General features: G+C 71.5%; 53 protein-coding genes and 2 pseudogenes (1 of these 55 cut by a window edge). 24 read left to right on the top strand and 31 right to left on the bottom strand.

From position 1 onward, the window contains the following. Together ACRDTB_RS11150 and ACRDTB_RS11145 are read left to right on the top strand one after the other, a co-directional pair. Positions 1 to 1,036, top strand: partial view of a glycosyltransferase family 4 protein gene (locus tag ACRDTB_RS11150; protein WP_431430000.1) — the 3' portion only. 86 nt of this gene lie to the left of the window's left edge; 1,036 of the gene's 1,122 nt are visible here — the last part of the coding sequence; its start codon lies off the left edge, out of view; its stop codon occupies positions 1,034 to 1,036. Between the two features lie 8 nt (positions 1,037 to 1,044). Next, entirely contained in the window at positions 1,045 to 1,788 is a 744-nt protein-coding gene (locus ACRDTB_RS11145) for a class I SAM-dependent methyltransferase (protein WP_431429999.1), read from the top strand. A gap of 23 nt (positions 1,789 to 1,811) precedes the next feature. On the opposite strand, the gene ACRDTB_RS11140 is transcribed toward ACRDTB_RS11145, so the two are convergent. Together ACRDTB_RS11140 and ACRDTB_RS11135 are read right to left on the bottom strand one after the other, a co-directional pair. Then, positions 1,812 to 1,997 carry a DUF2613 family protein gene (locus ACRDTB_RS11140; protein ID WP_431429998.1) on the bottom strand — a complete coding sequence of 62 codons (186 nt, stop codon included), beginning with the start codon at positions 1,995 to 1,997 and terminating at the stop codon, positions 1,812 to 1,814. 2 nt (positions 1,998 to 1,999) lie between these two features. Continuing rightward, entirely contained in the window at positions 2,000 to 3,700 is a 1,701-nt protein-coding gene (locus ACRDTB_RS11135; RefSeq protein WP_431429997.1) for a hypothetical protein, read from the bottom strand. A 272-nt stretch (positions 3,701 to 3,972) separates the two neighbouring features. Between ACRDTB_RS11135 and ACRDTB_RS11130 the strand changes: the two genes are divergently transcribed. Further along, positions 3,973 to 5,226, top strand: coding sequence for a lipopolysaccharide biosynthesis protein (locus ACRDTB_RS11130; protein WP_431429996.1), 1,254 nt, complete (start codon positions 3,973 to 3,975; stop codon positions 5,224 to 5,226). 912 nt (positions 5,227 to 6,138) lie between these two features. Here ACRDTB_RS11130 and ACRDTB_RS11125 read toward each other — a convergent pair. Further along, a pseudogene (locus tag ACRDTB_RS11125) lies at positions 6,139 to 9,117 on the bottom strand (alpha-(1->3)-arabinofuranosyltransferase); the annotation flags it as partial. Positions 9,118 to 9,247: 130 nt separating this feature from the next. On the opposite strand from ACRDTB_RS11125, the gene ACRDTB_RS11120 reads away from it, so the two are divergent. Further along, positions 9,248 to 9,946 (top strand): class I SAM-dependent methyltransferase, encoded by a 699-nt coding sequence (locus ACRDTB_RS11120; protein WP_431429995.1) that lies wholly within the window; start codon positions 9,248 to 9,250, stop codon positions 9,944 to 9,946. Between the two features lie 99 nt (positions 9,947 to 10,045). Here ACRDTB_RS11120 and ACRDTB_RS11115 read toward each other — a convergent pair whose 3' ends face one another. The 8 genes and pseudogenes from ACRDTB_RS11115 to ACRDTB_RS11080 all read right to left on the bottom strand — a co-directional run bounded on the left by ACRDTB_RS11115 (position 10,046) and on the right by ACRDTB_RS11080 (position 21,279). Further along, positions 10,046 to 11,860, bottom strand: a complete 1,815-nt coding sequence (locus ACRDTB_RS11115) for an ArnT family glycosyltransferase (protein ID WP_431429993.1) — start codon at positions 11,858 to 11,860, stop codon at positions 10,046 to 10,048. Between the two features lie 102 nt (positions 11,861 to 11,962). Then, positions 11,963 to 13,645 carry a substrate-binding and VWA domain-containing protein gene (locus tag ACRDTB_RS11110; protein ID WP_431429991.1) on the bottom strand — a complete coding sequence of 561 codons (1,683 nt, stop codon included), beginning with the start codon at positions 13,643 to 13,645 and terminating at the stop codon, positions 11,963 to 11,965. Positions 13,646 to 13,773: 128 nt separating this feature from the next. Continuing rightward, on the bottom strand, positions 13,774 to 15,570 hold the full coding sequence (locus ACRDTB_RS11105) for an AMP-dependent synthetase/ligase (protein WP_431429990.1): 1,797 nt from the start codon (positions 15,568 to 15,570) through the stop codon (positions 13,774 to 13,776). A gap of 130 nt (positions 15,571 to 15,700) precedes the next feature. After that, a complete protein-coding gene (locus ACRDTB_RS11100) occupies positions 15,701 to 15,931 on the bottom strand; it encodes a proprotein convertase P-domain-containing protein (RefSeq protein WP_431430008.1) in 231 nt (76 codons plus the stop codon). Between the two features lie 141 nt (positions 15,932 to 16,072). Further along, positions 16,073 to 16,882 (bottom strand): annotated as a pseudogene (locus ACRDTB_RS11095) (S1 family peptidase); the annotation flags it as partial. Between the two features lie 38 nt (positions 16,883 to 16,920). Beyond that, a complete protein-coding gene (locus ACRDTB_RS11090) occupies positions 16,921 to 18,588 on the bottom strand; it encodes a M14 family metallopeptidase (protein WP_431429989.1) in 1,668 nt (555 codons plus the stop codon). 181 nt (positions 18,589 to 18,769) lie between these two features. Next, the gene (locus ACRDTB_RS11085; RefSeq protein ID WP_431429988.1) at positions 18,770 to 20,320 is read right to left on the bottom strand and encodes a succinic semialdehyde dehydrogenase; all 1,551 of its coding nucleotides are present in this window, start codon (positions 20,318 to 20,320) and stop codon (positions 18,770 to 18,772) included. Further along, positions 20,317 to 21,279, bottom strand: coding sequence for an SDR family oxidoreductase (locus ACRDTB_RS11080; protein WP_431429987.1), 963 nt, complete (start codon positions 21,277 to 21,279; stop codon positions 20,317 to 20,319). Before ACRDTB_RS11080 ends, ACRDTB_RS11085 begins: the two co-directional genes overlap by 4 nt. A 344-nt stretch (positions 21,280 to 21,623) precedes the next feature. Between ACRDTB_RS11080 and ACRDTB_RS11075 the strand changes: the two genes are divergently transcribed. After that, positions 21,624 to 22,421, top strand: coding sequence for an endonuclease domain-containing protein (locus ACRDTB_RS11075; RefSeq protein WP_431429986.1), 798 nt, complete (start codon positions 21,624 to 21,626; stop codon positions 22,419 to 22,421). Between the two features lie 129 nt (positions 22,422 to 22,550). Here ACRDTB_RS11075 and ACRDTB_RS11070 read toward each other — a convergent pair whose 3' ends face one another. After that, positions 22,551 to 22,730: a hypothetical protein gene (locus tag ACRDTB_RS11070; RefSeq protein WP_431429985.1), complete on the bottom strand. Its 180-nt coding sequence runs from the start codon at positions 22,728 to 22,730 to the stop codon at positions 22,551 to 22,553. 86 nt (positions 22,731 to 22,816) lie between these two features. On the opposite strand from ACRDTB_RS11070, the gene ACRDTB_RS11065 reads away from it, so the two are divergent. Next, positions 22,817 to 23,782, top strand: coding sequence for a helix-turn-helix domain-containing protein (locus ACRDTB_RS11065; protein ID WP_431429984.1), 966 nt, complete (start codon positions 22,817 to 22,819; stop codon positions 23,780 to 23,782). Positions 23,783 to 23,863: 81 nt separating this feature from the next. Continuing rightward, positions 23,864 to 24,256, top strand: coding sequence for a nuclear transport factor 2 family protein (locus tag ACRDTB_RS11060; RefSeq protein ID WP_431429982.1), 393 nt, complete (start codon positions 23,864 to 23,866; stop codon positions 24,254 to 24,256). 6 nt (positions 24,257 to 24,262) lie between these two features. On the opposite strand, the gene ACRDTB_RS11055 is transcribed toward ACRDTB_RS11060, so the two are convergent. From ACRDTB_RS11055 to ACRDTB_RS11005, 11 genes are all read right to left on the bottom strand, one after another. Next, positions 24,263 to 25,081 carry a diacylglycerol/lipid kinase family protein gene (locus ACRDTB_RS11055; RefSeq protein WP_431429981.1) on the bottom strand — a complete coding sequence of 273 codons (819 nt, stop codon included), beginning with the start codon at positions 25,079 to 25,081 and terminating at the stop codon, positions 24,263 to 24,265. Further along, positions 25,078 to 26,088 carry a fatty acid desaturase family protein gene (locus tag ACRDTB_RS11050; protein WP_431429980.1) on the bottom strand — a complete coding sequence of 337 codons (1,011 nt, stop codon included), beginning with the start codon at positions 26,086 to 26,088 and terminating at the stop codon, positions 25,078 to 25,080. The genes ACRDTB_RS11055 and ACRDTB_RS11050 overlap by 4 nt, the downstream gene beginning before the upstream one ends. Positions 26,089 to 26,096: 8 nt before the next feature. Further along, the gene (locus ACRDTB_RS11045) at positions 26,097 to 27,323 is read right to left on the bottom strand and encodes a beta-ketoacyl-[acyl-carrier-protein] synthase family protein (RefSeq protein WP_431429979.1); all 1,227 of its coding nucleotides are present in this window, start codon (positions 27,321 to 27,323) and stop codon (positions 26,097 to 26,099) included. Then, positions 27,316 to 27,564 (bottom strand): acyl carrier protein, encoded by a 249-nt coding sequence (locus tag ACRDTB_RS11040; RefSeq protein ID WP_431429978.1) that lies wholly within the window; start codon positions 27,562 to 27,564, stop codon positions 27,316 to 27,318. Before ACRDTB_RS11040 ends, ACRDTB_RS11045 begins: the two co-directional genes overlap by 8 nt. 11 nt (positions 27,565 to 27,575) lie before the next feature. Continuing rightward, positions 27,576 to 28,625 carry a beta-ketoacyl-ACP synthase III gene (locus ACRDTB_RS11035; protein WP_431429977.1) on the bottom strand — a complete coding sequence of 350 codons (1,050 nt, stop codon included), beginning with the start codon at positions 28,623 to 28,625 and terminating at the stop codon, positions 27,576 to 27,578. Then, the gene (locus tag ACRDTB_RS11030; protein ID WP_431429976.1) at positions 28,622 to 29,575 is read right to left on the bottom strand and encodes a VlmB-like protein; all 954 of its coding nucleotides are present in this window, start codon (positions 29,573 to 29,575) and stop codon (positions 28,622 to 28,624) included. The genes ACRDTB_RS11035 and ACRDTB_RS11030 overlap by 4 nt, the downstream gene beginning before the upstream one ends. Positions 29,576 to 29,771: 196 nt before the next feature. Continuing rightward, complete coding sequence (locus tag ACRDTB_RS11025; RefSeq protein ID WP_431429975.1) at positions 29,772 to 30,209, bottom strand: hypothetical protein; 438 nt, start codon at positions 30,207 to 30,209, stop codon at positions 29,772 to 29,774. After that, positions 30,209 to 30,679: a type II toxin-antitoxin system RatA family toxin gene (locus ACRDTB_RS11020; protein WP_431429974.1), complete on the bottom strand. Its 471-nt coding sequence runs from the start codon at positions 30,677 to 30,679 to the stop codon at positions 30,209 to 30,211. The genes ACRDTB_RS11025 and ACRDTB_RS11020 overlap by 1 nt, the downstream gene beginning before the upstream one ends. Positions 30,680 to 30,699: 20 nt before the next feature. After that, positions 30,700 to 31,956: an aspartate aminotransferase family protein gene (locus tag ACRDTB_RS11015; RefSeq protein ID WP_431429973.1), complete on the bottom strand. Its 1,257-nt coding sequence runs from the start codon at positions 31,954 to 31,956 to the stop codon at positions 30,700 to 30,702. Positions 31,957 to 31,967: 11 nt separating this feature from the next. Continuing rightward, positions 31,968 to 33,107, bottom strand: coding sequence for an acyl-CoA dehydrogenase family protein (locus tag ACRDTB_RS11010; RefSeq protein ID WP_431429972.1), 1,140 nt, complete (start codon positions 33,105 to 33,107; stop codon positions 31,968 to 31,970). 4 nt (positions 33,108 to 33,111) lie between these two features. Then, positions 33,112 to 34,764, bottom strand: coding sequence for an aldehyde dehydrogenase family protein (locus tag ACRDTB_RS11005; RefSeq protein WP_431429971.1), 1,653 nt, complete (start codon positions 34,762 to 34,764; stop codon positions 33,112 to 33,114). A 170-nt stretch (positions 34,765 to 34,934) separates the two neighbouring features. Here ACRDTB_RS11005 and ACRDTB_RS11000 point away from each other — a divergent pair, with 170 nt between their 5' ends. The 4 genes from ACRDTB_RS11000 (at position 34,935) to ACRDTB_RS10985 (ending at position 38,739) form a co-directional block, all read left to right on the top strand. Beyond that, positions 34,935 to 35,921, top strand: a complete 987-nt coding sequence (locus tag ACRDTB_RS11000) for a phosphatidylglycerol lysyltransferase domain-containing protein (RefSeq protein ID WP_431429970.1) — start codon at positions 34,935 to 34,937, stop codon at positions 35,919 to 35,921. A 150-nt stretch (positions 35,922 to 36,071) separates the two neighbouring features. Then, positions 36,072 to 36,911, top strand: a complete 840-nt coding sequence (locus ACRDTB_RS10995) for an AfsR/SARP family transcriptional regulator (protein ID WP_431429968.1) — start codon at positions 36,072 to 36,074, stop codon at positions 36,909 to 36,911. A 237-nt stretch (positions 36,912 to 37,148) separates the two neighbouring features. Next, entirely contained in the window at positions 37,149 to 37,970 is an 822-nt protein-coding gene (locus tag ACRDTB_RS10990) for an AfsR/SARP family transcriptional regulator (protein WP_431429967.1), read from the top strand. Positions 37,971 to 38,106: 136 nt separating this feature from the next. Then, a complete protein-coding gene (locus ACRDTB_RS10985; protein ID WP_431429966.1) occupies positions 38,107 to 38,739 on the top strand; it encodes a ScbR family autoregulator-binding transcription factor in 633 nt (210 codons plus the stop codon). A 148-nt stretch (positions 38,740 to 38,887) separates the two neighbouring features. Here the strand turns inward: ACRDTB_RS10985 and ACRDTB_RS10980 are convergent, their stop codons facing one another. Beyond that, positions 38,888 to 39,916 carry an aldo/keto reductase gene (locus ACRDTB_RS10980; RefSeq protein ID WP_431429965.1) on the bottom strand — a complete coding sequence of 343 codons (1,029 nt, stop codon included), beginning with the start codon at positions 39,914 to 39,916 and terminating at the stop codon, positions 38,888 to 38,890. Positions 39,917 to 40,024: 108 nt separating this feature from the next. On the opposite strand from ACRDTB_RS10980, the gene ACRDTB_RS10975 reads away from it, so the two are divergent. Beyond that, positions 40,025 to 40,627, top strand: coding sequence for a nitroreductase family protein (locus ACRDTB_RS10975; RefSeq protein WP_431429964.1), 603 nt, complete (start codon positions 40,025 to 40,027; stop codon positions 40,625 to 40,627). Between the two features lie 34 nt (positions 40,628 to 40,661). On the opposite strand, the gene ACRDTB_RS10970 is transcribed toward ACRDTB_RS10975, so the two are convergent. After that, positions 40,662 to 41,306, bottom strand: a complete 645-nt coding sequence (locus ACRDTB_RS10970) for a ScbR family autoregulator-binding transcription factor (protein ID WP_431429963.1) — start codon at positions 41,304 to 41,306, stop codon at positions 40,662 to 40,664. Positions 41,307 to 41,626: 320 nt separating this feature from the next. Here ACRDTB_RS10970 and ACRDTB_RS10965 point away from each other — a divergent pair, with 320 nt between their 5' ends. Both ACRDTB_RS10965 and ACRDTB_RS10960 read left to right on the top strand, forming a co-directional pair. Then, positions 41,627 to 42,595 (top strand): ScbA/BarX family gamma-butyrolactone biosynthesis protein, encoded by a 969-nt coding sequence (locus ACRDTB_RS10965; RefSeq protein ID WP_431429962.1) that lies wholly within the window; start codon positions 41,627 to 41,629, stop codon positions 42,593 to 42,595. A gap of 199 nt (positions 42,596 to 42,794) precedes the next feature. Further along, entirely contained in the window at positions 42,795 to 43,127 is a 333-nt protein-coding gene (locus ACRDTB_RS10960; RefSeq protein WP_431429960.1) for a hypothetical protein, read from the top strand. A gap of 49 nt (positions 43,128 to 43,176) precedes the next feature. On the opposite strand, the gene ACRDTB_RS10955 is transcribed toward ACRDTB_RS10960, so the two are convergent. Both ACRDTB_RS10955 and ACRDTB_RS10950 read right to left on the bottom strand, forming a co-directional pair. After that, positions 43,177 to 44,088, bottom strand: a complete 912-nt coding sequence (locus tag ACRDTB_RS10955) for an AfsR/SARP family transcriptional regulator (protein ID WP_431429959.1) — start codon at positions 44,086 to 44,088, stop codon at positions 43,177 to 43,179. A 4-nt stretch (positions 44,089 to 44,092) separates the two neighbouring features. Next, positions 44,093 to 44,914, bottom strand: a complete 822-nt coding sequence (locus ACRDTB_RS10950) for a response regulator transcription factor (RefSeq protein WP_431429958.1) — start codon at positions 44,912 to 44,914, stop codon at positions 44,093 to 44,095. Between the two features lie 191 nt (positions 44,915 to 45,105). Between ACRDTB_RS10950 and ACRDTB_RS10945 the strand changes: the two genes are divergently transcribed. From ACRDTB_RS10945 to ACRDTB_RS10935, 3 genes are all read left to right on the top strand, one after another. Beyond that, positions 45,106 to 45,405 (top strand): hypothetical protein, encoded by a 300-nt coding sequence (locus ACRDTB_RS10945; protein WP_431429957.1) that lies wholly within the window; start codon positions 45,106 to 45,108, stop codon positions 45,403 to 45,405. Positions 45,406 to 45,512: 107 nt separating this feature from the next. Next, entirely contained in the window at positions 45,513 to 46,394 is an 882-nt protein-coding gene (locus ACRDTB_RS10940; protein WP_431429956.1) for a helix-turn-helix domain-containing protein, read from the top strand. Between the two features lie 91 nt (positions 46,395 to 46,485). Then, positions 46,486 to 46,767 carry a hypothetical protein gene (locus ACRDTB_RS10935; protein ID WP_431429955.1) on the top strand — a complete coding sequence of 94 codons (282 nt, stop codon included), beginning with the start codon at positions 46,486 to 46,488 and terminating at the stop codon, positions 46,765 to 46,767. Positions 46,768 to 46,791: 24 nt separating this feature from the next. Here the strand turns inward: ACRDTB_RS10935 and ACRDTB_RS10930 are convergent, their stop codons facing one another. Genes ACRDTB_RS10930 through ACRDTB_RS10920 form a run of 3 tightly spaced genes read right to left on the bottom strand, consistent with a single transcriptional unit; the run spans position 46,792 to position 48,796 of the window. Next, entirely contained in the window at positions 46,792 to 47,448 is a 657-nt protein-coding gene (locus tag ACRDTB_RS10930; RefSeq protein WP_431429954.1) for an O-methyltransferase, read from the bottom strand. 10 nt (positions 47,449 to 47,458) lie between these two features. Further along, positions 47,459 to 47,896, bottom strand: coding sequence for a nitroreductase family deazaflavin-dependent oxidoreductase (locus ACRDTB_RS10925; protein ID WP_431429953.1), 438 nt, complete (start codon positions 47,894 to 47,896; stop codon positions 47,459 to 47,461). A gap of 48 nt (positions 47,897 to 47,944) precedes the next feature. Continuing rightward, complete coding sequence (locus tag ACRDTB_RS10920) at positions 47,945 to 48,796, bottom strand: glycoside hydrolase family 16 protein (RefSeq protein WP_431429951.1); 852 nt, start codon at positions 48,794 to 48,796, stop codon at positions 47,945 to 47,947. Between the two features lie 187 nt (positions 48,797 to 48,983). Between ACRDTB_RS10920 and ACRDTB_RS10915 the strand changes: the two genes are divergently transcribed. Both ACRDTB_RS10915 and ACRDTB_RS10910 read left to right on the top strand, forming a co-directional pair. Then, entirely contained in the window at positions 48,984 to 50,543 is a 1,560-nt protein-coding gene (locus tag ACRDTB_RS10915) for an LLM class flavin-dependent oxidoreductase (RefSeq protein WP_431429950.1), read from the top strand. Positions 50,544 to 50,904: 361 nt separating this feature from the next. Further along, on the top strand, positions 50,905 to 52,185 hold the full coding sequence (locus ACRDTB_RS10910; protein ID WP_431429949.1) for a GGDEF domain-containing protein: 1,281 nt from the start codon (positions 50,905 to 50,907) through the stop codon (positions 52,183 to 52,185). A gap of 30 nt (positions 52,186 to 52,215) precedes the next feature. On the opposite strand, the gene ACRDTB_RS10905 is transcribed toward ACRDTB_RS10910, so the two are convergent. Continuing rightward, the gene (locus ACRDTB_RS10905; protein WP_431429948.1) at positions 52,216 to 53,469 is read right to left on the bottom strand and encodes an MFS transporter; all 1,254 of its coding nucleotides are present in this window, start codon (positions 53,467 to 53,469) and stop codon (positions 52,216 to 52,218) included. 138 nt (positions 53,470 to 53,607) lie between these two features. Here ACRDTB_RS10905 and ACRDTB_RS10900 point away from each other — a divergent pair, with 138 nt between their 5' ends. From ACRDTB_RS10900 to ACRDTB_RS10880, 5 genes are all read left to right on the top strand, one after another. Continuing rightward, positions 53,608 to 53,955 (top strand): YciI family protein, encoded by a 348-nt coding sequence (locus ACRDTB_RS10900; protein ID WP_431429947.1) that lies wholly within the window; start codon positions 53,608 to 53,610, stop codon positions 53,953 to 53,955. Between the two features lie 43 nt (positions 53,956 to 53,998). After that, positions 53,999 to 54,127, top strand: a complete 129-nt coding sequence (locus tag ACRDTB_RS10895; RefSeq protein WP_431430009.1) for a hypothetical protein — start codon at positions 53,999 to 54,001, stop codon at positions 54,125 to 54,127. Positions 54,128 to 54,153: 26 nt separating this feature from the next. Beyond that, positions 54,154 to 55,578 (top strand): recombinase family protein, encoded by a 1,425-nt coding sequence (locus ACRDTB_RS10890; RefSeq protein ID WP_431429946.1) that lies wholly within the window; start codon positions 54,154 to 54,156, stop codon positions 55,576 to 55,578. A gap of 397 nt (positions 55,579 to 55,975) precedes the next feature. Next, positions 55,976 to 56,188 carry a hypothetical protein gene (locus ACRDTB_RS10885; RefSeq protein WP_431429945.1) on the top strand — a complete coding sequence of 71 codons (213 nt, stop codon included), beginning with the start codon at positions 55,976 to 55,978 and terminating at the stop codon, positions 56,186 to 56,188. 131 nt (positions 56,189 to 56,319) lie between these two features. Then, positions 56,320 to 56,509, top strand: a 190-nt coding sequence (locus tag ACRDTB_RS10880; RefSeq protein WP_431429944.1) for a hypothetical protein, incomplete at its 3' end; no start/stop codon positions are given.

Below are 56,509 nucleotides of genomic sequence, written 5' to 3'. Positions count from 1 at the left end.
CTACGTGGAGCGCATGGCCGAGGGTCTGGCGAGACGCGGTTACCGGGTGACGATCCAGTGCGCGGCGCACCGCAACGGGCCGGCCGACGAGGTCAGGGACGGCGTTCGCTTCCGCCGCCGCGGCGGGCGGTTCGGGGTGTACCTGTGGGCGGTGCTGGCGGTGCTGCGGCTGCGCCCGGACGTGATCATCGACGTGCAGGCCGGCATGCCGTTCTTCTCCCGGCTCGTGGCCCGCTGCCCGGTGCTGGTGCTCGTGCACCACGTGCACCGCGAGCAGTGGTCGGCGGTCGTGGGCCCGGTCCTCGGCCGGATCGGCTGGTGGATCGAGTCGCGGGTCGCCCCGCTGCTGTACCGGAACTGCCGCTACCTCGCGGTGTCCGACCAGACCCGCCGTGAGCTCGCCGGGCTGGGCGTGGCGACGTCGCGGACCACCGTGGTGCGCAACGGGCTCGACGAGCCGCCGCCCGTGCGCGCCGAGCGCGACCGTGACCCGACGCTGGTCGTGGTCGGCCGCGTGGTGCCGCACAAGCGCGTCGAGCACGCCGTGGACGTCGTGGCGCGGCTGGCGCGGCGGTGGCCGAAGCTGCGGCTCGAGGTCGTCGGGCACGGCTGGTGGCTGGACAACCTGCGCCGGCACATCGAGCTGCGCGACGTCGCGGACCGGGTCACGCTGCACGGTTTCGTCGACGAGCAGGACAAGCACGAGATCCTGGCCCGCTCGTGGGTGCACCTGTGCCCGTCGGTCAAGGAGGGCTGGGGCATCGTGATCATGGAGGCGGCCGCGCACGGCGTGCCGTCGGTGGCCTACCATCGCGCGGGTGGTGTCGCGGAGTCCATTGTGGACACTGAGACCGGCCTGCTGGCGGACGACTTCGAGGACTTCCTCCACCACGTCGACCACCTGCTCGCCGACGACGCGGCGCGCGCGGTGATGGCCGAGGCGGGCCGCGAACGGGCGGGCACGTTCGCCTGGGAGCGCAGCGTGGGGGAGTTCGAGGCGGTCCTCGTCGAGACCGCGGGCCTGCGTCGCGTTTAATGCCACGGGTGAGCCACGACAGCAGCTTCGACGGGGTGCGCCGGGACTGGGTTCGCCTCGGTGAGCAGGACCCGCTCTGGGCGGTGTACGTCGCCGCGGACAAGCGTGGCGGCCGGTGGGATCCCACGCAGTTCCTGGAGACGGGCCGCGCCGACGTCGCAGCCTCGGTGCGCTGGCTGGCCGAGCTGGGCACGGGCCCGCGCTGGGGCCGGGTGCTGGACTTCGGCTGCGGCGCGGGCCGGCTGTCGCAGGCGCTGGCCGAGCACGCGGACGAGGTGGTCGGGGTCGACGTGTCGCCGCCGATGCTGGACGTGGCGCGCCGGCTCGACACCTCGGACCGCTGCACGTTCGTGCTCAACGAGAGCCAGGACCTCGGCCAGTTCCCGGACTCGTCGTTCGACCTCGTGTACTCCGAGCTCGTGTTGCAGCACCTGCCCGCGTCGGTGATCGACGGTTACCTGGCGGAGTTCGTGCGGGTGCTGCGGCCGGACGGGGTGGCGTTGCTGCAGTGCACGACCCGCCCGCTGTGGACGTTCAAGGGCATGGTGTGGCGGTTGGCGCCGGGATGGCTGATCAGGTTGGCCCAGCGGGTGTTCCTGCGGTACCCGGCGCCGATGCGGATGACGCGCTACGCGCCGTCGCGGCTGCGGTCGGCCGTGGAGGCCGCGGGCGGCTCGGTGCTCGCCGCGCGGGCGTTGAACGACCGGGCGACGCACTGGCGGTCGACCCGGTCCGTGATCAAAGGTTCGTGATCAGAGGTTCGCGAACGGCGTGATCAGTTGCCCGAGCCGTAGTTGACGGCGTTGCCGGACAGCGTGCCGGCGGAACCGTTCGGGGCGGCCGGATCCTCGAGGTTGACGCTCTTGTCCGGTGCCGAGGCGGACGACACCGCCACCGCGACTCCCGTCGCGAGCGCTAGCCCGACCAGGACCGATGCTATTGCGCCGACCAGCTTTCCCACGTCTACTCCTGAGTCCGACGGCTGGACCGCCTAAGGCTACCGGCCGGTAACACAAGCCACAACATGCTGAGCGTGACCGTAGCAAGTGCTAACACGTCGGCCGCGATGACCGGGGCCGTTGGCGGCCGGCCGGTCGTGTCCGATTTCAGTGGTCCACGTAGTTGATACAGGTCGAGCCATCGGCCCTGGTAGATCCTTTCGTCGGGATTCAGCACGGTTTCCTCGACGATGCCGGGGGTGCCGTGCTCGACGAGGATCCAGCCGATGCCGAGCCCGGTGAGGTCGCCCCCGGCGGTGAGCTCCTCGCGCACGGCGACGACCCGGGGGTCCTCGCCGGCGACCGGTCTCCCGCCCACGACGAGCGTGTCGTCGACGACCGTGGCGCGGGGCAGGTACTGGGGCGCGGGATCGTGCAGGGTGCGGTCGCCGTTCCAGTCGAACCTGCGGAACGCGCCGAAGGGCAGTGTGAGGACGTCGCCGTCCTGGGGGCTGGTCTCGAGGATGTGGCGGACCTCGGTCCAGTCGCGGGGGTAGTCGACTCGCTCGAGGCGGCCCCAGCCGGCCCAGGCGAGGTCGGGCATGATCGCGATGGGGACGATCGCGGCGCCGGCGAGCAGGGCCTTTCGGCCTCGTTTCAGCGTTTCGGCCGCCTGCCGGACGCCGAGCGCGAACCCGAGCGCGAACGGCAGTGCCCACCAGGCGACCCACTTCTGCGAGTCGCGGAGCAGCCCGCCGCCGGGGACGTTCTCGACGACCCAGCCGAGGAGCGCGCTGCCGCCCAGGGTCGCGAGCGCCAGGCCGGCGACGCCGAGGATGACCAGTGGGCGTGGGAGCTTGCGCATCCCGAGGATCGCCACGCCGGCCATGGCCAGGATGAGAAGGGGGACGATGGGGTGGGCGCGGCTGGCGGGGACGACCTCGGCGTTCCAGATGCCGCCGAGGCCGAGCAGGCTGGTGATGGCACCGCCCCAGCTCTCGGCCCGCGGCTCGAACGCGTCGACCCCGGTGGCGGGGGAGAGCCCGCCGCTCGGGTTGAGGATCGCGGGGACCCACCAGGGGGCGTTGAGTACGAGCGCGATCGTGGCGGTGAGCCAGAGCCGGCGGGCGCCGCCGCAGACCATGGCCGTGCCGGCGGCGATGATCCCGCCGGACGGGGTGAGCACGGCCGGCACCATGACGAGGACGAGAGCGGCGGCGTGGCGCGGCGTGCGCGGGTCACGGGCGGCGTCGCGCGTTCTCCCGGCCGCGTGGACTCGCCCGGCGACGTGGGCTCGCCCGGCCGCTTGGGCGATCCAGGGCAGGCAGGCGTAGGTGAGCAGGTAGGGCCAGTGCCCGATGAACAGCCGCTCGGCGACGAACCCGCTCCACCCGTAGACCACCGCGGCGACGACCCGCACGCCGAGCCCGTGCTCGCGCAGGTACCGCGCGGCGCCGAGCGGCCCGGCGAAGAGCGCGGCGGCGAGCAGGAGCTGCTGGAGCAGGTCACCGGGCAGGACACTGGTCAGCAGCGCGACGACCGCGTCGGCCGGCACGGCCCGGGGCAGGGCCGAGGAGAGCCCGAGGGTGTCCGGCAGCAGGTCCTGGCGAGGCGCGAACACCATGTCGTAGGTGAGCGTGAACCCGCGCCCGAACAGCGGCGCGAGCACGGCGACCGCCATCGCGAGGCAGACCCCGGGCACCAGGAGGCGACGAGTTGTCCCCAAGCCGCCTCCTTGTCCACAGGAAGAGCCGACACACCGAAATCGTCAGTACCCCCCGATAGAATGGCGTCAGGGGTGCCCCCCGGTGAGGGTGGGGGCCGCCATCCACGGGGCGACGATCCACGGGGGACCCTTTCACGGGTGACCGTTTCGTGGGGGTGGGTTCGCTCGATGCCGGTGGGTCGCCGCCGGGCTGGGGGAGACTTCCTGAGGGTGTTCGCGCGCCCGGTGCTCGGCTACAGTCGCTGACCTACCCGCTGGTAACCGGAGGCGCCGTGGCACTTGGGGTTTCTGAGCGGGTGCGGGTCGCCGCCCTGCTCGTCTCCGTCGGGGTCGCCGGGAACCAGGCCGCCTCCTACCTGCTCAACGTCGTCGCCGCGCGGCTGCTCGTGCCCGCCAGCTTCGGCGAGCTCGGCTCGCTGCTGGCCGTCCTCGTGGTCGGGGCCGTGCCGGCCATGGGGCTGCAGACCGTCACCGCGCTGCGGGTCGCGCGGATGCGTGAGCGCGGCCCACTGTCCACACGCGACACCGGGCAGCTGTACTCCCTGGGCCTGGCCACCAGCGGCACCGTCACCGCCGTCGCGCTCGGCGCCGCGCCGCTGCTGATGATCCTGCTGCACCTGGACGACATCTGGCCGATGCTCTGCCTCGCCGTCGCGCTGATGTCGATCACCATGATCGGCCTGTCCTACGGCGTCCTGCAGGGCACCCAGCGGTTCGCGGCCCTGGCCGGGATGCTCGGGTTCGAGGCGGTCGGCCGGATCGGCGGCACCGTGGTCGGGCTCGTCGTGTTCCGCGATGCCACCGGCGCGCTGGCCGGCACCGCCATCGGCGCGGCACTCGTCGCCACGGCGGGCTGGGTGGTCTGCGGGCGGCCGAGGCCCGTGCGGCACCACAAGGGGCACGTCGGCGAGGTCCTGCACGCCGTGCAGGCCATGCTCGCGCTCGTCCTGCTCGTCAACCTCGACCTCGTCCTCGCGCGGCACAACCTCCCCGCCCACGAGGCCGGCGAGTACGCCGTCGGAGCGATCGTCGCCAAGATGGCCTACTGGCTGCCGCAGGCGGTCGCGATCCTCGTATTACCCCGGCTGGCCAGCGAGGACGGCCGTCGCAGAATGGTGCCGCGCGCGCTCGCCATCTGCGCTTCGCTCGACGCCGTCGTCGTCCTCGCCGCGGCGACCATGGGCCCCACGATCGTCACGATCATCGGTGGCGAGGACTACGCCGGCGCGGACATCCCGATCTGGCCCTTCGCGATGGTCGGGTCGATGCTCTCCCTCGTCCAGATCCTGCTGTTCTCCCGGATCGCCAGCGCCGACCGCAAGTCAACGATGCTGCTCTGGCTCGCCGTAGTGGTGGAGATCGTCCTCGTGACGGCCTGGCTGCACGACGAACTGACCCAGGTGGTCACCGCGGCCGGCATCGCGACCGGTCTGCTCGTCATCACCGGCGCGGCGATCGAGGCCCGCTCCCGGCGGGCCGAACCAGTCCACACAGGACGAGACCACGGCGGCGGCGGCCAGCAGTAGCGCCGACTGCGCCGGCCACCCGTACGCCCAGGACTGGCCGTGGTCGAGCAGCCGCCCGGTCACCGCCACCACGCACGCGAAGGCCGACGCGCCGAACGCGATCGTCCGGGGTGCCGGTGCCCACAACGCCCGCAGCAGCAGGCACGCGATCAGCAGCACCACCGGCAGCATGCCGCCCAGCACGGCGACCAGACCCACGAGCACGAGCGGGATCCACCGCCGGCCACCGGGCCGGACGTCGATCGGCCGCCGGCGGCGCACCGGCAGCAGCAGCGAGCCGATGAGCAGCAGCGCGGCCGCCCCGCCGACCGCGATCCGCGTGCGGTACTGGCCGTCCGGCGTGAACGTCAGCTCGACCGTGCCGCCCGCGCCCTCCGGCACCAGCCACGCCTGCTGCCAGCCGTCGACCCGAACCCGGTCCAGTTCCTGGCCGTCCATCGTGGCCACCCAGCCGTCGTTGGCGTTCTCCGGCACGGACAACACCGACTCCGGGCCCGCGCTCACGGTGATCTCCCGCTGCGCGACGTCCCAGCGGCCCACCGTGTGCTCCCGCTCCCGCGGCCCCCCGCCGACCGGCGGCGCGCCCGCGTCATCCGATGTGGACAGCAGGCGCAGGTCCTGCACGACGAAGGCGTCCGACGGCTCGGTCGAGAGCTCGTGCTCGCCCGGCTCCAGGTCGATGCCGCCCTCGAGGTCGCGGCAGGTCGTGAAGCGCAGCGGGCGGTGCGCCAGGTAGTCGGCCAGCGTGCCGGAAACCGATGTCGTGTAACGGAAGCCGTCGAGCTCGAGCTGCGGCCCCTCGCCGCACGGCACGGTGAACGGCGTGTCCCGCTCCGGGCGCGGCAGCTCCATCCCGCCGATCGCCAGGTCGGTGATGCCGGCAGGCCTGCCCGGCTTCGTGTCGGTGGCGAGCACGGTGATCTGGATGGTCCTGGTGGTCAGCGTGAAGTCGGCGTCGCCCTCCGGGGTCACCGGCACCGACTGCTCACCCTGCGGCACCGTGATCAGCAGGTCGGTCGGACGCGAGGCACCCGAGTCCTCGTCGGTGGTCAGGTGCAGCCCCGTGATCTCCTGGGGCGTGTCCCAGGTCAGCGTCAGCGTCGGGCGCTCGTCCGTTGTGTCGGCGATCCACGTGGTGTCCGGATCACTGTCCATAGCGGACAGTGGGCCCGCGGTCGGGTCGCCGGCCAGCTGGGTCGACGCGGCCAGCCGGAAACCCTGCAGCGGCACGGGGTTCGTGCCGCCCACCACGGGCAGCACGGTGCCCTCGACCCGGTAGTTGTCCTTCGCGCCGGTCCGGAACAGCCGGTGCACGCCGGACGGCTCCTCACCACTGCGTGCCAGCCCGCCGTCACAGGTCCCGGCCACGCACGCGTAGCGCGGCTGCGAGCCCCGGGTGAACGCGAAGCTCGTGGTCTGGTCCGGCGCGGGCGCCACGTCCGTCGGCACCGCGAGCGCGCGGTTCGCCGTCACGCCGGGGATCCGCAGCTCCGAGATCGCCACGTTGCCGGTGTCCCGGCCCGACGCCACCCCCACCACGGTCACCCGCACCACGCTGGTCAGCCCGGGCGCGGTGGTGAAGTTCTGCGGCGCGCCACCGCGGCCGACCTCGTGCTCCACGCTGCCGTTGTCGGTGGTGATCCGCACCCGCGTGACCGGCCAGCCCACCCGCAGGCTGTTCACGAACGCCAGCGACACCTCGTCGACCTGGCGCGGCGTGTCCAGCTCCACCTCGAGCCACTGGCCCTGCGGACCGGCGAAGCTCGACGAGCGCCACGAGGTCAGCAGGTCGCCGTCGATCGCGGCGAACGGCAGGCCGGACGGGTCGCTCGCGGCCACCGCGTCGGCGTAGCTGACCGACGTCGACGCGCGCACGTCGCGGATCCCGCGGTAGGCGGCGACCGTCTGGTGGTCGCGGCCGCGGAAGGGCAGCACGTCGGTGGACGGGCGCCGCTGCCGCGGGTCCGCGTCCGCGGTCAGCGTCTCGCTCAGGTTGTCCCGCACCCGGCCGACGTTGCGCTCCCGGTATCTCAGCCCGTCGGTGACGAGCCACTCGCGCGACGCCGTCAGCGAGCCGTCTCCGGCGAGCATCGCGGGCGCCCGCGGGTCGAGCATGCCGGCCTCGAGCAGCGGCAGCAACGACTCCGGGCCGCCGCTGACGGTCGGTATGTCCTCAGTGGACACGACGCTGGCGCGCGGCACGTCTGTGTCCACCTCGTACACCTCGAGCGACGGCGCGCTCCCGTACCCGGCGAGCTCCACCCGTGGGCCGAACTCGGCGACCCGGCGCAGCCCCTCCGAGCCGTCGAGCCCGGCGCGCAGCGCGGCCGGCGAGGGCGCGTCGGTGCTCTGCTGGTCGAGGTCGCTGCGCAGCAGCACGAACCGGTAGCCGCCGCGGGCCAGGAAGTCGGCGAGCGCGGGTGAGCCGCGCGCGTCGGCGAGCGCCTCCTCGACCGCGTCCATCAGCCGGGTGTTGCCCTCCGAGCCGAGCGGGATCTGGCTGCGCACCGCCCACGGCGAGCGCGCCAGCGCCTGCGCCGGCTCGTCGACCGTGCGGCCCCACGTGTAGTCGCCGAAGCCGGACCCGGGCAGCAGCAGCGTGCGCGCGTTCGGATCCCGGTCGCCGAGCCAGGTCATCGCCTGCTTCCAGTGGTCGGGTACCTCCACCCAGCCCGGCCCCGGGCGCAGCGTCAGCAGCCACGCCGGCGCGGCCATGACCACCACCAGCAGGGCAGCGATCGCGAGCCGGGCACGGGTGGCGCGCAGCGGCGACGTGCCGCGCGCCATCCCGGGCAATCGCCCGGTGATCGCGTGGGTGAACGCGAGGATCAGCGGCAGCCGCAGCACCGGCTCGAACTTGTGCACGTTGCGCAGCGGCGCCAGCGGGCCGTCCAGCAGGTCGCGGACGACGTTCGCGAGCGGGCTGTCGAGGGTGCCGACGTAGCCGACGGTCAGCAGCGTCAGCCCGGTCAGCACGCTGAGCACCAGGAACCGCCGCTCCGGCAGCCGCGGGCGGACCAGGCCGTACAGCCCGATCGCCGCGACCAGGCCGGTCACCAGCATCAGCACCGGGTTGTCGATCAGCATGAAGCCGGACGGCCACCACGGCGTGCCGGCCACGACGTAGGCGACCCACTGGTTGGTGCCGCGCAGCACCTGGAACAGCGACATCGGCGCGGTCGTGTTGGACGCCGACTCGATGTAGTCGAGGAACGGGAGGCTGTACTCGCCGAGCAGCAGCAGCGGCAGGATCCACCACAGGCAGACCGCCAGCACCGAGACGCACCACCACGCGCAGAGCTTCACGTGCTCGGCGGTGAACCGGCGGGTCACGAGCCACAGGAACGGAAGCACCAGCGCCATCAGCACCATCGCGCCGTTGATCCCGCCCATCGCGAACACGGCGAGCGCGGAGAGCCCCGCCGCGCGCCGCGGTGAGCCGATCCGGTTGGCCTTCACCAGCGGCAGCAGCACCCACGGCAGCCACACCGCGGGCAGCATCTCCGCGGACAGCGAGCCGATCTCGGTCAGCATCCGCGGCGCGAGCGTGTAGGCCAGCGCGCCGGCGAAGCGGGCCGGCTCGCTGCCGATGCGCAGCGCGCGGGTCAGCGCCAGCATGCCGCCGAAGGCCAGGCACAGCAGCAGCGCGCACCAGATGCGCTGGGTGAGCCACGGCGGCAGCCCCAGTAGCTGGCCGGCGGCGAAGAACGGGCCCATCGGGAACAGGTAGCCGTAGGCCTGGTTCTGCAGCTCACCCCCGGTGGCCTCGGGGTTCCACAGGTGCAGCGCCCGGCCGAGGAACGCGATGGGGTCGACGGCCAGGTCGAGCTTGGTGTCGAACGTCGAGCGGCCGGGGCGTTGCACGAACGACAGCACCGTCAGGCCGAGCATCACCCAGGCGGCAGGGTCGCGCGGCAGCGCGGCGATCCGCCGCCGAACCCTGCTACTGGCGCTTAACATTGCTCGAATATTAGGGCTAGGGTGGCCCGACCAAAGTTGGCTTCTCCGTAGGCAGGTGCCGGTGGACTTCGACCACGTCTGGGAGTCCGTGGCCGACATTCCGGGCTGGCTCACCGAAGACCAGGCCAGGATGCTCTGGGACGCGGTGCTCCGGCTCGAGCCGGGCACGACCGTGCTGGAGATCGGCAGCCACCAGGGCAGATCCACGGTGATCCTCGGTCATGCGTCCCGCGCGGTCGGCGCCCGGGTGATCGCGATCGACGCGTTCGTCGACGGCAAGCTCTTCGGCGGCGCGTCGACCCGTGACCTGTTCGAGGCGAACCTCGCCGCGGCCGGGCTCACCGACGTCGTGGAGCTGGTCGTGGGCTACTCGACCACGCTGCGACCGGACTGGGACCGGCCGATCGACCTGCTCTACGTCGACGGCAAGCACGACTACTGGACCTACACCGACGACCTGCGCTGGTCGGACCACCTGCCCGCGGGCGGCGAGATCCTCGTGCACGACTGCTACTCCTCGATCGGCGTCACGCTCGGCACGATCGCCAAGGTGCTGTTCGGCTCGCGATACACCTACCTCGACCGGAGCCGCTCGATGGCCCGGTTCATCCGGTCCCGGCCGCGGTTCGCCGACCGGCTGCGCGTGGTCGCCCAGCTGCCCTGGTTCTCCTGGAACGTGTTCATCAAGATCCTGCTGCGGCTGCGGCTGCGCCGGGTGGCCGGCTGGCTCGGCCACCACGGCCCGTACGACCCGTTCTAGTGCCTGGAAGGCGTCCTTGCGGGCACGGAGCGTCCGGAAGGCGTCCTTCCAGGCACTTCGGCCGGCGCGGGGCCGGGGCCGCGGCCGGCGGCCGGCGGGCTACGTGGGGGGCACGCCGACCTGGACGTCGGTGACGCACAGCGGGGCGATGTCGATGCTGCGGCGCACCTGGACCTCGGTGAGCGGGCCCTGCGCCACGACGTTGACCACGTGCAGGCCCTCGGTGAAGCGGACCGGGTAGGAGCGCTCGCCCACGCGGACCGTGCCGGGGCCGGTGTCGGAGGTGTAGTAGCCGATGCGCACGATCTGGCGGCCGGGCACCGCGCGGTGCAGCGGGATGCGGACCTCGCCGTCCTCGACCAGGTAGCCGCACTTCTCCACGGGACCCGGCACCGCGGACACGGTGGCCGCCAGCTCACGGATCGGCTGCGGGTTGCCGGTGTCGTCGAGCCGGTAGATCTGTTCGGCGGGTCGGTCGAACCGCGGCTGCTCCGGCACGAGGCCGACGACGCGCGAGGTGGTGGCATCCTCGAGGAACCAGCCGATCATGATGTCGCCGGGCACGCCGCCGTCGAAGAGGACCATGCCGGGGCGCTCGGCGATGGCCACGCGGGCGGTGGTCACGTAGTCGCGGGCCTGGTGGAACTGGAGGGCCGGGGCGAGCCGCAGGAAGCTCACCACCGAGCCGGCCACGAGCAGGGCCGTGACCGCGATGACCGCCAGGCGCGTCTGCGGTTGCTCGGGCCGGCGCGGCTCGTCGTGCGGCAGGAACGCGAACGCGGCGCACAGCACCGCCACCGGCACGACGTCGGCGAGGTAGCGCGGGTCGGTCGCCACGGCCGGGCCCACCACGCCGAGCCGGGTCGTGGCCACGAGGGTCAGGTCGACGGCCAGGTAGGCGGCGAGGAACAGCCACGGAAGCAGCGCGCGGCGCCGGGAGCGGACCGCGCTCACCACGACCACGGCGACCGCCGCCATCATCGCGACCATCCGCACCACCGGCGGCGGTGTCTGCCAGGCCGCGCCACTGTCCGACGCGGTGAACGGACCGCCGAACATCCCGGGCAGCAGCGTGTCCACAATGGACCGCCCGGTGAACTCGACGATCGTCCGGCTGGTGACCGGGTCGCCGCTGGTCTGGCTGGCCGTCAGGCTCAGGTACAGCACGGCGAAGCCGGCGATCAGCGCGCCCTGGGCGAGCCAGACCCACCGGTGCCGGCGCAGCGCCCACATGATCGGCGCGACCTCGTCCCGCGGGGCGAGCAGGACCGTGACGCCCACCAGCACCGCGGGGATCAGTGCCGCCTTCTCGTAGAACGCGAGCCCGGCGAGCGTCCAGCACGCCGCGGCCACGGCGTGGCGCGGCCGGGCCTCGTCGAGGTAGCGCAGGTGCGCGTGCAGGGCGGCGAACATGGCCAGCAGCAAGGGGAACAGCTGCATGGCGTAGGCCCACCAGAGGGTGGGAAAGAGGATGACCGGCGAGGCGGCGAAGACGGCGAAGGGCGCCAGGTTCGCCCAACGCTCGCCGAAGAGCCGGACGAACACGCGCCAGCACAGCCAGAGCGTGACCGCGTGCACAGCGAGTATCGGCAGCACGGCGACGGTGTGGTTGAGCGGCGCCACGGCGGTGACGAGCCAGGCGAGGAGGAAGGCGCCGGGCTGGAGGTGGCCGTTGTAGTCCTGGAAGAGGAAGGCGAGGTCGTAGGGCGCGGCGTGCGCGGCGCGGTAGGTGATGATGAAGTCGTCCTGGCCGAAGTACCCGCCCAGCATCGCCAGCGCGTGCACGGCGAACGGCACGGCCGCGGTGACGAGGGCCGCGACGGCCACCGGCGAGCTGAACCGGCGTCTGGCATGACGGGCACCCAGGTGTCGCGGTGCGGCCATGTGCTCGTCCCCGGCAACCACGCTCGACACGGCTCTCCTCGTCGCCTCGATGAGCCCGACTCGCCTCCCTATCGTGAGGGGTGCGCAACCGTAACGCGAGCCACCGAGTGAGAAACCTACGAACGGACGGGGTCAGCCGCCCGAGGCGGGCTGGCAGGACGGTGGTTGGCAGAGCAGCTTGGACAGCGCCTGGTAGAAGATATCGTTGATCTTGGTGGGGTCCGGTGCGGTGAAGGCCTGGCCGCCGGTCGCGCCGGCGATCGCCTTCAGCTCGGCCTCGTCGGTGTCCGGGCCGATGCCGATGCCGACGATCTGTACCGGGCGGCGTGGGTCGCGCAGCTCGCCCAGCTCGCTCAGCAGCTGCGCCCGGTCGATCCCGGCGCCGTCCTCGTTGCGGCCGTCGGTCAGCACCACGACCAGGTTGATCCGGCCCGCCTCGAAGTTCTGCGTCGCCGAGCGGTACGCGGCCAGCGTGGTGTCGTACAGGCCGGTCGCGCCGCCCTCCAGTGCCGTCACCGCGCGCAGCTGGTCGAGCGCGCCACCGGAGAGCTGCTCGGCGACGGGCCGGACGGGCAGCAGCTCCTTGTAGTCCTTGTTCGGCCCGTCGAGGTTGGTGGAGAACGTCCACAGGCCGATCTTCGTCGTCGGCTTCATCAGGCCGATGCCCAGCTCCGCCGCTTTCAGGGTCACCGCCATGCGGTTCTGCCCGGTGCCCGGCACCGGCTCGTTCATCGACCCCGACACGTCCAGCAGCACCTGGATCCGCGCGCTCAGGTTGACGCCCGCCCACTCGTTGAGGGCGGTGTCGACGTCGGTCGGGTTGGGCATCGGCTGCGGGGTCAGCTTCTGCGACGTCGTGCGCCGGTCGCCCGCCCGGTCGCGCAGCATCTCGCCGTCCGGGGTGCGGAAACCGGCGTCGCCCAGCGTCTCCGCCGACTGCTGGTCGATCAGTACCTTGAGGAACCGCTCCGCGGCCTCGCGCTTGTCCGGCTTGGTGTCCGGCAGCACGACGAACGGGAAGTCCAGTGCCGGCACCGCCGGCTGCGCGTACGCCGCCACCAGCGGCCCGCCGCTCTGCTTCGCGTTGTGCCGCAGGACCGAGACCTCCGAGGTGGGGAAGCCGTCCAGCGGCTGGTCCGTGCTGTCCGCACCCGGCAACCGCCCGAACAGGTCGGCCTGCTCCTCCGCCACGTTCGGCGACAGCCGGCGCAGCTCGGTCGTGACCCGCTGGCCGGCGTTCGGCCCGGTGCCGAGCAGCTCGCGCACGCCGAACAGGGTCGACACCCCGGTCGGCTCCCGCGCCGGGTCGGGCATGCCGATGGTCAGGTCACGGGCGTCCGGGCCGAACAGCTGCGACCACGACGGTGACTTCTGCGGCCAGCCGAGCCGGCTCGCGGTGCCCTCGGTCAGCGCCACCACGACCGGCGAGTTGGCGATCGACGTCCCGGTGACCGGCACGTTCCACGCACCCTTGTCCTGCGCGCGCTGCAGCCAGATCGTCGATTCGGGAATCCACACGTCCGGCCGCTCGGTGCCGTCGGACACCACGAGCGACTCGGCCGTGCTGGCCGAGTCCCGGGTCGTCACCTTGACCTTGTAGCAGGCGCCTTCATCCTGTTCGGACACCCGGTTGCCGATCTGGGTGACCGCCGGCGCGATGTCGGCCGCCGCGGTGACGTTGACGACCGTGGTGGTGTCGCAGCTGGAGGCACGCAGCCGGTCGCGCAGGAAGTCGAACGTGAACCAGCCGAGCAGCGCGAACACCAGCAGCGCGGACAGCAGGACCACCGGCGACCGCGAGCGCAGCCCACGCACACCGTGTGGCCTGCCCGACGAGTGTCGCCCCATCGCCCGACCCCTCCAAGTTGCCAACAGGACGCCTGATTGGTCCCGGTCGGGAAAAACTCTACCCGGTGATCGACAGTGGTCGATCGGTCACGAAATCAGGAATATAGCGTGTCCACTTCCTTCGCGAAATCCTTCATGATCACGCTCCGCTTTAGCTTCAGCGAAGGCGTCAGATACCCGTTCTCCGGGTTGAATTCGGTGTCCAGCACCCGGAACTTGCGTACCGACTCCGCCGTCGACACCGCGAGGTTGCCCTCGTCCACCGCACGCTGGATCTCGGCGAGCAGGTCGGGGTCCTCGGCGAGGTCGGACACGGTCGCGGACTCGGGCTTTCCGGCCGTGGTCTTCCAGTATCCGAAATAGTCGGCGTCGATCGTGACGAGCGCGGCCACGTACTTCTGCCCGTCGCCGACGACGAAAGCCTGACCCACCAACGGATGCGCGGTGATCCGGTCCTCGATCACCGACGGCGCGACGTTCTTGCCGCCGCTGGTCACCAGGATCTCCTTCTTTCGCCCGGTGATCCGCAGGAACCCGTCGTCGTCGAGCTCGCCGAGGTCGCCGGTGGCGAACCAGCTGTCCGCGTCGATGGCCTCGCGCGTGGCATCCTCGTTGTGCCAGTACCGGGGGAACACACCGTCGCCGCGCAGCTCGATCTCGCCGTCGTCACGGACGCGCACCGCCGTGCCGGGCAGCGGCTTGCCGACCGTGCCGGGCTTGAACGCGCCCGGGGCGTTGACCACCGACGCGGCGGTCGACTCGGTCAGCCCGTAGCCCTCGAACACGGTGATCCCGACGCCACGGAAGAAATGCGTCAGCCGCGTGCCGAGCGCGGCCCCGCCGGAGATCGCGTACTGCACGCGCCCGCCGAGCGCGGCCCGCAACTTGCTGTACACCAGGCGGTCGAACACCGCGTGCTTGAGCTTGAGCCCGAGGCCGGCCCGGTCGCCGGCCTCGCTGTACGCGATCGCGGTGGCCGCGGCGGCGTCGAAGATCTTGCCCTTGCCGGCCATGTGCGCCTTCTGCCGCGCGCCGTTGTAGACCTTCTCGAACACGTACGGCACGGACAGGATGAACGTCGGCCGGAACGCGGCGAGGTTGTCGGTGAGTGTCTTGACGTCCGCCCAGTGCCCGACCGTGGCCCGGGCCATCACCGCGCCCACCTCGACCATGCGGCCGAACACGTGCGCGAGCGGCAGGAACAGCAGCGTGCTGGCCTCCACCCCGGTGGCGCCCTTGAACATCGGCGCGAGGTACTCGACGGCGTTGCCCACCGAGGCGAACAGGTTCTGGTGGGTGAGCACCACGCCCTTGGGCCGGCCCGTGGTGCCGGAGGTGTAGATGATCGTCGCCAGGTCCGCCGGGCCGACCGCGGTGCGCCGGCGCTGGATCTCCTCGTCGGACACGTCCTTGCCCGCCGCGACGAGGGTGCCGACCGCGTCGTCGTCGATCCGCCAGACGTGGCGCAGGTCGTCCAGCTTGCCGCGGACGGACTCGACCTTCGCCACCAGGCCGGGGTTCTCGGCGACGACCGCGACCGCGCCGGAGTCGGACATGATCCACTCGATCTGCTCCTCGGAGGAGGTCACGTAGATCGGGACCGAGACCGCTCCCACGGCCCACACGGCGAAGTCGAACAGGGTCCACTCGTAGCAGTTCGCGGACAGGATGCCGATCCGCTCGCCCGGTTCGATGCCGGACGCGACCAGGCCCTTGGCGACGGCGACGACCTCGGCGAGGAACTGAGTCGCGGTGACGTCCCGCCAGGTGCCCGCGACCTTGCGCCGGAACGAGACGGAGTCGGGCGCCTCGTCGGCGTTGGTGAAGACGACGTCGGCCAGGCCGCCGCTGCTCGGCACCGTGGCCATCGGCGGGACGGCGAGTTCTCGCATGCTTTTCTCCTCGTCGAGGGCGCTACCCCAAGGTAACTTGGACGTATCTTGCCCTCGAAACGACCCGAGGGCCACCCCCGGAAGATCGCGGGGGTGACCCTCGGCCGTTCGGACTTACCGGACAGAACGTTCAGACGGACAGGCTCCAGCTGTCGAGCGTGCCGACGTCGGCGCCGAACACGTCGCGCACCCGCAGGTTCCAGGTGCCGTTCGCGGTCTCGGAGGACGCGTCGACTGTGTAGGTCTCGTCGACGTCGTTCGCCGAGTCGCCGCCGGAGGAGTTCTTCAGCCGGTAGGCCGTACCGTCCGGGGCGATCAGGTCGATCCGCAGGTCACCGCGGTAGGTGTGGGTGATGTGCACCTCGGCCCGCGTGCTCGACGACGCGGCCCCGCTGCAGCCGGAGATCGTCACCGGGCTGGTGACGGCCGCGCCGGCGTCCGGAATGGACACTCGGGTGGTGTTGGCCTGCGTGGCACAGGTCGGCGTCGGGTCGTCGCCACCCAGCTCCGCCGCGGCCGCCGCGATGGCCGCGGCGAACGTGCTGGTCTGGGCGTACACGCCGGGGTTCTCCGGCCGCGCGCAGCCGTAGCCCCAGCTCACGATGCCGACCTGGATCCACTCGCCGGCGTCGTCGCGCCGGAACATCGGGCCGCCGGAGTCGCCCTGGCAGGTGTCCACGCCGCCGTCGTCCCAGTTGCCCGCGCAGATCTCCTCGGCCGCCACCAGCTCGCTGTAGGCCTGGCCGCACTGCTCGTCGGTGATGAACGGGACCTCGGCCTTGAGCAGGTGGCGCTGCTGCCCGCCGCCCTCGACCGCCGCGCCCCAGCCGGCGACGGTGAACGTGCCACTGTCGTAGGCCGTTGTGTCCGCGACCGCCAGCGTCGGGATCCCGCTGACCGGCTGGGCCAGCTTGATCAGCGCCCAGTCGTCGCCGGACGGGTTCTCGTAGCCCGGCGACTGGTGGACGTAGCTGGACCGGACCGTGATCCGGTTCGGGTCCTGCAGGTCCACCGCGCCCAGCGTGGCGGTGATGCTCGTGTCGTTGCCGGTGCCGTCCACGCAGTGCGCCGCGGTCAGCACGATCTGCGGCGTGTACAGGGCGCCGCCGCAGCCCATGGACAGGCGCACCATCCACGGGAACTCACCCTGGGCCGCCGGCACGCCGCCGACCACCTGCGGCTGCACGTCGTCCCCGGGTGCGGGGTCGGAGGCGGCTGCGGACTGGCCGACGGCCGTGCCGACGGCTGCCGCGGCGCCGACCGCGACGAGCGCGGCGAGGCGTCTGAACGTCGACTTCCAGTGCGGGGTCATGTGTCGGATGTCCTTTCGGTGCAGGGAAGAACTCGGGATCAGAAGGTGAGTCGCCAGGAGTCGACGTGGCCGGTGTCCGCCGGGTACACGTCGCGGACCCGCAGCTGCCAGGTGCCGTCGGCGACCTCGCTCGACGCGTCGACCGGGAAGGTCGCGACCACGTCGTTCGCCGAGTCGTTGCCGCTGGCGCTCTTGAGCCGGTAGGCCGTGCCGTCCGGCGCGACCAGGTCGATCTCCAGGTCGCCGCGGTAGGTGTGCTCGATGTCCACGGCCACCTGCAGGTCCGCCGGGGCGTTGCCGGTCACGCCGGTCACCGCGATGGGGCTGGACACCGCGTCGCCCGCGTCCGGGATGTCGACGTCGTCGGTGTTCTCGAACGACGGCCCGGTCGGCGGCGGCTCGGTGCCGTCGCACGTCGCGCCGATCACCCGGGGCGGACAGTCGGAGTAGTCGAGGAACAGGAGCACGGCCTCGCGGTTGCGCGCGGTCTCCCGGCCGATCACCTCGTCGGGCGGGTAGAAGCCGTCGATCCCGCCGCCGGACGGGTACATCTCGAACGTGTAGGAGTAGATCCGCTGGTCGCCCCACAGCCAGTCGTCGATCGAGCCGTCGGTGATGTAGAGATCCGAGGCCTGCTCGGGCGTGTAGTCGTTGGTGGCGGCCATCTGCCGGCCCAGCGTGGCGAACGTGTCGTAGTCCTGCTGGCTCATGCCGGGCGCGGTGTCGTCGTAGGTGTAGCCGTACGGCCAGAGCACCAGCTCGGAGAACGTGTGGAAGTCGATGTTGGTCCTGATCTGCTGCACGCCGTCGACCACGCGGCTGCGCACGAAGTCCATGACCACCGACACCTCGGGCGAGGAGCCCGCGGACGCGCCGCGGTAGGTCTCGCTCGACGGGTTGCCGGACGAGCCGCCGCAGCAACCCCAGTTGTACGGCCAGTTGCGGTTCAGGTCGGTGCCGACCGCGGAGCTGCCCGAGTTCGGCTGGCGGTTCTTGCGCCACCCCGAGTAGGAGCCGTTGCGGATGTCGTACTCGCCGCCGTCGGGGTTCAGGTCCGGGACGATCCAGATCTCCCGGCTGTCGACCAGGCCCGTGATCCGGGTGTCCGTGCCGTAGGAGTCCGTCAGCTCGCTCAGCAGGTACAGCGCCATCTCGACGGTGAGGTGCTCACGGGCGTGCTGGTGGTGGGTGAACAGCACCTCGGGCTCGGCCTCGTCGGTGCCGACGTTGTCGGAGATCTTGAGCGCCACGATGTCGCGGCCCTCGTAGGACTGGCCGATCACCTGCCGGCTGAGCAGGTTCGGGTGATCGGCGAGCGCCGTGTCGATCACCGCGGTCATCTCGGCGTAGTTGTGGTAGTTCGAGTCGTCCGGGGGGAAGTCGAACGGCTCGGCCTGGTTCGTGCCGCCGTGCGTGTGCACGGGCCCGGGCTGGGCGTCGACCCGCAGGCCGAGCGCCTTGATCTCGGCCACCTCCGCGGCCGTGGCGGTGACGTTCAGCGCCCCGTGCTCGACGGAGTTGATCGCCGCGCCGGTCTTGGCGACCGCGTTGCGGACGTGGGAGTCGATCGTGCCGGAGACGTGGTACTCGGCGGACTCGCGAGGCTCGGCGGGCGCGGACTCGGACGCCGCGTTGCCGCTCATGGTCAGGACGAGGGTCAGAGCGGCTAGCGCCCCGACCACGATGGACGGGCGTGTGTGTCGCACGCGTACCTCCCGCAGGGCGCGCCGCGTCGTCGGCGGCGCTGGAGGGTGTATGGAGTTGTCGGCGAAGCGGACCGAACCCCGGTGGGGTGCCCTCACGGTCCGGCTTTCGCCTGGTAGCTGATGGTCACCTGGGACGCACCGGTCCACAAGAGGTCAAACGGGCGCTGCGGTTCGTTACCAGTTAACGGATGCCGAGGCGGCGCATCAGGCGCAGCGACGCGGCCATGACCTTCGTATAGAGCCCGTACGGCAACCACCTCGGCGGGTCGATCACCGCGATCCGTTGCGTGCCAATCGTTTGCGGCTCGGTGTACTTGAGCAGGCCCTCCGCGCCGTGCCGGCGGCCGAGGCCGGAGGAGCCCATGCCGCCCATGGGCGCGTCGATGCTGCCGTACGCCGACGCGTAGCCGTCGTTGACGTTGACCGTGCCGGCCCGCAGCCGCGCCGCGACCCGCCGCGCGCGGGCCCGGTCGCGGCCGAACACGCTGGCGTTGAGCCCGTAGTCGGTCTGGTTGGCGAGCGCGACGGCCTCGTCGTCGGTGGCGAACGGGTACAGCGACACGACCGGGCCGAAGGTCTCCGCCGCGTACGGCAGCATCTCCGGGGTGACGTCGGTGAGCACGGTGGGCTCGTAGAAGTACGGCCCGAGGTCGGGTCGCGGGCGGCCGCCGGTGAGCACCGTGGCGCCCTTCGCGCGGGCGTCGTCGACGTGCTCGGAGACCGTCTTCAGCGCGCGCTGCGAGGTGAGCGAGCCCATGTCGGCGCCGTAGTCGTAGCCGGCCTTGAGCGTGATCCCGCCGGTCTCGGCCACGAACGCCTCGGTGAACGCGTCGAAGATCGAGTCGTGTACGTAGATCCGCTCGATCGAGATGCACAGCTGGCCGGCGTTGGCGAAGCACGCGCGCACGGCCTGCTTCGCGGTGTCGGCGACCCGCACGTCGTCGAGGACCACCATCGGGTTCTTGCCGCCGAGCTCCAGCGAGCAGCCGACGAGCCGCCGGCCGGCCCGCTCGGCGATCAGCCTGCCGGTGCGGGTGGAGCCGGTGAACCCGAGGTAGTCGCAGGTGTCCACGACCGCGCCGCCCACGGCCGGGCCGTCGCCGAGCACGACCTGGAGCAGACCCGCCGGCAGCCCGGCCCGGTAGAGGAGGTCGACGCCGTGAAGCGGGCTCAGCGCGGTCTGGCTGTCCGGCTTGAGCACCACGGCGTTGCCGGCGATGAGGGCCGGGACGAGGTCGCCGATCGCGAGCGTGAACGGATAGTTCCAGGGCGAGATGATGCCGACGACGCCCTTGGGCCGGCGCAGCTCCGCGGCGGTGATCACGCCGGGAAGCAGGCCCTTGCGGCGGCGCGGGCCGAGCAGCTTCGGCGCCGTGCGGACGTAGTGGCTGACGACCAGGGCCGGCTCGCAGAGCTCCTCGAACGCGTCGCGGCGGGACTTGCCGGTCTCGGCCTGGATGAGGTCGAGGATCGTGTCCCGGTTGCGCAGCAACAGGTCGTGGAAGCGGGTGAAGATCGCCAGCCGCTCGGCGAGCGGGGTGGCGGCCCACTGCTGCTGTACGCGGGCGGCGCGCTCGTGGGCGGTGTGCGTGTCGGCGATCGTGGACTCGGGCAGCGTGGCGAGCTCGCCGCCCGAGAACACGGCGGTCGAGGTGTAGGTGGCGCCCGTCTCGGCGGTGACCCGGGCGCGGAGGCCGTCGAGCAGGTCGTCGGTGAGCGCGGCGGGCCTCATCCGGCGATCTCCCGGTCGGCGGTTGGGGCGCTCGCGGCGGCGCGGGCCTCGTAGTCCTTGCGGGCCTCGTGCTCGGCGTCGTACAGGACCTGGTCGCCCTTGAGGGAGCGCACGATCCACTCGGCGACCGGGCGGGGCAGCAGGCGGGTGAGGCGGTTCATCGCGTCGAGCGAGGCCGGTACGAACACCTCGAACCTCGGCTTGCGCAGGGTTCTCACGATGGCCTCGGCGACGTCGCCGACCTCGACTGACTTGAAGAAGCGGGCCTCCTTGAGCCCGGCGGCGAGCTCGGTGCGCACGATCGCCGGCATGACCACGGACAGGTCGATGCCCGAGCCGCGCAGCTCCCCGCGGACGGCCTCGGAGAGCCCGACCACGCCGTGCTTGGTGGCGCAGTAGGTGGCGGCGCCGGGGAAGCCGGCCTTTCCGGCGGCGGAGGCGATGTTGACGATGTGGCCGGACCCGCGCGGCCGCATGCGTTTGACGGCCTCGCGGGTGCCGTGGATGACACCGTGCAGGTTGATCTCGAGCTGGCGGGTGGTGGAGCTGTCGGACTCGTCCTCGAACCGGCCGAGTGGCATGATCCCGGCGTTGTTGATCAGGACGTCGATCGGACCGAGCCGGCCCTCGACCTCCTCGAGGAACTTCGTGAACCCCGCGCGGTTGGTGACGTCGAGCGGGAACGCGACGGCGTTGACTTCCGCTCCGTCCCGCCCAGCATCATCTGGCTCGGCTGCGGGTTCGGCGTCGTCTGGCTCGGCGTCGTCGGGTTCGGCTGCGGCCCGCCCGGCGTCGTGGAGTCCGGCGGCGGTCCGCTCGGCCACGTCGAGATCGAGGTCCCCGATGGCGACCTTCGCACCCTCCCGCACGAGCGCCGCCGCCGTGGCGGCCCCGATTCCCCGCCCCCCTCCGGTAATCGCGACGATCTTCCCGGCCAGCGAGCGGGCCTGACGAGCCATCACATCTCCCGACGTAGACACCAACGTCCGCCCGAACATTCCACCCCCCACCCCCCACCGCAACCCTCCCCACCCGCGAGTCCAACGCTCCCGACCCGCGAGTCCAACGCTCCCGACCCGCGAGTCCAACGCTCCGGACCCGCGAGTTGTGCGTTCCGGTTTTCGTCCACAACCAGCTCAGTTGTCCACAGTTCGAGTTGTGTCGTCCCGCCGCGGAGCTCTCGACGGACATAGTCACCAGCGTGATCGAACTACCACCCGGGCTGCATGGCGCGCATCGGCGAGAGGACCTGCGACGCGAGATCGGCGTGCTCCAGTTGCGGTCGGCCCTTCGTGACGGACGATTGGTCGCCGTCGCGCGAGGGGTGCTGGTCGAACGTGAGCGGCAGCTGAACATGCTGAGCCGTGCGGCCGCGGCCTTGCTGCAGATTGGCGACCAAGCGGTGATCGCCAGCCATACGGCGGCGTGGCTGTTCGGATGCACCGCGGCCGACTCTGGCGAGGTACATGTGTTGGTCGGCTACGACCGTCCGGTCCGCAGCGGCCGCGGCGTCGTAGTGCATCACGGGATGTTCGAAGAGCAGGACGTTGTCGATTTGCAGGGCCTGCGGCTGCACGCTCTGGACTGCGCCATCGCCGAACTCCTCGCCCGGGCGTCACGCCGCCTGGCGCTCGCATGCGCGGATCAGGCTCTCGCTCTCACTCCCGAGGCCGGTAGGGAGGAGTTCCGGGCCGAGATACTGCACAGGATCCTGACTCGGCGCGACTCACGGGGCCGACGTCGAGGCGAGATCCTGCTGCTTCTCGCATCTGGGCTGGCCGAGTCGCCGGCGGAGAGTTGGCTGATGCTCGGGTTCTTCGATGACGGCCTGCCGCTGCCGAGCCAGCAGCTGCCGGTTCTCGATCTGCATGGCCGCGCGCTGTACAGGCTGGACTTCGCGTGGGACGAAGCGCGTGTCGCGGTGGAGTACGACGGCTACGCGGCACACGTGCATCGGGAGGCCCGCGACTCCGCCCGGCAGGCCGACCTCGAGCGGCGAGGGTGGATCGTGATCAGGGCCGACGCGGAGGACCTACGGAACCCGGCCCGGTTGCATGCCGAGATCCGACGAGCGTTCAGTCGACGGAGGTTCGCGGCGTAGCGGTCGGGCCGGATGGTTGTCGAATGTTGGACTCGCGGGTTCCCAGTGTTGGACTCGCGGGTCCGGAGCGTTGGACTCGCGGGTTGGGAGTGTTGGACTCGCGGGTTGGGAGTGTTGGACTCGCGGGCATTAGGGGTGGAGGGGGTGGTTGCGGGAGAGGAGTTCGGCGGAGGTGCGTTCGGTGTCGCGGTCGACGATGTCCGTGCTGCCGGCCAGGTGGGGGTGGGGTTGGGTGGCTTGGCGGGCGCGGTTGCGCTCCAGGCCGTAGATGACGATTCCGGTGACCAGGGCGGTGATGAGAAGTTCCATGGCACTAAGTTTGCGCTGATCGTATTCCTGCCAACAGTGGCAGGACAGACCTTGTGCATCAATATTCTGCCAACTACTCTGGCGGCATGCTCAAGACCGTGGCCGCCGTGCTGATCGACGACGTGGCCCCCTTCGAGTTCGGCGTGCTCTGCGAGGTGTTCGGCATCGACCGCACCGAGGAGGGCGTGCCACCCGTCGACTTCCTCGTCTGCGGCGAGCGGTCCGGCGAGCCGCTGCGTACGAGCGTGGGCGCACACCTCGTCCCGGGGCACGACCTGTCCGCGGCCGAGCACGCCGACCTCGTGGCGGTGCCCGCCGCGGCCATCCGCGACGAGTACCCGACCGCCGTGCTCGAGGTGCTGCGGGACGCGGCGGCGCGCGGCGCCACGCTGATCTCCGTGTGCAGCGGCGCGTTCGTGCTCGGCGCCGCGGGCCTGCTCGACGGCCGGCGGTGCACGACCCACTGGCGTCACGTCGACCAGCTCGCCGAGCGCCACCCGAAGGCGCTGCTGGACCCGGACGTCCTGTTCGTCGACGACGGCGACATCATCACGAGCGCCGGCACGGCGGCCGGCATCGACGCGTGCCTGCACCTGGTGCGCCGTGAGCTGGGCTCGGCCGCGGCCACCGCGATCGCGCGGCGCATGGTCGTGCCGCCCCAGCGCGACGGCGGGCAGCGCCAGTTCGTCGAGCTGCCGATCCCGGAGTGCTCGGCGGACAGCCTCTCTCCGGTGCTGACCTGGATGGTCGACAACCTGCGGATCGACCACACCATCGCGGGCCTCGCGCGGCGCGCGCAGATGTCCGAGCGCACGTTCGCCCGCCGGTTCGTCGCGGAGACCGGGACGACCCCGCACCGGTGGCTGTCGATGCAGCGGGTGCTGCACGCGCGGCAGCTGCTGGAGGAGACGCGGCTGACCATCGAGGAGGTCGCGGACCGGTGCGGCTTCGGCTCGGCGGCGTTGCTGCGCCACCACTTCAACCGCGTGATCGGGGTGTCGCCGAAGGACTACCGGCGCACGTTCGGCCACTCGGTCGAACTCCAGTCTTGAGTGGACATCGAGCCGGCGTCGAGCGGGGTCGGGCAGAATCTACCCACAGATGCGCCCTGCGCACGGGAAAGGGCCAGTCCGGTGAACGACCGCGAGCAGCAGATCGACACCTACGTCGGCACGTGGAACGAGCCCGACGTCGAGGCGCGGCACGTGCTGATCGAGTCTGCCTGGACGGCGGACGCCGTCTATCACGCCCCGGCGGTCGAGGCACGCGGGTACCGGCAGATCAGCGACAACATCGCGCGGATCCGGCAGAAGTACCCGGACCGCGTGTTCTGCCGGACCAGCGAGGTGTACCTGCACAAGAACCGGGCCCGCTTCACGTGGGCGATGCTGGACCTGGCCGGCTCGGCCACCATCGCCGGCGTCGACTACGCCCTCTTCGCCGAGGACGGCCGCCTGCGCCGCGTCCACTGCGTCTACGACCGCAAACCGCGCGTGGGCGAGCTGGACCCCGCCCCTGCGGGCTGAGCGACGTCACGCGGCCACGGCCCGGGCCGGTGGCGCGACCACCGACACCGCCGCGGGGACGGCGGTCAGCGTGAACCCGGCGCGGGACCGCGTGACCACCTCGCCGTCGTGCTCGAACCACAGCGGCCGGCGGTCGACGCGCTCCACCCGGATCCGGCGCCCGCGCGCGTAGACCACGCCCGGGACGTCGACGTGCGCGCCCGTGCGGGTCAGCGTCAGCATCCGCCGCGCATCGTGCTCGGCGCCCAGCACGCACACGTCCAGCAGCCCGTCGTCCAGCACCGAGTGGGGGAGGAGCTCGTACGCGCCACCCCGGTACCGGCCGCCGCCCACGTTCGCCAGCAGGGTCGGTCCACTGTGGACCACGACGCCGTCCACGAGCACCCGCCCCGGGTAGGGCCGGTAGCGGTCCACCAGCCGGGCGAGCGCGGCGGTGTACGGCACGCCGGACGTCTTCGCCTCGTGGATGGCCCGTGGCGCGAACCCGGTACCCGCGCCCGACAACACCAGCCGGTCCAGCTCGGCGACCCGGGCGAGGTCCACCCGAACCGCCGGCGCCCCGGCGAGCGCCAGGTCCAGGGCCGTCCGCCACGGCGTCGAGCCCCACAGCGTGCGGTAGAAGGAGTTCGCCGTGCCCGCCGGCACGACGAACATCGGCGACGACCCGAGCGCGGCGGCGACCCGGCCCGCGGTGCCGTCCCCGCCGACCACGACCACGAGGTCCACAGTGGAGCCAACGGGGGACCGCCGGCAGCGCCGCACGACCTCCGCGGCGAGGGCGTCGGAGTACCCGCCCGCCCGCGGGTTCGCCACGACGCGGATCACGCCCGGGCCGCCGCACTGACCGAGCCCAGGAACCGGGCGACCTCCCGATAGGACTCCCACGCCGGCACCTCCAGGTACGGGATCCCGTGCGCCGCACAGTAAGCACGCACGAGCGGGCGTGCCCGGGACAGGTTCGCCCGCGGCATCGACGGGAACAGGTGGTGCTCGATCTGGTAGTTCAGCCCGCCGTACCCGAAGTCCACGCACCGCCCCGGCCGGATGTTCCGCGACGTCAGCACCTGCCGGTGCAGCCAGTCCAGCTCGACATCGCCGCGGTACACCGGCATCCCCTTGTGGTTGGGCGCGAACACCGCCCCGAGGTAGAACCCGAACACGGTCTGCGAGACGAGCAGGAACGCCACCGCGCGCAGCGGCGAGAGCACCAGGAACGCCGCTCCCACGAGCAGCACGCCGTGCAGCACCACCAATGACAGCTCCAGGCCCGGCCGGCGCAGCAGGCCCGCGCGCGCGGCGCGGAACCCGGCCGCGTGCACCCGCCACGCCTCCTGCCCGAGCAACACGAAGAACATCACCGACTGGAACCGGATCACGAACCGCCGAGGCGCCGTGCGCCCCTTCACCGCCAGCTCGTCGGCGTCGAAGATCACCTGCCGGCGCACCGTGTCCGGGTCGCGGTCGAGGTTGTTCGGCTCGCTGTGGTGCCGGCCGTGGTGCGCGACCCACCAGCCGAACGACGCGCCGATCAGCAGGTTCATGTGCACCAGACCCAGCACCTCGCGCGCCCGGCGGCCGCGCGTGACCTGCCGGTGCCCGACGTCGTGGCCGAGGAAGCCCGACTGCACGAACGAGAGCCCGAGCGCGAACGCGACCACCAGCTGCCACCACGAGTCGCCGACGAGCACGAAGCCGGTCCAGCACGCCGCCGACAGCACCAGGTTCAGCGCGATCCGGCCGAGGTAGTACCACCGGCGCGGCGCCAGCAGCCCGGCCGCGTCGACCCGGGCGGACAGCTCGGCGAACGTGCCGGTGGGTGACTGGGTGAGCATGACGGTCCTCAGTTCGCGGTCAGCACCAGCACGGCGTTCTGCCCGCCGAAGCCGAACGAGTTGCTGGTCGCGGCGGCCACGGCGAGGCGGCGCGGGGCGCCCCGCACCACGTCGATGTCGAGCTCGGGATCGGGGTCGGCCAGGTTCGCGGTCGGCGGCACCTCGCCGTGGGAGATGGCGAGCACCGCGCACGCGGCCTCGATCGCGCCGGCCGCGCCGAGCGAGTGACCGGTCACGCCCTTCACCGACGTCACCGCCGGCAGCTCGGGGAACACCCGGGCGAGCACCCGTGCCTCGACCGCGTCGCCGGACGGGGTCGACGTGCCGTGCGCGTTCACGTGGTCCACATCGGACGGTGCGAGGTCCGCGTCGGACAGTGCGGACCGGATGGCCGCCTCGGCGCCGGCGCCCGACGGGTCCGGCGCGGTCGCGTGGTGCGCGTCGGCGGACGCGCCGTAGCCGCTGACCCGCGCCCGGATCCGTGCTCCGCGCGCCACCGCGTGCTCGTGGCGTTCCAGCACCAGCACGCCCGCGCCCTCGGCGGCGACGAACCCGTCCCGGTCCCGCTCGAACGGCCGGGACGCGGCCGTCGGATCGTCCACCCGCCGCGACAGCGCGCCCATCCTGGTGAAGCCCGCCATGATCGGCCGGGACAGCGCGGCCTCCGCGCCGCCGGACAGCACGATGTCGCAGCGGCCGGAGCGCAGCAGGTCCCGCGCCGTGCCGATGGCGGTGGTCGCCGACGCGCACGCGGTGGTCGTGACGAGGTTCGGCCCCAGCGCGTCGCAGTCGATCGCCAGGTAGCCCGCGACCATGTTGACCCCCATCATCGGGATCAGCATCGACGACACCCGGCCCGCGCCGTCCGCGAGCAGCGTCTCGTGCTGCGACGTGAACGTGCCCACGCCGCCCAGCGCGTTGCCCATCACGACCCCGACCCGCGCGCCGTCCCACTCCCGGGGATCCAGGCCCGAGTCCGCGAGCGCCTCGCGGCAGGCGACCAGCGCGAGGTGCACGTAGCGGTCCAGTCGCCACGCGGTGCGGCGGCCGAGCAGGGCGTCCGCGTCGAACCCCGGGACGCGGCAGCTGATGTCCACCGGCATGCCCTTCAGGGAGTCGTCGATGGACGCGGTCGGCCGGCCCGCGAGCAGCGTCCGCCAGCTCTCCTCGACGCCGACGCCGGCCGGGGTGACCAGGCCGAGCCCGGTCACCGCCGCGTGGAACGGTTCAGTCATCGCCGCGGGCGCCCTTCGCGTCGAGCAGGGCGAGCGCGTCGCTGACCCGGCCCTGCGGCGACACCTCGTCCTCGCCGATGGGCACGCCGAACTCCTTCTCCGCGACCAGGGCGAACTCGACGATCGCGAGCGAGTCGAGGTCGAGCTCGGCGAACGTGGCGTCCGGGTGCACCTCCTCGGCCTCGACCCCGAAGTAGTCGACCAGGATCCCGGCAAGACGTTCGAGAAGAGTCGTCGACATGGCTTCCTCCACTACAGCACCGAGATGTCCGGCCAGCGCAACACGGTCGAGCCCCACGTCAGCCCGCCGCCGAACGCGCCGAGCAGCACCCGCTGGCCCGCCCGCAGCTCCCCGCTCGCGCACGCGGACGTGAGCGCGAGCGGCACGGACGCCGCGGCGGTGTTGCCGACGTGGTCGATGTTGCGCACGAACTTGGCGGCCGGCTGGCCGAGCATGTCCGCGACACCGGTGAGGATCCGGGCGTTCGCCTGGTGGATCACGAACCGGTCGATGTCGCGCAGCCGCAGGCCCGCCTTGTCCAGGACGGACTGTGCCGAGCCCGCCATCTGGTAGATCGCCTTGCGGAACACGGCCTTGCCGGCCATCGTGAAGAACTCCGCGCCCGGCTCGGCCGGCCGCCGCGTGGACCGCTGCCGGGACCCGCCGGCCGGCACCATGATCAGGTCCGCGTCCTGCCCGTCGCTGCCGAGGTCGAACGGGCCGAGCGCGCCCAGCTCGTGCGCGGCCCCGGCGCGCAGCACCACCGCGCCCGCGCCGTCGCCGAAGATCGCGGCCGTCCCGCGGCTGTCGGGGTCGACGATCGTGGAGAACGTGTCCGCGCCGATCACCAGCACGTGCTCGGCCACCTCGGCCGCGATCAGCCCGGCCGCGGACGCGAGTGCGTACAGGAAGCCCGTGCACACGGCGTTGACGTCGAACGCGGCGACCCGGTTCAGCCCGATCCGGTACGCGACGTCCGGCGCGGTCGCCGGGCACGGCCGGTCCGGCGTGGTGGTGGCGAGCACCAGCGCGTCGACGTCGTCGAGGTCCGCGGACTTCAGGGCCAGCATCCCGGCCTCGACCGCGAGGTCCGAAGTGGACATGCCGGCCTCGACCACGTGCCGCTGCCGGATGCCGGTGCGCGCGCGGATCCACTCGTCGGAGGTGTCCAGCCGCTCGGCGATCACGGTGTTGGGCACGACCCGCGGCGGCAGGAACGTACCGAGTCCACACAGGACGGCGGACGTGCCGTCCTCCGGCGTGCTTCCGGGAAAGGGCAGGACCTCGGCTAAGCCGTTCATGGCGTTTCCCCCAAACCGATGTAGGCGAGCCGGCTGGCCTTCATCTCGGCGGTCCACTCGTCGGCGGTCGCGACGCGCTCCTCGGGCGTGGTGTCCACGAGCCGCCGGCCGGGCCAGATCTCGTAGTCGCCGACCACGCCGGCGTGCTGTTCGAGGCCCTGCTGGAAGAGGACCTCGCGGCGCATAACCAGCTCGCGTACCGGCAGGACCGTCCACATGTGCATGCCGCGTGCGACCAGCTCCCACGCCCGCCGCCGCTCCTCCGGGTGCTCGGCGAGGTACTGCTTCGCGATCGCCGCGCCCACGGTGAGGTGGCGGATCTCGTCGATGCCCGCGCCGCGGTCGATGTCCGCGGCGGCGGGGTCGAGCGGGCGCCACTTGCGCTCGGACAGCTCCGCCGCCGGAGCCAGCGCGCCCTCGATGACGATCGTCATCAGGAGCACTCCGCCGAGGAAGTCCGCGTCGTCGCGCATTATCTTCAGGCCGAACTCCTCCAGCGGGTCGAGCACCGCGCGTACGTCCGCGCCCGCGTACTCCTCGATCACCTGCCACAGCCGGCCGGTCGGCACGCCGAGCGCGAGCAGGTGGTCGCGGAACACCATGGCGTGCCGCGCCTCGTCGAGCACCTGGGTCGCGAAGAACTCCATGGTTTCGGTGTCCGGCGCGATCGGGACCAAATAGGACAGTGCCCGGGTGGCCTTCTCCTCGGCCACCGAGCGGAACGCGTACTCGGCGATCAGCGCGTCGCGCAGCGGCCCCGGCTCGCGCATGAACTCCGGCACCACCAGCGCCGGGTCGTGCCCGTCGGGCCGGCCGGCCAGCATGCCCTGCGGCACGGCTTCGAGCCAGTACCGCAGGTTCGCCTCCCGCGGCGTCAGCTCCACCGACATCGCCCCGTCCACCAGGCTCGGCGCCCGGTCGAAGTCGGCCTCTCGAGGCACCGCGCTCATAGCCGGCCCGCCTCCATCCGCGAGTCCAACGCTCCGGTACCGCGAGTCCAACACTCCGGTACCGCGAGTCGTGCGTTCCGGACCCGACCGGCTCGGCGCACGCAGCCGCGAACGGCACCGCGAATGTAGAACTCGGCGTACCGGAGCGTTGGACTCGCGGGTCGGGAGTGTTGGACTCGCGGGGTGGGTGCGGGTGTCATGACAGGACCAGCTCCCGGTTCGGGCGGGCGGAGGTCGGCGCGGGCTCGAAGGGCACCGAGAACGGCTTGAGCGCGTTGCCGAACAGCGCCCGGTCGCCGAGCAGGTGGATCGGCACGGCGAGCAGTGCCCACTCCCACCCGGACACCAGCACCCACGCCCCGACGACCACCGCCTGCGTCACGAAGCTGTGCATCACGTTGTAGAGCACGTAGTACGCCTTCGGGATCCGCCCGCCCCGCGCGCGGTGGTGCGCGATCGCGCCGGGCAGGTAGCCGACCAGGTCGATGTAGGCGAACAGCACCACGGCCGGCAGCCAGCGGACCTCGCCGACGTGCGGCACGAACAGCGCGACGCACACACCGAGCGCGATCCCGTACTCCAACCGCACCAGCGCGTGCGTCGTGCGGGTGTCGAAGCGGTTGACGTGGTCCATCAGGCGGCCCTCCCGAGATCGGACAGGGCCTCGCCGCCCTCGACGACCTCGATCCGGCCGAACAGCCCGGCGAGCACGTCGCACACCACCCGCTTGATCACCCGCTCGGCGATCGGGTCCATGATCCCGGCGAGGCTCTCGATGCCGAAGTCGTAGGCGCACTCGAACCGCACCAGGAGGCCGCTTCGGCCCTCGCCGGGCAGCAGCCGCCACGAGCCGGCGAACTCCGCGAAGTCGCCGGACGTCTGCGCGAAGTCGATCCGCAGGTTCCACGGGTCGACGGTCTCCGTCTCGGTCCACCGCATCGGCCCGCGCCGGAAGTTCACCACCCAGTGCGTGCGGTCGCCGCGCACCTCGACGTGCCGGACGTCGGCGGCCAGCTCCGGATACCGCTCGAACTCGGCGATCCGCGCCAGCGCCGCCCGCGCGTCGCGCGCCGCGATCCGCACGGTCAGTACGACTTTCCGCATCTCCGGCCTCCTAGTTCGACTCAGCTCGACACGGCCCGCGCGGCCCGCTCGAACGCGTCGAGCAGGTACTGCCGCTCGCGCTCGTCGAGCACGGCCGGCGGGGTCAGCCGCAGCACCCGGTCGGAGTTCAGCGAGTGGTTGGCCACCACCCCCGCCTCCATCAGCTCCAGCAGCAGCTCGCCGGCGAGCCCCTCGACGGCGCACTCGATCCCGATCAGCAGACCCACGCCGCGCACCTCGGCCACCGCGTCGCCCAGCACGTCCGCGCACAGCCGGGTCAGCTCGACCAGCAGCCGGGCGCCGATCCGCCCGGCCCGGCCAACCAGGTCCTCCTCGGCGATCGCGGCCAGCGCCCCCCGCGCGGCCGCCATGCCCAGCGGCGCGCCCGAGAACGTCGACGTGTGGATGAACGGGTCCCGGTCGAACGGCGCGAACGCCGCCTCGGTCGCCACCATCGCCGACACCGGCACCACGCCGCCGCCGAGCGCCTTGCCCGCCACCAGCACGTCCGGCACGACACCGTCGCGGTCGCCACCCCACCAGTGCCCGAGCCGGCCGAGCCCGGTCTGGATCTCGTCGAGCACCAGGAACGCGCCGTGTTCCGCGCACAGCGCCGCGACCGCGGGCAGGTAGCCGGCCGGCGGGACGATCACGCCCGCCTCGCCCTGCACCGGCTCGACCAGCACGCACGCCGACCCCGGATGCCGCTCGAGCACCCCGGCCAGCGCCGCCACGTCGCCGAACGGTACGTGCGTGGTGTCCGGCAGCAGCGGCCGGAACGGCTCGGTGAACACCGGCCTCGCGGTCGCGGACAGCGCGCCGAGCGTCTTGCCGTGGTAACCGTCCACCATGGACACCAGGTGCCGCTTTCCGTTGGCCCGGGCCAGCTTGATCGCCGCCTCGACCGCCTCCGCGCCACCGCACGCGAAGTGCACGCGGGAAAGGCCGGGCGGGGTGACCGAGGTGAGCGCCTCGGCGGCCAGCGCGGCCTGCGGTTCGAGCAGCAGGCGGGTGGCCACGGGGTTGCGGTCCAGCTGCTCGCGCACGGCGGCCACCACCCGCGGGTGCCGGGCGCCGGTGATGAACACCCCGTAGCCGCCGCAGTTCAGCAGCTCGCGGCCGGTGCTCGTGCGTACCCAGGCGCCCCGCGCGCAGACCTCGACGTCGCCGCCGAACATCTCACCGAGCGCCGCCCGCCCGGTGGAGAGGTGCCGCCGGTACCGCGCGGCAGTCAGGTCCACAGTGGACGCGGTGGTCACGGTGGACCCGGTGGACATGGTGGGTGACATCAGGCCACGACCATGCGGTAGCCGAGGTAGAAGTCGACGAGCGCGCCGGCCACGCTGGTCCGCGACGGCGGGTGGAAGGCGATCGCGTGCGACGCGGCGGCCAGGTAGGCGATGTCGCCGCTCCCGACGAACGCCATGCCGCCCAGCAGCTCGACGGCCTGGTCGACCGACGCGGCGATCGCGTCCTGGACCGCGTACCGGGTGACCAGCGCGGCGGCGAGCGTGTCGTTGTCGGTCTCGCCGTCCATCATCCGGCGGGCCACGCCCTCGGTGAGCGCCGCGGCCGACTCGATCCGCACGGCCAGCCTCGCGCGCTCGGACACGCTGCCCCGCGCACCGGCGAGCACGCGCTCCACGAGCGCGCTCGCGATCCCGGTGTAGGCCGCGCACACGGTGAGCTGGAACCAGATCAGGCCGACCGTGGTCAGCGACTCCATCGCGTCGGCGAGCTCGGGGTCCGGCGCGATGATCTGCTCGGGCGCCACCAGCACGTCGGTCAGCCGCACCTCGTCGCTCTCCGCGCCACCCAGGGCGGGCGTGGACCAGAACGGGTGCACGGAGATCCCGGGCGTGTCCGCGGGCAGCATCAGCAGGCCCATGCCGACCGTGCCGTCGCCCTGCTCGACGCCGACGCTCGCGGTCAGCAGGTCCATCGACCGGGACAGGCTGCACGGCTTCTTCGCGCCGTTGACCAGATACCCGCCCTCGACCGGCTCGGCCATCATCGTCGGCGACAGGATCCCCTGCGTGGTACGGCCCTCGGCGAACCCGGACGCGACCAGCAGCCGTTCGTCGACCACCCGGCGCAGCAGCAGCTCCTCGAGGTCGCAGCCACCGCCGACCAGGTCCGCGACCGCGAACAGGGTGCCGAGCGAGAAGTGGTGCATCATCGTGGCCACGGTCATCGACGGCGCGGTGGCCGCCAGCGCGCGGACCACCCGGGCGGCGTCGAGCGGGGACGCGTCCAACCCGCCGGCCTGCGCCGGCACCAGTAGGTTCGTGCCGCCTTGCGCGCGGAAGATCTCGATCGCGGGACTGTCCTCGGCCTCCAGCTCGGGCAGTGGGAGCTCCGCCAGCTGCTGGCGAAGGCCGGGGAGCAGCTTGTCGCAGGCGATCCGGTCCGCCTCCAGGAAATGCATGAAATCAGTCCCTCCTTCCACAGTGGTCGATTCCGAAGACGGCGTCCCGCGGACGGATGCCGCTCGCCCGGGAGACGCCCTGCAGGTGCGAGGTGCGCAGCATCGGGTAGTTGGCCTCGCCGAACGCGCCACCGGTCAGCCCGGTTCCGCCGTGCGTCGGCAGGTACGGCAGGAAGCCGATGTGTGAGTCGTTGATCTTGAGCACGCCACCGTTGACGGTCTCGGCCACGAACCGGTCGATCACCCGCTCGTCGCCGGCCCACAGGGAGTTCCGCAGGCCGTAGGGGTTGCTGTTCACGTGCGCGAGGGCCCGGTCGAGCAGGTCCACGCCCGGTTCCGGGACGATCACTGGCAGCAGTGGGAAGAACGTCTCGCCGCGCACCGCGTCGATCCGCCGGCAGCCGGCCAGACCGTCCACACGCAACACGGTCGGCTCGACGAACAGGCCCGTGTCGCACGGCGTGCCGTCCACGTCGAGCCGGCGCGCGCCGTGCACCAGCGTGGCGCCGCGGTCCAGCGCGTCGCGCACGAAGGCGAAGAAGCGCTCGCCGCGCAGCACGGGGGAGAGCAGCACACCCTCCTCGTCGGGGTAGCCGGGCCGGATCCGAGCGGCGGCCGTCGCGAGCCGGACGAGCAGCTCGTCGGCGATGTCCGGGTGGGCCACGACCTGGTTGGGCACCATGCAGATCTGGCCGGAGCCGTAGAAGGACTCGGTGAGCGCCTCCACCGCGGCGTCGAGGTCGGCGTCGCGCCAGACGACCACGCAGTCGTTGCCGGCCAGCTCCAGGATCGGCTTCTTGCCGCGCGCCACGCACTCGCGCTCCAGCTCCAGGCCGCGCTCGACGTCGCCGGTGTAGAAGATGTCGGCCACCCGCGGGTCGTCGAGCCACGCCCGCAGCGTCGGACCGGGCCGGGCGCAGAAGAAGTTCAGCGTGCCCGCGGGTGCGCCCAGCTCCCGTAGCGCCGGCGCCACCACCTCGCGCAGCGCGAACATGACGCCGAGCGGTGCGCTGCGCGGTGCCCGTACGACGACCGTGTTGCCCGACAGCAGCGGGGTGACGCCGAACAGCGCGCTCGCGGCCGGCGCGTTCTGCGGCGGGTTCACGCACACGACGCCGTCCGCGACGCGGCGCACGGTGAGCGTGCGGGTGCCGTGGCGTAGGTCCTGGCGGAACTCCTGGTGCAGCTGGGACGCGCAGTACTCGAGGGTCTGCGCGCTGAACAGCTCGAGCAGCCCGGCCACCTGCCAGCGAGCCAGTGCCGCGGGGCTGCCCTCGGCGACGAGCAGGTCGACGAGCTCGGTCCGCCTCGTGCGCACCCGAGCGCGAACCAGCTCGCCAAGCCGCATCCTCGTGGCGAGTGGGGTGGCCGCCCACGCGGGCGCGGCCGCAGCGGCCGAATCCAGTGCCGCGGCAACGGTTTCCGCGTCCGCCACCGCGCAGCGGCCCACCACGTCGGCGGTCGGTGTGTCGTCGAGACCCTGCTCCAGCCGCCGCTTGAGCGTGAGGCCGGCGAACACGTCGGTCAGGATCGACCGGGTGCTCACCGTGTAGAGGTAGCGGCCGGAGTCGACGTCGCGGCCGCCCACGTGCGACAGGTACGTGGGCACCGGATCGCCGTGCGTACGCGGTATGCCACTGGCCAGACTCGACGTCACGAGTTCGAGTCTGACAATCAGTCCTGATGCGTCACTGACAGCGGACTCGGGTCCCGCTCCGGCGCTGACGCGCGGCTGACCCGCGGGTCGCGGACGGTTTGGCGGGCACTGCCCGCGGGCCGATACTCGGGGCGAAAACCTAACAGCCGGCGAGGATCGGTGGATCGAGGATGGCTACGGCACCGCTGGAAATGGCTTCCCTGCACGCCGTCGTCGCGGCGTACGCGGACAACCCGAGCGCGTTCCTCGCGCTGAACGCCGGCAATGCCCACTTCACCGCGCCGGGGCTCGACGGGGTCGTCGTGTACCGCCGGTCCGGCCGGTACCTGGTGCAGTTCGGCGCACCGTTCGGTCCGGACCGCGCGGCCCTGCTGCACGCGTTCACCGGCTTCGCCCGGGTACGCCGTCGCCGGGTGGTGGCCGTCCAGGTGCAACAGTCCGATGTGGACCTTTACGCCGCGCGGGGCTACACGGTGAACCAGATCGGCGCGTCCTACGCGGTCTCGCTGGCGGACTTCACGCTGCGCGGGTCGCGGTTCGTCCGGCTGCGCAACAAGATCTCCCGCGCCACGCGCGGCGGGCTCGTGGTGGCCGAGGTGGCGCAGCCGGAGTGGGCCGCCGAGTTGGCCGCGCTGGACGGGGAGTGGTTGCGCAGCAAGGGCCGGCACGCGAAGCAGCTGGAGTTCCTGGTCGGCGAGCACGGTGGCCCGGCGCAGGCGCATCGCCGCCTGTTCGTGGGCACGATCGCCGGCGAGCTCGCCGGCTACATCTCCTACTCGCCGGCGTACGGCAGCCGGCCGGGCTGGCTGCACGACCTGTCGCGGCGCCGCCCGTCCGGCCCACCCGGCGTGATGGAGGCGATCAACGCGACGGCGATCGAGGCGTTCCGCGCGGAGGGCGCGGCGTGGCTGCACTTCGGCTTCACCCCGTTCACCGGGCTCTCGCCCGACCACGAGCACCCCCGCGCGAGCCGCTGGTTCCGCCGGCTCGTCGGCCTGCTGTCCCGCCACGGCGCGGCCGTGTACCCGGCGGCGACACAGCTCGCGTACAAGGCGAAGTGGGCGCCACACGCCGTGCTCCCCGAGTACGTCGCCTTCTCGAACGGCGCGAGCCCCCTGGCGTTCCTCCACGTCTTCCGCGCCAGCAACGCCCTCTGACCCCGCGAGTCCCCCGTTCCGGACCCGCGAGTCCGACCGTCCGGACTCGCGCGGAGGTCGTGGGGCGGTCGCGGGGTCAGGCGGGTGTCACCGAGGTGTCAGCGGGCTCGCTCAGCATCGGTGCGGCGACTACGGAAGGAGGCGGTCGGTATGACGGACAGGCACCTCTCCCCGGTGCGGACGCGTACGGTCATCTTCAAGCTGTTCGGCTCCGTCGGCCTGGTGTCCGACGGCCGGCTGCTGGCCATCCAGGGCGGCCGCCAGCGCACCCTGCTGGCGACGTTGCTCATCAACTCCGGCAAGGTCGTCACGAAGGAGCAGTTCTTCGAGGAGCTGTGGGAGGGCCGCGCGCCGACGAAGGCGAACAACGCGCTCCAGGCGTTGATCACCCGGTTGCGCAGGCTGCTCCGGGCCACGTTCGGTGCGGAGTTCGCGCGGGAGCGGCTGATCACGCTGCCCACCGGATACGTCCTGCACGCCGACACCGACGAGATCGACGCGAAGCTCTTCGAGCGCCTGGTCTTCCTCGCGCACAACGACCTGGCCACCGACCCGGTCAGGGCGCGCGACCTGCTCACCGAGGCGCTGGACCTCTGGGACGGCCCGGTGCTGGAGGGCGTGGCCGGCGGGCCGATGTGCCACAGCTCGGTCCTGCACTACGAGGAGAGCCGGCTCGCCGCCATCGAGGACCGGTTCCACGCCTGCATCGTCGCGGGCATCCAGGGCGGCGTGATCAGCGAGCTCAAGAAGATGGCCATGCTCTACCCGTGGCGTGAGCGGCTCGCCGAGATGCTGATGATCGCGCTCTACCGCTCCGGCCGGCAGGCCGACGCGCTCCGCGAGTACAACATCGTTCGAAGACGGCTCGTGGACGAACTGGGCATGGAACCGTCCGCGATGCTCCAGGAACGGTTGCACGCGATCCTGAACCACGACCCCTCCCTGGACCTCGTGCCCGAGGTCGGCAGGCCCAGCGAAGCGGCGGGGTGATGTGATTGCACTGCCAACTACAAAACGTTGAGTCACGAGTGCCGGATTCATGCCGGGGTCGTCAGCACGTAGAGTGACCGCCGTGGCGCGGTGTACTGTCGCGGGCGAAGTAAAAACCAACCGGGCGGTTTCTATTGACAAACCGGGCGGTTGGTTTCGTACTCTTGAGGTGCGACCGAGTCGTTGTCGATCAAACCGGTCGGAAGTCGGTCGCGTCGAGGGCCTCAGGAGACCGAAGTGGACATTGACGTTTTAGGGCCACTAGTCGCCCGCGAGCGTGGCACGTCGGTGGTCCCCACCGCCGCGAAGCCTCGCAAGGTACTGGCAATGCTCGCCGTTCACGCCGACCAGGTGGTGCCCATGGCGTCGCTGTTCGAGGAACTGTGGGGCGAGAACATCCCGCGCAGCGCCAACACGACGGTGCAGACCTACATCCTGCACCTGCGTAACCTCATCGGCGCGGCGATCGAGCAGTCGCCGGCCGACATCCCGTCGGACGCCAAGCAGGTGCTCGTCACCTACCCCGGCGGCTACCTGCTGGACACCATGGGTGGTCGCGTCGATGGCCACGAGTTCGACCGGCTCGCCGCGCTGGGCCACCGCGCTCGGGAGATGGGCGACTTCGAGGCCGCGTCGCGCAACTTCTCCGAGGCACTGGGGATCTGGCGGGGTCGTGCCCTGGTCGACGTGCAGACCGGCCCGCTGCTCGAGGTCGAGGCCCACCGCCTCGAGGAGGCCCGGCTGAACGTGCTCGACCGCCGGATCGACGCGGACCTGCGCCTGGGCCGTCACCACGAGCTGCTCGGCGAGCTCGCCGGGCTGGTCGGCCGCTACCGCACCCACGAGGGCCTGCACGCGCACCTCATGCTGGCCCTGTACCGCTCCGGCCGCCGCGGCGAGGCGATCGACGTCTACCGCCGGATGCGCACTGGGCTGGTGAACGAGCTCGGGCTCGAGCCGTCGCCCAGCCTGCGTCGACTGCAGCACGCGATCCTGATGTCCGATCGCAGGCTCGCGGAGGTCGGCACCGAGGCCGCCGCATTGGACAAGGCGGGTTGACCTCGTGATTTCGGATACATGGACCAGAGTAGGGCTGCGGCGACGCGCCCTACTTTGGCATGTTGATCGGGGTGGACGTCCCCGGTCGGACACTCCGCTCAACGGTTGAGCAGACCACGGCCCCGGGAAACATGCGGTGACGAAACAGTCGAGAGCGGAGAACACGCGGCTGCACCTGGTGCGGTCGGCGGCCGAACTGTTCGACCGCAACGGTTTCTCGGGTGCCACGCTGGAGGACGTCAGCCGCGCGGCGGGTGTCACGAAGGGCGCGTTCTACTTCCACTTCTCCTCCAAGGACGATCTCGCCGGCGCGATCCAGGCGGAGGCCTGCGCGATGCTGCGCCACGCCGTGTACCGCTCGCTCGACGCGGGTACGCCGGTGCTGCAGTCGCTCATCGACCTGACCCACGAGATCGCGCACTGGCTCGAGACAGAGCCGGTCGTCCGCGCGAGCCTGCGCACCGCGCGCGAGTGCGGCCACCGCGGCACGCCGTTCCTGGACTTCTACGTGGACCTGCTCTCGGCCGTGGAGACGATGCTGATCAGCGCCGAGCAGGCGGGCGAGGTGTCGACGCGGGTCGCGGTCGACCAGGCGAGCACGCTGGTGCTCACCATCTGCGCGGGCATGGACATGCTGTGGTGGTCGGGTATCCGGGCCGGCGACATCCGAGCGAACGTGCGGGAGATGTGGGAGCTGATCCTGCCCGGCATGGTCGGCGAGGACGGCCTGGCCCGTGTCGACCCGGCAGGCCCCGCACGGCTGGGCTAGGCTAGTCCGCCTCCCCGGATTTCAAAGTGTTGGTTGCGTTTCGGCGGATGGTGCGGTTGTTCACGTGCTTGTGGCTGGGTGCCGTCACGGTCCCCTGAGGTTCCGGTGGTTGGTACAAGACCTCATATGATGATCCACGTGACGGGCTTTAGTGCGGGGGTGTTGTCCACGGTAGTGACGTCAAGCCGGTGACCGGGACGGGTGCCGGGCCGGAGACCTCCTCCAGGCGGGCCACGGCGTCCCTGGGCAGCCGCAGCGTGAACCCCGCCCGGCTCTGCTCGTACTGGGTCAGCGTGCGCGGTCCGATCACGACCGACGCGACGCCGGGCCGGTGCCGCACCCACGCCAGCGCCACGGCCGCCGGTGAGGTGCCCAGCTCCGCGGCGACCTTGCCCACCTCGGCGGCGATCGTCATGTTCCGCTCGGTCAGCTGGTTGCCGACCCACTCCGCGACGACCGGCAGGCCGCCGGACATCATGTTGCCGAACCGGGTGTCCGGCGCCGGCTCGCGCCCGGTCTGGTAGCGGCCCGCGAGGATGCCGCCGCCGAGCGGGCTCCATGCGACGACACCCACCGAGCGCCGCGCACACACCGGCTGGATCTCCGCCTCGATGTCCCTGCGCAGCAACGAATACTGCGCCTGCAGGCTGATCAGCGGCGTCCCGCCGACGCGCTCGGCCGCCCACTGCGCCTCGACGAGCTGGCTCGCGGTGAAGTTGGAACCGCCGATGTAGCGCACCTTTCCGGCGCGCACGAAGGAGTCCAGCGTCTCCATCGTCTCCTCGATCGGCGTGTCCGCGTCCCACTTGTGGCACTGGTAGAGGTCGATGTGCTCGGTGCGCATCCGGCGCAGGCTCGCGTGCAGTGCCCGGGTCAGGTGCACCCGGGACAGGCCGCGGTCGTTGGGTCCGTCGCCCTGCGGCTGGTAGGCCTTCGTCGCGATCACGACCGCGTGGCGCCGGCCGCGGATCGCGCGCCCGACGATCTCCTCGGACTGGCCGCGGTTGTAGTTGTCGGCCGTGTCGACGAAGTTGTGCCCGGCGTCGAGAAACGCGTCGATGATCGGTCTGGCCGCGTCCTCGTCGACGCCGAAGCCCCATGCGGTGCCGAAGTTCGCGGTGCCGAGGCACACCCGAGACACCTTGAGGCCGGAGCGCCCCAACGTCGTGTACTCCACGCTGCGCTCCTTGACGGACCGGGAGTGCCTGACGTACATACCGGTCGGAATATCGACGAGCAGAACCGTAAGAAAGCGCAAATCCTGCTGTCAACCGAGGGGGAACCGATGAGCAGTGGACGATCGGCTGATCGGATCGAGTTCCTACGCCGCTTACGAGTGATCCGGCGGTTCACCACGGAGCCGATTCCCCAGGTCGTGGTCGGTGACGTGCTGGAGGTGGCGCGCTGGTCCGGCAGCTCGGCCAACCGCCAGCCCTGGGAGCTGATCCTCGTGCGGGACCGGGCGCGGATGCGGGCCCTGTCCGAGGTCGGCGACTCACCCGGGCTGATCCCGCTCGCGGACGCCGCGCTCGTACTCGTGCCCGTGCTGACCCGGTCGGGCGCCGAGCTCGACGCCGGCCGGCTGCTGGAGCGGATCATGCTGGCCGCCTCGGCGCACGGCGTGGGCTCGACGCCGGCCGGGTTCGGCGCGGCGACGTTCGCGGCGAAGAAGTTGCTCGGCGTGCCGGCCCCGTACGGGCTGCGGGTGGCGGTCGCGCTCGGCTATCCGGCGGATGCGACCGCGCGACTGGTCAGCGTGGAGCGCGACGTCGACACCCGGCTGCCGCTCGGCCGGCTTCCGGTGGGCCGCCGGCCGCTCGCGGAGATCCTCCACTTCGAGCACTACGGCAGGGGAGCGGCGGCGGGGCCGGTACCCGGCAAGGCTTGAGCGGTCTTCGAGCCGTCCTCGACTGGTTCTCGAGTCAGGCGGTCGCGGTGACCGACATCGAGTCGTGCCAGTGCGCGCTGCCCGACGGGACGAAGCGGGACACCCGTCGCGGCGGCGCGAGGCCCGGTAGCGCGATCTGCCACAGCACCGTGAGCCGCTCGTGGAGGTCGGCCATGCCGGTGAACACCTCGGACTGGGACTGGATGCCGAGGAACGTCGCCGAGATCCAGTCGGCGACGGTCGCGGGGTCCAGCTCCTTGCGCAGGTCGCCGCGTTCCTTGGCCTTTATCAGAACGTCGGCGAGGATGCCGATCCAGCGCTCGTAGACCTCCGGCGTCGGGCGGGAGAAGTTCGCCTCGAGCACGAGCCGGTTGCTGGCCCGCACGCGGACGTTGGCCCTGATGAGGTGCGCGAACGCGTGGCTGATGTCGATGATCGTCTGCAGGCCCGCGTTGTCGAAGTCGACAAAGGGCAGTTCCGCTTTCCACTGCTCCTCGATGAGCGCCATCGCGAGCTCTTCCTTGGAGGAGAAGTGGAAGTAGAGAGCGCCCTTGGTGACCCCGGCCTTGGCCAGGATCTCGGACAGGCTGGCGCCGGCGAAGCCACGCTCGTCGAACACCGCGGCGGCGGCGTCGAGGATCGTGTTCCGGGTGCGCTCTGCCCGGTCCTGGCGTGCCAAACCCATACCTCCCTGGTTGGTCGCGGACCACGATGTCACAAGAGAGACAGCACGAGGGCCGCACCATTCCGGCGAATCCAGCGCTGCTCGACGTTCGGTCCAGGGTAGCTCAAGATTGACGCAGTCGCCTCTCGAAAAAAAACCGGGTGGTAGGTATGGTTTATGTGTGGCATGTGCCACATACACACCTTCATAACTTCCGAGGCGGCGTCATCGCATGACCCGAGCCGGACGGGTGCCGGTGCTGCCGCCGTCGCGTATTCGACGTCGACGTCGGACCTCCGCGGCGACGCCGAAGACCTTTCCCGAGAGGCTTCGCCATGGCCACCATGATCAGGCATGAGCAGGACCACTACCCCAGGTTGGGCACAACGGAACGGCTTTTCCGACAGCCGGTGCCGCCACGCCTTGTGCGGCGGACGCACCAGTCGGACGTGTTCGTCACCAACCTGCGGGTGACAGGCGTGGACACCTTCGAGGTGAGCGCCCGGTTACCTCGTGCGCACTCGTTCTACGGACCCGTCCGGCCGGGCCAGCACGACCCCATGCTGCTGCTCGAGACCGTACGCGAGTCGATCCTGCTGGTCGGCCACTTCGCCTACGAGATCCCACGCGAGTACAAGTGGATCACCCACGACAAGCAGTTCGCCTTCGACGCCGCCGGCCTGTCGACGCCGGTCACGGCCGGCGGCACCGAGCCGGTCGAGCTCCTGCTGGTCATCTCCAACCACGACATCAAGCGGCGCGGCCGCCGCCCGGCCGCGATGCGCACCGAGATCGAGTGCTTCCGCGACGGCATGCGGATCGGCACGGCGACCTACAACTGGAGCGTCGTCTCCGGCGCCGCCTACAAGAAGCTGCGCGGCGAGCACGCCACCGCCGGGCCCAGCGTGCCCGCCGGTGTGGACGTGGTGCGCCCGGACCGAGTCGGCCGGTCGGACCGGGTCGACGTCCTGCTCGCCGAGCGGTTCGGCGACACGGACGAGCCCGGCTGGCAGATCCGGGTGGACCCCGCCCACCCGGTGATCTACGACCACCCGGTCGACCACGTGCCGGGCAACGCCATCGCCGAGGTCGCGCGCCAGGCCGCGCTGCTCGCGGTCGACCGGCCCGACGCCCTTCCCGTGGGCGGCGACTTCGCCTTCGCGCACTACCTCGAGTTCGACGCGCCGTGCCTGGTGTCGGCCACGGTGGTCGGCACGGCGTCGGGCCGGACGGGTGTCCGGGTCGCCGTCGACCAGGACGACCACCGCTCCGTCGACGGTGTCGTCGAGCTCCGGGTCGCCTGACCCCGAGCCAGGCGTCGCGCACGACCCGCGTCGCGGCCGACCGGCCCGGCCCACCGGCCGCGAGCGGCCGCGTCCCCGCTCCGCCGCGGGAGGGACGACCTCCCTCCCGCGGCGGATGGGCACGAACCGTTCCGCGGACGGATTGTCGGCCCCTGACCGGAATCCGACAATTGAGGTCCCGGCGAGGAGGAGATCGGTCATGACGTACTCGGACGAGGAGCTCGGCCTGCCGGGCAACCGGGAGGTCGTCGAGTGCGCGCTGCACGCGTCGACCACGCAGGTGCTCCATCTCGCCCCGGGGACCGGCTCGCGCCACCGCACGCTCGCCGAGCGCGGCGCGGACGCGGTGCGCGGCTTCGAGCGCGTGCCGGCCGTCTCCGCCGGCCCCATCGTCGTCCCCGACCCACCCGCGACCGTGGTCGCCGCGAGGGACGGCATCCCCGCGGACATCGCCGAGGCCTACCTGCACGCCAAGACCGAGGTGAAGGCGATCCTCGCCGAGAACCTCGCCGGCGTCCGGGACTCGCGCTAGGAAGGACGCCTTCCGGACACGCGACGTCTGCAAGGCGTCCTTCCTGGCCCTACGGGCGCGGCACCCGGTCCGGCGCCAGCAGGCGCAGCGACTCCAGCAACGTCTCCAGCACGGTCTCCTGCCGGCTCGCCAGCGTGTCGATCCGCTGGCGCAGCTCGGCGAGCTCGCGGCGCAGCGCCACCGGCTCGTGCGCGAGCTCCCGCGACGCGTCGGGCTCGCGCGTGTCCGCCAGGATCGACCGCATTCGCGCCCGCAGCACCGGTCCCGGCTCGACGCCGAGGTCACACCGCAGCCGCCGGCGGGCCCGGTCGTACACCGCGAGCGCGTCGGACCGCCGGCCGCCGCGGGCCAGCGCCACCATCAGCTGCTCGTAGAACCGCTCCCGCAGGGGATGGTCGGCCGACGTCTCCGCCAGCTCGCCGACCACCTCGGCGTGCCGGCCGGCGCGCAGGCTCGCTTCGTACAACGTCTCCAGTGCCGCGAGCCGGTGCTCGTCGAGCGCCGCCGCCTCCGCCGTGCAGACGTCGCCCAGCGCGGCGTCCTCCAGCGCCGGTCCCCGCCACAGCGCGAGCGCGGCCCGCAGCGGCGCGACCGCCCGTGCGGGCTCGGCGGCGGCAAGGGCCCGGGCCGAGCCGACGCGCTCGACGAACTCGACCGCGTCGCTCTCGCCCGCGTACAGCGTCAGGGCGTAGCCCGGCGGGCGGGTGACGATCCGGTCCGGCTCGCCACACGCCTGCTCGATCACCTTGCGCAGCCGGCGCATCTGGGCCTGCAGGGCGTTCGCCGCGTTGGCCGGTGGCCGCTCGCCCCACAGCTCCGCGACGAGCCGCCCGGTCGACAGCGTGCGGCCGGCGCACACCACGAGCGAGGCGAGCAGCGCCCGCCGCTTGACGCCGGTGACCTCCACCGGCGCGCCGCGCGCGTCGTGGACCTCCATCGGGCCGAGGATGTGCAGCCGCATGCCGCTACCGGTGTTCCGGCGTGGCCACTCCGGACTCGAACGCGTAGATCACCGCGTGGATCCGGTTGCGCAGGCCGAGCTTGCTGAGCAGGTTCTGCATGTGGGACATCACCGTGTGCTCGGAGACGGTGAGCTCCTCGGCGATCTCGGCGTTGGACAGCCCGCGCGCGACCAGGCCCAGCACGTCGCACTCGCGCTCGCTCAGCCCGTCGCGCGCGGCCACATGCCGCCCGTGCTCGGGCCCGGCGAGGCGCACCAGCCGACCCGGCTGCCCGACCTCCTCGAAGCGGCGCAGCGCGAACCCGGCCGCCGCGATCCGCACCGCCGCGACGACCTCCTCCGGCGTCGACCACGCGGGCAGTGAGCCGCACACCTCCGGGCTCGTCAGCGCCTCGCCGTCGCGCATGCCGATGCCGAGCACGCGGACCACGCGGCCCGACCGGCGCACCGCGGCCAGCACGGGGGCGGTGTCGCCGGACCGCAAACCGTGCAGCAGCAGGACATCCGGGTGCTGGTTGGACATCGTGGCGAACACGGCGGGGCCGTTGCCGTGCTCGCCGACGACGACCATGCCCGGCTCGCCGTCGAGCGCGGCCAGCACACCGCGGCGGGCGAGCACGTCGTCGCCGACGACCAGTACCCGGATGCCGTCGGTCTCGTCGCCGGTGTTGTCGTAGCTGACGATCCGCGGGTAGGTTTCCGGATCGTCGTCGAGCCACCCGGCGGGCCGCGGTCGGGGCAGGACGCGCACGGCGTGCCCGGACACCACGCGGAGGGTCGGTTGGTCGGCACTGTCCGGCCACGTCGCGTCGGTGCGGTGGTCCATCGTCTCGCCTCGCCTCGCCTCTCGTGCCGGAGGCAGGACTCCGGCACTGTTCACGCTAAGGCGGGGCGACACCGACGTGTTCTTTCGTTGAGCGGTCTTCAACTCGCGGCATACGCACGGTCGAGGCTTCTACCTGTGCTTTCGTGGCCGGCACGGTCTGCGGCGAACGGTAACCGGGCACACCGGCCGGTTTGACGACCTGGCACGGGTCACTCGATGATCAAGAACAGTTTCCCCTGTTTCTTGAAACGGAGACCAGCTTGCGCGCGCGCTTTCTCGGCAAGGATCCCTTGTCACAGGAGGGGCAGTCCCCGACGCTCTTCGCGACCGACCGCACCGACCGCCGGACGTTCATCGCGCAGGGCTGGGTGGTGACCGATGTCCAGGCACTCGCCGACGTCGGTCCGGTCCCGAATGGCGAGGCGATCATCGAGATCCCGGAGGACGTGCTCCGCCTCTACACGCGCGAGCCCGTCGAGGAACGCCGTTAGCCGGCAGTGGTTTCCGAGAAATTTCTCGGGAAGGCGGATCGCACCCGTTATCGTGGAAGGCACAGGGGCGCGCCGCCGGGGACGGCGCGCGGCGAGGGACGGGTGTCGTGCCACCGATTCGAAACAACGGCGTCTCCAGTCTCAACCAGGCGCGCCTCGCGCTCGGCAAACGACTCCGCGAGCTGCGCCGCCGGGCCGACCTGAGCGGCCGCGCGCTCGCGGAGTCGCTGTCCTGGCCGCCGTCGAAGGTCTCCAAGCTGGAGAACGGCCGCCAGTCGCCGACCGAGGACGACCTCCACGCCTGGACCCGGGCGACCGGCGGCGAGGCGGAGACCGAGGGTCTCCTCGCCGCTCTGCACACGCTCACCGTCCAGAATATCGAGTGGCAGCGGCAGTTGCGCGGTGGTCTCGGCTCGCATCAGACCGAGCTCGCCGCGCTCGACGCCACGACGCGGCTGTTCCGCGCGTTCGAGTCCACGTTCGTGCCGGGCCTGCTACAGACCGCGGAGTACGCGCGGGCCCGCTTCACGCAGACCGTCGCCGTGTTCGACGTGCGCGGCGATGTCGACGACGCGGTGCGGGCCCGTATCCAGCGCCAGGACGTCCTTTACCGGCAGGACAAACGGTTCCACTTCGTCCTGACCGAGGCCGCGCTGCGGTACCGGCTGTGCCCGCCGGAGGTGATGCTGGGACAGCTCGATCGGCTGCTCTCGCTGGCGAGCCTGCCCAACGTGAAGTTCGGGATCGTCGGGTTCCCGACCGCGTACCAGGTGGCGCCCACGCACGGCTTCTGGCTGCTCGACGACACGCGGGTGATGGTGGAGACATTCTCCGCGGAGCTGAACCTGGCCGGGCCGCGGGAGCTCGAGCTGTACCGGTCGATCTTCGACGCGATGGCGGCGGCCGCGAGCTACGGCCGCACGGCCCGAGAGATCATCAAGCGCGTCATCGACGACCTTTCGGGTGAGCTGTTGCCCGAGGGCGAATGACTCCGCGCCCGCTACGACGATGTGGTGATCGGCGAGAAATCCGGAGAAATGTGCTGTCGTGCCTGGTTGGCACGGTCCTAGCGTGCCACTCATGACCCGGACGTTGATCCTGGTTCGACTGAAGCCCCGGCAACCGGACGGGTCGTTGATCGGCGAGAGCCGCCGAACGTGCCATCTCGTGCCGCTGCCCGAGTCGGAGGTGCTGCCGCGGCGGCTGACCGCCTACTGCGGCCTGGAGATCGGACCCGGTGAGGGGGAGGTCCTCTCGTCGCCGGCGGGCATGCCGTGCGAGGTGTGCCTGGCCCGCTCGCCGGTGGTGTCGTTCGCGATGCTCCGGCGGTTCCGGGGGCGCCTGCGGCCCGCCGAGCGCTGAGCCGCCCCCCGCAAGTCGTCAGGGTCAGCCGGTGACCAGGGCGAAGGCGAAGCCGTCGTAGCCCTTGGCACCCACGGTCTGCACGGTGGTCGCGGCGACGGTCGGCTCGGTGGCGAGCAGCTCGGCGAGCCGGCGGGTGCCGACGATCGACGGGTCGGTGCTGGCCGGGTCGGCCACCTTTCCACCACGCACGACGTTGTCCACGATGATCACACTGCCCGGCCTGGTCAGCCCCAGGGCCCAGCGGAAGTAGTCGGGGTTGTTGGGCTTGTCGGCGTCGATGAACACCAGGTCGAACGGGCCCTCGACGGAGGGCAGCGTGTCCAGCGCCGGGCCGACGCGCACCTCGACCCGCTCGGCCAGCCCGGCGCGCGCGAGGTTGGCACGCGCGAGCTCGGCGTGCTTCTCCTCGTACTCGAGCGTGACGAGCCGGCCGTCCGCGGGCAACGCGCGGGCGAGCCAGATCGCGCTGTAGCCGCCGAGCGTCCCGATCTCCAGGATGCGGCGGGCGCCGTGGACCCTGGCGATCAGGTGCAGCAGCTTGCCCTGGGTGGGCGAGACCGCGATCCGTGGCAGGCCGGCCGCGTCACTGGCCTCGAGTGCCGCGTCGAGCGCCGCGTCCGGGCCGACGAGCAGCCCCGAGAAGTAGTCGTCGACCGCGTCCCACTGAGCCTGTGTCATGCACCCATTCCTACCCGACCGGCTCCAGGACGAAGACGGGGATCTCGCGGTCGGTCTTGCGCTGGTAGTCGGCGTAGTCCGGGTAGGCGTCGACGGCGACGTCCCACCACTTGGCCTTCTCGTCACCATTGAGCTCGCGGGCGATCATGTCCTGCTTGACCGGCCCGTCCTGCAGCTCGACGTGCGGGTTGGCCTGCACGTTGTAGTACCAGACGGGGTTCTTCGGCGCGCCGCCGAGCGAGGCGACGATCGCGTAGCGGCCCTCGCTCTCCACCCGCATCAGCGGTATCTTGCGGATCTTCCCGGTCTTCGCGCCGGCGGTCGTCAGGATCACCACCGGCATGCCGCGCATCGTGTTGCCCCGGGCCCCGTTCGAGCTCTCGAACTCCTCGACCTGCGTGCGGACCCATTCGGCTGTGCTCGGTTCGTACTCTCCCTGTAGTGGCATGCCCACGGCAACGCTCGCGACACGGCGGGTATTTCACCGGCGGGTGGGTCAGGCGGTCACGCGCACGTAGTCGACGGTGAGCGTGTTCGGGAACGGGGTGGTCTCGTCCGGGTCGCCGGGCCAGTAGCCGCCGACCGCCAGGTTGAGGATCAGGAAGAACGGGTGGTCGAACACCCACTCGCGGCCGCCGAGGTCGGCCGGGGTCCGCGTCTGGTAGACGTTCCCGTCGACCGACCAGACGAGCTGGTTCGGCGACCAGTCCACGGCGAAGGTGTGGAACTCGTCGGCGAACGCGCCGTCGATGCCGTACGGCGCCCCGATTCCGCCGGAGCCGGAGTAGCCCGGCCCGTGGATCGTTCCGTGCACAGTGGACGGTTCGGCGCCGATGTTCTCCATGATGTCGATCTCGCCGCACTGCGGCCAGCCGACGCCGCCGATGTCGTCGCCGAGCATCCAGAACGCGGGCCACATGCCCTGGCCGCGGGACAGCTTGATGCGGGCCTCGAAGTGGCCGTAGGTCTGGGTGAACCTGCCCGACGTGTTGAGGCGGGCCGAGGTGTACTCACAGGTGCCGTACCAGCACTGGTAGTTGCCGGGGTTCTCCCGGCGGGCGGTGATGACGAGGTTGCCGTTCCCGTCGAGGGCGGCGTTGCTCGTCGAGGTCGTGTAGTACTGCCGCTCGTGGTTGTTGACGTTGTCGCCGGTCTCGAGCACCCACTTCGAACCGTCCGGCCCGGCGCCCGCCGGACCGTCGAAGTCGTCGGCGAACACGACCGCCTCGGCGCCGGCCGGCCCCTCGTCGGCCGGCGGGGCAGCGGTGGCCTGGCCGCTCGCGATGGCACCGGGCAACACGGTCGCGGCGAGCGCGGAGACGAGCATGCAGATGCGTGCGGACATCATCGTCGGCTCCTCGGTTGGTTCGGAACGTGAACATTTGTTGCGCGCGCGAACAAAGCATGGATCGGTCTAGACCATTCGCGCAACCGACGATCGGGGGGTTGCGCGGATCGGTTTCCGGTACGGCTCACGCTGGTGTCGTCGGCCACGGCCACACGTGCCGTCACCCTCGCGCGCGCATACTGATCTCATGCCCGACTACGGCCACCCCTTGGAGTTCGGCGTCTTCCTGCCCCCGCAGGCCGACGCCGCGGGCGACACGCTCACCCTCGCCCGGCTCGCCGACCGGCTAGGGCTCGACCTGGTCAGCGCGCAGGACCATCCGTACCAGGCCGCCTTCCTCGACACCTGGACGCTGCTGTCGGTCATCGCAGCCGGCACCACGTCGGTGCGCGTGTTCCCGAACGTCGCGAACCTGCCGCTGCGCCCACCCGCGGTCCTCGCTCGCAGCGTGGCCAGCCTCGACATCCTCTCCGGCGGGCGCGCCGAGCTCGGCCTCGGCGCCGGCGCGTTCTGGGACGCCGTCGAGGGGATGGGCGGACCGCGCCGCACGCCGGGCGAGTCCGTCGCCGCGCTCGAGGAGGCCGTCGCCGTCATCCGTGCACTGTGGACACCCGGGCGCGGCGTGCGGCTGGCCGGCGAGCACTACCGGCTCGCCGGCGCGCACCCCGGTCCGTTCCCCGTGCACGACATCGGGATCTGGCTCGGCGCGTACGGCAAGCGCATGCTCGCGCTCACCGGCCGCGCCGCCGACGGCTGGCTGCCCAGCGCGCCCTACGCGCCGCCGGAGCGGCTGGCCGGCATGAACGAGGTCATCGACGAGGCCGCCGAGGCGGCCGGACGGTCCACATCGGACATTCGGCGGCTCTACAACATCACCGGGTCGTTCACCGGCTCCGGGGCGGAGTTCCTGCGCGGTCCGGTCAAAGTGTGGGCGGAACAGCTCGCCGAGCTGACACTGACCGACGGCATCAGCTCGTTCCTGCTGATGGTGGATCGCGACGGCGACGGCGACCTGCGACGCTTCGCGGAAGAGGTGGCACCCGCCGTCCGCGAGCTCGTCGCGCAGGAGCGGAACCTCGGCGACCCGCCGCGACGCGCCGGAACGTCCTCTGTGGACACACTGGACACGGTTGACACCCTGGCTGCCGGGCGGCTCGGCGTGACGCCGACGCCGGACGACGGGACCCGGCTGTCGAGCACGACCGTGTGGGACGAGTCGCAGCGCCCGACCGGGCCCGCGCTCGACCCGGACGCGACCTACATCGAGCGCGGCAGGATGACCGGCCGGCACCTCATCGAGATCCACGACCACCTGCGCGGCGAGCTCGACCGGGTGCGCTCGCTGGTCCGCCAGGTCGCCGACGGCGCGCTCGACGTCGGCGCCGCGCGGTCGGAGATCAACGAGATGACCATGCGGCAGAACAACTGGACGCTCGGCGCCTTCTGCGAGAGCTACTGCCGGTTCGTCACGATGCACCACTCGCTCGAGGACGCGTCGTTCTTCCCGCAGGTGCGCCGGGCCGACCCGCGGCTCGGCCCCGTCCTCGACCGGCTCGCGGCCGAGCACCGCGTGATCCACGACGTGCTGAACCGGGTCGACGCCGCGCTCGTGGCCACGGTCGCCGGCACGGACGGCATCGCTGAGCTGAGCGAGGCGGTGGACCTGCTCACCGACACGCTCCTGTCCCATCTGTCCTATGAGGAGCGTGAACTCGTCGAACCGCTGGCGCGGCTCGGCATCGGCTGAGCCGCGAAGGACCCGACGTGCGGCGCACGGACGCCACAAGTTACGTCAGATGACCACTGGCGTCGGTGCCGGTTGGCCGGTCAGGCGGTGCGCCGGTCGGCGGTGCGGCCGGTGCGCCAGTCGCTGGGGCGGCCCGTGCGGGAGGTCGTTGCGGACATGGCATCTCCTTCGGTGCACCCGGTCCGACCTGATGATCTGCTCACTCGTTTGGAGTCGCGACACTCGGTGTCCGGGCCATTACAGTGGGGACCTCCGTTGGAAGGACACGGTGGTGCACGGCATGGATCCTGCCGACCCCGTGCAGGGGTGGAAGCGAATCTCACCTGCCCGCTGGAGCCTGTGGTCCCACTCGCGTTCTGTGGTGGTGTACATCCTTGCCGTCGACGTTGCCGCGCTGGCAACCGTAGCCGGCACCATAACTCTGGCCCCGATCGTTCGCGAGGACTGGGTCTGCCTCGGTCTGTTGGTGATCGCGGCGGTCGCGCACGGCGAGGCGTCCAGGGGAATCGAGCGCATCCGCGAGGTGATCTCGGAGGGCTCGCCCTACACGCACCTGCAGTCCGTGTGGATCTTCGCGGCCGTCCTGCTGCTGCCGCCACCACTGATCGCCGTGCTGCTCGTGATCAGCTACACGCACTCGTGGATGCGGGTGTACCGCCGCCGGGCGGTCGTACACCGAAAGGTGTTCTCGGTCGCTACGGTCGTGCTCGCGTGCGCGGCCGCGTACGCGGTGCTCGCCGCCATCTACCCCCACCACCACGGCGAGCCGTTCGCCACCGCGCTGGACGGTCCGCTCGGGCTCGTCGCGGTGGTGGCCGCCGGCGCGCTGTACCGGCTCGTCAACTACGGGCTCGTGGTGCTCGTCATCCTGCTCACGAACCCGGATCGCCCGGCCCGCAAGGCATTGGGGCATGCGAGCGACCAGCTGATGATCGCCGGAGCGGTGGGGCTCGCCACCGGCTTCGCGGTCGTGATGACCACCCGGCCGTGGTGGACGCCGCTGCTGATCATCACCGTTCTGGCCCTGCACACGGGGTTGCTGTTGCCGCAGTTCCGCGACGCCAGCCGCAAGGACGCGAAGACGGGCCTGTTCGACCCCACGTTCTGGGCCGAGCTCGCGGCCGACGAGCTGGACCGGGCCCGGCGGCTGGACGGGCGGCTCGGCGTGCTGCTGCTCGACCTCGACCTGTTCAAGCGGATCAACGACCGGCACGGTCACCTCGCCGGCGACGCCGTGCTGCGTGCGGTGGCCGAGGCCATCCGGCACTCGGTGCGCGGCCACGACATGGTCGGCCGTTACGGCGGCGAGGAGTTCGCGGTGGTACTGCCCGGTCTCGGACCGGAGGACGTCCTGGTCACCGCGGAACGGATCCGGGCGGCGATCGCCTCGGTGACGGTGACGGCGATCGACCTGGACGGGATGGAGCGCACGATCGGCGGGCTGACCGCGTCGGTCGGCGCGGCGATCTTTCCCGACCACGGCGCGGACCGGACGTCGTTGCTGCTGGCCGCCGACGCGGCGCTGTACGAGGCGAAGGCCGCGGGACGCGACTGCACACGGATCGCGGGCCGGCCGAGCTCGATCCTGTCCCGCACCCAGATACCCGCGCACCTCCCCACCGCCCGTCAGCCGCAGGACTAGCCAGGAAGGACGCCTTCCAGACGTTGAACGTCAACAAGGCGTCCTTGCTGGCGTTCCCGCGGCGAGCAGCGCGGCTCGCCGGCCGCCGGCGGCCCGCCATGACCACGCCACACCGGTCGCGGCGAGCATGCCGAGCAGGCCGGCCATGCCGACCACCGCGTAGGGCGCCACGCCTTCGGCGGCGAGCCCGGCGAGCGTGACCCCGATCCCCTGGGAGACCTTCAGCGCGGTGACCGCCAGCCCGAACGCCTGCCCGCGCCGCGCGTCCGGCACCGCGATCATGAACGTGGTGGACGCGATCACCTGGTACGCACTGCCCACACCGGACGCGGCGAACAGGACGACCACGAGCACCAGCCCCGGGTCGGCCAGGCATGCCACCAGCGGCACGCACGTGCCCACCGCGAGCGGCGAGAGCAGCCGCAGCCGCAACGGTTCGCGCAGCCGTGCGAGCGCCAGCATGCCGACCGACGCGCCGGTCGCGTAGCCGGCGAACATGAACCCGACCGCGACCGCGCCGCTGTCCAGCGAGTGCGCGTACGGCACGGCGATCGCCTCGCCGACGATGTAGAACCCCGACAGGCAGGCGAAACCGACGAGCGCGCGCAGCCGGCGGTCGGTCCACACCAGGTTCGTGCCGGCGACGAAGTCCCGCCACCAGCCGCGCTGCAGAACCTCCGCGTCACCGGCCGAGGCCGGGCGCTGCCTCACCAGCCACCACACCAGCAGCGCGGAGGCGGCGAACGTGCCGGCGTCCGCGAGCAGCACCCCGCCGGTGCCGATGGCCACGATGAGCCCGCCGCCGCCGGCGAACCCGATCACCTGCGCGAACTGCATCACCGACTGCAGCGCCGCCTGCCCGGCGGGGTAGTCCGCGTCGCCGAGCACAGCGGGCACCAGTGCCCCGCGCGCGGCGTTGGCCGGCGCGCTGATCAGCTGCACCACGACCAGCAGCAGGCACAGCAGCCAGATCGGCATGCTGGGCACGGCCATCAGCGCCACCAGCCCGGCCCGGGTCAGGTCGGTGCCGACCATCAGCCGGCGCCGTGGGTAGCGGTCGGCGAGACCGGACAGCAGCGGGCCGCCGACGAGGTCGGGGAGGAAGGTCAGGCCGTAGGTCAGGGCGGTCCAGGCCGGCGACCCCGTTCGGTCGAAGACGAGCACGGACAGCGCGACCCGGGCGAACTGGTCGCCGATGACCGAGATCAGCTGCGCGGTGAACAGGGCGCGGAACTCGGTGTTCGCGAAGATCCCGCGGTAGCCGCGCTGTGCGGTCGTGACCACAGGACCTCCCCGCATGCCTCTGTCACACAACGCCATTGGATCACTACGAAGGATCACTACGAACCGTACTACGGGATGTCGCCCGCTTCGAGAGTCGCGAGGCGGGAAGGCCACCACACCTCGTGAGACCATGGTGGCGTGCGGTACCTGTTGCTGATCGGCGGCGAAGAGGGCGACGACTCGGGGCCGTCGTCGAGGTCGTCGAAGGAGATCTGTGAGGCCGACGACGCGGTGGCCTGGGCCGACGAGATGACCCGGCGCGGCGTGTTCGTCAGCGGCGAGGTCCTGCGACCGCCGGGCGAGGCGAGGACCGTACGGGTGCGCGACGGCGAGGTGCTGCTCGCCGACGGCCCGTTCGCGGAGACCAAGGAGCAGATCGGCGGGCTGTCCGTGATCGAGTGCGCCGACCTGGAGGAGGCGGTCGCCGTGGCCGCGGCGCACCCGGTGGCCCGGTTCGGGATGGTCGAGGTGCGCCCACTCTGGTAAGCGGGCGAACCTCGGGGGAGGGAAGACGACGGGTAGCGGAGGAGTGGAGCGAACGGTCGACGCGGTGAGCTCGGTCGAGGCCGCGGTCGCCGCGGCGTTCCGCGCGGAGTGGGGCCAGGTCGTGGCCACCCTGATCCGGGTGACCGGCGACTGGGACCTCGCGGAGGATTAGGGTCCGGTGCGGGTATCGTAACTCGCATGGCAAGTGTTACCGCTGGCGTCTACGCGCGCCAGTCCCACGGTAAGCAGGTCTCCCTCGAGGACCAGATCCGGGAGGCGCACGCCACCTGCGTCCGGGAAAGCTGGACGCAGGTGGCGTACAGCGACAAGGTGTCCGCGTCCAGATTCGGCACCAAGGAGCGCGGCGACTGGTCGCAGCTGTGCGTCGACATCACCGCGGGGAAGCTGAACATCCTGGTGCTGTGGGCGTCCGACCGCGGCGACCGCACGGCGGCCACCTGGCTGTGGTTCTTGGAGCAGTGCCGCAAGCACAAGGTCCGGATCTACGTCATCCGGGACAGGCATCTGTACGACCTCGATGTGCCGCGCGACTGGAAGTCGCTCGCCGACTCGGGGGTGGACGCCCAGCACGAGTCCGAACTGAAGTCCGTGGACGTTCGCCGGGGCACTGCCGGCGCCGCGATGGCCGGGAAGCCCCACGGGCACGTCGCCTACGGCTACTCGCGGATCTACGACTCGGCCGACAGGAAGAAGTTCCGGGACGTGCCGAACGAGCACGCCGCGACCGCGCGCAGCATCATCGAGCAGGTAGCCGCTGAGGTGCCGCTGAAGCGGATCGTTGATCGGCTCAACGACGCCGGCGTGCCGGCACCCGAGGGCGGCAAGTGGACCAGCAAGACGGTGAAGAAGCTCGCGACCCGACCGAAGTACATCGGGCTGCGCCAGCACAACGGCCAGCTGTACCCGGGTCAGTGGGAGTCGCTCGTCACCGAGACCTTGTTTCGGCGTGCTGGTGCGGTCCTCAGCGCCCCGGGCCGTCAGTCCTCGCCCCCCGGCGCCACCAAGCACCTGTTGAGCTACCTGGTGTCCTGTGGGAAGTGCGAGGCCGGGATGAACGTGCAGCCGCCCAGGGAGGGTCGGGTGGCGCGCTACAGGTGCGTGGGGAAGGGCTGCACGTCGGTGGAGCAGGCGCACCTCGACACCTACGTCACCGAGGTCGTCTTGGAGCGGCTGTCGCGGGAGGACGCCAGGGTGGTGTTCGCGCCCGACACCGCTATCACTTCCCGGCTCCGGGAAGTGATAGCGAACGCCCGCGACGAGCTGGAAGAGCTGTCGGCCCGGGTAGGCCGCAAGGAGTTGACGTTGGAGTTCGCGGCCATGACCGAGCCCGCCATCCGCGAGCGACTCAACGACGCCCTGGCCGGGTTGAAGCGGCACGCGGAGAATGCGGCACTGCTGGACCTGCTGGACTCCGACGACCTATGGGGGACGTGGCGGGGCATGCCGGTCCCGGCTCGCCGGTCGGTGGTCAAGGCGCTGTTCGCGACGATCTCGCTTGCAGAGTCCCCCGTGCGGCTGACCCGGTGGACGAGCGACGAGGACAAGGCCGCGGTGGTGGCCGAGCGGACCACGGTGGAGTGGGTGACCAAAAGTGCCCGATAGCACCCATCCGCAGGTCAGAGCGTCGAATAGCCTTTCCTATTCTGTCACATTCTGACCTACCGGCTAAGCACTAATAAGCACAGATATGCACGGTGGTCTAGACCATGGTGCGAAATGGTGCGCTGACCTGCGGATGTCTGCAAAGTAAGTCATCTGACTTCATCTGACTTCATGATCTCCGCATGGTTCCGCATGCATTTCGTGTGCCGCCGTGTAGCGAACCGTAGCGGCGCGCCGAGAAATGGCCAGACCTCCACCACTTTACGCCGCGCTTGTGGTTGACTTTGGCTCATAGATGAAGGGGCCGGCCCCCGGAGATGCTCTCCGACGTGTCCTACCACGTCGGATCTCCACGGGGCCGGCCTTGCCGAACCCTCACAGAACGGCAGGTGTCACTATGGCATCCCCTGCTGCGCAGCGCACGGCTATCGCCCGTGCATGTCGCTACGGAGATCACGACGAGGCCAACCGACTACGGCGCGTCTACAAGGCCGGGCGGCTGGCGGAGCACATCAAGCAGGTCGTCTCGACCGCGCCCCCGCTCACCACCGAACAGGTGGAGCAACTGCGGTCCCTGCTGCGCCTCCCCACTACCGAGGAGGCGGCCTAATGCATGACGAAACCCGCCCCTACGAGGCGGGCTCCGGGTCGAGCGGACCAGAGGTAAGCATACCGGGTCTCCCTGCCTGTTCCTGCCCGAAAGCCCGCGCGTGGGACTTCCTGTGCCAGTCCGAGCATGTCTTGAGCCTGCTCGGCGAGCTGGACGAGTGGTTGCGGCGCAAGACCGTCAGTGAGACGTCCCGACAGCTGTCCGCGGCCGGCAACTGGCGACCCGGCCTGACCTACGCCGAGTTGCGGGAGCGTCGCCGGCTCACCTCGGTGCATCCGTGCGGCCGGTGCGGTGTCCAGGTCGAGCTTTCTCACCCGCTGG

The sequence above is a fragment of the Actinophytocola sp. genome (genome assembly GCF_050699935.1).
GTDB lineage: Bacteria > Actinomycetota > Actinomycetes > Mycobacteriales > Pseudonocardiaceae > Actinophytocola.
Note: the sequence above shows the minus strand (reverse complement) of the source record. Positions and strands in the feature narration are given on the sequence as shown.

Excerpts from the sequence above, each read along its gene's own strand:
- ACRDTB_RS11105 (WP_431429990.1), bottom strand. The coding sequence starts at position 15,570 with ATGCGAGAACTCGCCGTCCCGCCGATGGCCACGGTGCCGAGCAGCGGC.
- ACRDTB_RS11085 (WP_431429988.1), bottom strand. The coding sequence starts at position 20,320 with ATGAGGCCCGCCGCGCTCACCGACGACCTGCTCGACGGCCTCCGCGCC.
- ACRDTB_RS11080 (WP_431429987.1), bottom strand. The coding sequence starts at position 21,279 with ATGGCTCGTCAGGCCCGCTCGCTGGCCGGGAAGATCGTCGCGATTACC.
- ACRDTB_RS11070 (WP_431429985.1), bottom strand. The coding sequence starts at position 22,730 with ATGGAACTTCTCATCACCGCCCTGGTCACCGGAATCGTCATCTACGGC.
- ACRDTB_RS11065 (WP_431429984.1), top strand. The coding sequence starts at position 22,817 with ATGCTCAAGACCGTGGCCGCCGTGCTGATCGACGACGTGGCCCCCTTC.
- ACRDTB_RS11050 (WP_431429980.1), bottom strand. The coding sequence starts at position 26,088 with ATGCTCACCCAGTCACCCACCGGCACGTTCGCCGAGCTGTCCGCCCGG.
- ACRDTB_RS11045 (WP_431429979.1), bottom strand. The coding sequence starts at position 27,323 with ATGACTGAACCGTTCCACGCGGCGGTGACCGGGCTCGGCCTGGTCACC.
- ACRDTB_RS11040 (WP_431429978.1), bottom strand. The coding sequence starts at position 27,564 with ATGTCGACGACTCTTCTCGAACGTCTTGCCGGGATCCTGGTCGACTAC.
- ACRDTB_RS11035 (WP_431429977.1), bottom strand. The coding sequence starts at position 28,625 with ATGAACGGCTTAGCCGAGGTCCTGCCCTTTCCCGGAAGCACGCCGGAG.
- ACRDTB_RS11030 (WP_431429976.1), bottom strand. The coding sequence starts at position 29,575 with ATGAGCGCGGTGCCTCGAGAGGCCGACTTCGACCGGGCGCCGAGCCTG.
- ACRDTB_RS11025 (WP_431429975.1), bottom strand. The coding sequence starts at position 30,209 with ATGGACCACGTCAACCGCTTCGACACCCGCACGACGCACGCGCTGGTG.
- ACRDTB_RS11020 (WP_431429974.1), bottom strand. The coding sequence starts at position 30,679 with ATGCGGAAAGTCGTACTGACCGTGCGGATCGCGGCGCGCGACGCGCGG.
- ACRDTB_RS11015 (WP_431429973.1), bottom strand. The coding sequence starts at position 31,956 with ATGTCCACCGGGTCCACCGTGACCACCGCGTCCACTGTGGACCTGACT.
- ACRDTB_RS11010 (WP_431429972.1), bottom strand. The coding sequence starts at position 33,107 with ATGCATTTCCTGGAGGCGGACCGGATCGCCTGCGACAAGCTGCTCCCC.
- ACRDTB_RS11000 (WP_431429970.1), top strand. The coding sequence starts at position 34,935 with ATGGCTACGGCACCGCTGGAAATGGCTTCCCTGCACGCCGTCGTCGCG.
- ACRDTB_RS10995 (WP_431429968.1), top strand. The coding sequence starts at position 36,072 with ATGACGGACAGGCACCTCTCCCCGGTGCGGACGCGTACGGTCATCTTC.
- ACRDTB_RS10975 (WP_431429964.1), top strand. The coding sequence starts at position 40,025 with ATGAGCAGTGGACGATCGGCTGATCGGATCGAGTTCCTACGCCGCTTA.
- ACRDTB_RS10965 (WP_431429962.1), top strand. The coding sequence starts at position 41,627 with ATGGCCACCATGATCAGGCATGAGCAGGACCACTACCCCAGGTTGGGC.
- ACRDTB_RS10960 (WP_431429960.1), top strand. The coding sequence starts at position 42,795 with ATGACGTACTCGGACGAGGAGCTCGGCCTGCCGGGCAACCGGGAGGTC.
- ACRDTB_RS10955 (WP_431429959.1), bottom strand. The coding sequence starts at position 44,088 with ATGCGGCTGCACATCCTCGGCCCGATGGAGGTCCACGACGCGCGCGGC.
- ACRDTB_RS10950 (WP_431429958.1), bottom strand. The coding sequence starts at position 44,914 with ATGGACCACCGCACCGACGCGACGTGGCCGGACAGTGCCGACCAACCG.
- ACRDTB_RS10935 (WP_431429955.1), top strand. The coding sequence starts at position 46,486 with ATGACCCGGACGTTGATCCTGGTTCGACTGAAGCCCCGGCAACCGGAC.
- ACRDTB_RS10930 (WP_431429954.1), bottom strand. The coding sequence starts at position 47,448 with ATGACACAGGCTCAGTGGGACGCGGTCGACGACTACTTCTCGGGGCTG.
- ACRDTB_RS10925 (WP_431429953.1), bottom strand. The coding sequence starts at position 47,896 with ATGCCACTACAGGGAGAGTACGAACCGAGCACAGCCGAATGGGTCCGC.
- ACRDTB_RS10920 (WP_431429951.1), bottom strand. The coding sequence starts at position 48,796 with ATGATGTCCGCACGCATCTGCATGCTCGTCTCCGCGCTCGCCGCGACC.
- ACRDTB_RS10915 (WP_431429950.1), top strand. The coding sequence starts at position 48,984 with ATGCCCGACTACGGCCACCCCTTGGAGTTCGGCGTCTTCCTGCCCCCG.
- ACRDTB_RS10890 (WP_431429946.1), top strand. The coding sequence starts at position 54,154 with ATGGCAAGTGTTACCGCTGGCGTCTACGCGCGCCAGTCCCACGGTAAG.
- ACRDTB_RS10885 (WP_431429945.1), top strand. The coding sequence starts at position 55,976 with ATGGCATCCCCTGCTGCGCAGCGCACGGCTATCGCCCGTGCATGTCGC.